52 protein-coding genes (1 of these 52 running past the window's edge) are annotated in these 57,671 nt (G+C 64.6%); 15 read left to right on the top strand and 37 right to left on the bottom strand.

Features of this window, described 5'->3' with window-relative positions:
* A protein-coding gene (locus tag AX735_RS15285; RefSeq protein WP_156447521.1) for a cyclic nucleotide-binding and patatin-like phospholipase domain-containing protein crosses the window boundary here: on the bottom strand, positions 1-142 show its 5' portion. The gene continues 1,685 nt to the left of window position 1, outside the view; only the first 142 of its 1,827 coding nucleotides appear in the window; it begins with the start codon at positions 140-142; its stop codon lies beyond the left edge, outside the window.
* A gap of 240 nt (positions 143-382) precedes the next feature.
* Here AX735_RS15285 and AX735_RS15280 point away from each other — a divergent pair, with 240 nt between their 5' ends.
* Positions 383-757: a PRC-barrel domain-containing protein gene (locus AX735_RS15280; RefSeq protein WP_066282082.1), complete on the top strand. Its 375-nt coding sequence runs from the start codon at positions 383-385 to the stop codon at positions 755-757.
* Positions 758-796: 39 nt separating this feature from the next.
* Here AX735_RS15280 and AX735_RS15275 read toward each other — a convergent pair whose 3' ends face one another.
* From AX735_RS15275 to AX735_RS15265, 3 genes are all read right to left on the bottom strand, one after another.
* The gene (locus AX735_RS15275) at positions 797-1,234 is read right to left on the bottom strand and encodes an acyl-CoA thioesterase (RefSeq protein ID WP_066282080.1); all 438 of its coding nucleotides are present in this window, start codon (positions 1,232-1,234) and stop codon (positions 797-799) included.
* Positions 1,235-1,256: 22 nt separating this feature from the next.
* Positions 1,257-2,411, bottom strand: a complete 1,155-nt coding sequence (locus AX735_RS15270) for an acyl-CoA dehydrogenase family protein (protein WP_060978987.1) — start codon at positions 2,409-2,411, stop codon at positions 1,257-1,259.
* A 117-nt stretch (positions 2,412-2,528) separates the two neighbouring features.
* The gene (locus tag AX735_RS15265) at positions 2,529-3,308 is read right to left on the bottom strand and encodes an enoyl-CoA hydratase (protein WP_066282077.1); all 780 of its coding nucleotides are present in this window, start codon (positions 3,306-3,308) and stop codon (positions 2,529-2,531) included.
* Positions 3,309-3,433: 125 nt separating this feature from the next.
* On the opposite strand from AX735_RS15265, the gene AX735_RS15260 reads away from it, so the two are divergent.
* The 3 genes from AX735_RS15260 to AX735_RS15250 all read left to right on the top strand — a co-directional run bounded on the left by AX735_RS15260 (position 3,434) and on the right by AX735_RS15250 (position 9,026).
* Positions 3,434-4,651, top strand: a complete 1,218-nt coding sequence (locus tag AX735_RS15260; protein ID WP_137775625.1) for a hypothetical protein — start codon at positions 3,434-3,436, stop codon at positions 4,649-4,651.
* 91 nt (positions 4,652-4,742) lie between these two features.
* Positions 4,743-6,590, top strand: a complete 1,848-nt coding sequence (locus AX735_RS15255) for an alpha/beta hydrolase (RefSeq protein WP_066282073.1) — start codon at positions 4,743-4,745, stop codon at positions 6,588-6,590.
* A 171-nt stretch (positions 6,591-6,761) separates the two neighbouring features.
* Positions 6,762-9,026, top strand: coding sequence for an NADP-dependent malic enzyme (locus tag AX735_RS15250; protein ID WP_066282135.1), 2,265 nt, complete (start codon positions 6,762-6,764; stop codon positions 9,024-9,026).
* Positions 9,027-9,036: 10 nt separating this feature from the next.
* Here AX735_RS15250 and AX735_RS15245 read toward each other — a convergent pair whose 3' ends face one another.
* The gene (locus AX735_RS15245; RefSeq protein ID WP_171007761.1) at positions 9,037-11,085 is read right to left on the bottom strand and encodes an ATP-binding protein; all 2,049 of its coding nucleotides are present in this window, start codon (positions 11,083-11,085) and stop codon (positions 9,037-9,039) included.
* A gap of 156 nt (positions 11,086-11,241) precedes the next feature.
* On the opposite strand from AX735_RS15245, the gene AX735_RS15240 reads away from it, so the two are divergent.
* Both AX735_RS15240 and fghA read left to right on the top strand, forming a co-directional pair.
* A complete protein-coding gene (locus AX735_RS15240) occupies positions 11,242-12,354 on the top strand; it encodes an S-(hydroxymethyl)glutathione dehydrogenase/class III alcohol dehydrogenase (protein WP_066282066.1) in 1,113 nt (370 codons plus the stop codon).
* Positions 12,354-13,205 carry an S-formylglutathione hydrolase gene (fghA, locus tag AX735_RS15235; protein WP_066282064.1) on the top strand — a complete coding sequence of 284 codons (852 nt, stop codon included), beginning with the start codon at positions 12,354-12,356 and terminating at the stop codon, positions 13,203-13,205. The genes AX735_RS15240 and fghA overlap by 1 nt, the downstream gene beginning before the upstream one ends.
* 10 nt (positions 13,206-13,215) lie before the next feature.
* Here the strand turns inward: fghA and AX735_RS15230 are convergent, their stop codons facing one another.
* The 4 genes from AX735_RS15230 to AX735_RS15215 all read right to left on the bottom strand — a co-directional run bounded on the left by AX735_RS15230 (position 13,216) and on the right by AX735_RS15215 (position 18,296).
* Positions 13,216-14,682, bottom strand: a complete 1,467-nt coding sequence (locus AX735_RS15230) for a DUF4403 family protein (RefSeq protein ID WP_066282060.1) — start codon at positions 14,680-14,682, stop codon at positions 13,216-13,218.
* The gene (locus AX735_RS15225; RefSeq protein ID WP_066282054.1) at positions 14,682-16,028 is read right to left on the bottom strand and encodes a TldD/PmbA family protein; all 1,347 of its coding nucleotides are present in this window, start codon (positions 16,026-16,028) and stop codon (positions 14,682-14,684) included. The genes AX735_RS15230 and AX735_RS15225 overlap by 1 nt, the downstream gene beginning before the upstream one ends.
* 49 nt (positions 16,029-16,077) lie before the next feature.
* Positions 16,078-16,476, bottom strand: a complete 399-nt coding sequence (locus tag AX735_RS15220; RefSeq protein ID WP_060978978.1) for a hypothetical protein — start codon at positions 16,474-16,476, stop codon at positions 16,078-16,080.
* Positions 16,477-16,574: 98 nt separating this feature from the next.
* Positions 16,575-18,296 carry a long-chain-fatty-acid--CoA ligase gene (locus tag AX735_RS15215; protein WP_066282053.1) on the bottom strand — a complete coding sequence of 574 codons (1,722 nt, stop codon included), beginning with the start codon at positions 18,294-18,296 and terminating at the stop codon, positions 16,575-16,577.
* 134 nt (positions 18,297-18,430) lie between these two features.
* Here AX735_RS15215 and trmB point away from each other — a divergent pair, with 134 nt between their 5' ends.
* Both trmB and AX735_RS15205 read left to right on the top strand, forming a co-directional pair.
* Complete coding sequence (trmB, locus tag AX735_RS15210) at positions 18,431-19,126, top strand: tRNA (guanine(46)-N(7))-methyltransferase TrmB (protein ID WP_066282052.1); 696 nt, start codon at positions 18,431-18,433, stop codon at positions 19,124-19,126.
* A 189-nt stretch (positions 19,127-19,315) separates the two neighbouring features.
* A complete protein-coding gene (locus AX735_RS15205) occupies positions 19,316-20,101 on the top strand; it encodes a Coq4 family protein (protein ID WP_066282049.1) in 786 nt (261 codons plus the stop codon).
* A 16-nt stretch (positions 20,102-20,117) separates the two neighbouring features.
* Here AX735_RS15205 and AX735_RS25940 read toward each other — a convergent pair whose 3' ends face one another.
* From AX735_RS25940 to AX735_RS15170, 7 genes are all read right to left on the bottom strand, one after another.
* Positions 20,118-20,681 (bottom strand): TetR/AcrR family transcriptional regulator, encoded by a 564-nt coding sequence (locus tag AX735_RS25940; protein WP_202189594.1) that lies wholly within the window; start codon positions 20,679-20,681, stop codon positions 20,118-20,120.
* 127 nt (positions 20,682-20,808) lie between these two features.
* A complete protein-coding gene (locus tag AX735_RS25935; protein WP_066282043.1) occupies positions 20,809-21,141 on the bottom strand; it encodes a hypothetical protein in 333 nt (110 codons plus the stop codon).
* A 264-nt stretch (positions 21,142-21,405) separates the two neighbouring features.
* The gene (locus tag AX735_RS15190; protein WP_082751138.1) at positions 21,406-22,086 is read right to left on the bottom strand and encodes a TetR/AcrR family transcriptional regulator; all 681 of its coding nucleotides are present in this window, start codon (positions 22,084-22,086) and stop codon (positions 21,406-21,408) included.
* Positions 22,087-22,288: 202 nt separating this feature from the next.
* Positions 22,289-23,017 carry an SDR family oxidoreductase gene (locus AX735_RS15185; protein WP_066282037.1) on the bottom strand — a complete coding sequence of 243 codons (729 nt, stop codon included), beginning with the start codon at positions 23,015-23,017 and terminating at the stop codon, positions 22,289-22,291.
* A 2-nt stretch (positions 23,018-23,019) separates the two neighbouring features.
* Positions 23,020-24,357 (bottom strand): FAD-binding oxidoreductase, encoded by a 1,338-nt coding sequence (locus tag AX735_RS15180; protein ID WP_231750139.1) that lies wholly within the window; start codon positions 24,355-24,357, stop codon positions 23,020-23,022.
* Positions 24,354-24,761, bottom strand: coding sequence for a GtrA family protein (locus AX735_RS15175; RefSeq protein WP_231750138.1), 408 nt, complete (start codon positions 24,759-24,761; stop codon positions 24,354-24,356). Before AX735_RS15175 ends, AX735_RS15180 begins: the two co-directional genes overlap by 4 nt.
* Positions 24,758-26,200 carry a UbiA family prenyltransferase gene (locus AX735_RS15170; RefSeq protein WP_066282033.1) on the bottom strand — a complete coding sequence of 481 codons (1,443 nt, stop codon included), beginning with the start codon at positions 26,198-26,200 and terminating at the stop codon, positions 24,758-24,760. Before AX735_RS15170 ends, AX735_RS15175 begins: the two co-directional genes overlap by 4 nt.
* Positions 26,201-26,711: 511 nt before the next feature.
* Between AX735_RS15170 and nusG the strand changes: the two genes are divergently transcribed.
* The 5 genes from nusG (at position 26,712) to AX735_RS15145 (ending at position 33,004) form a co-directional block, all read left to right on the top strand.
* Complete coding sequence (gene nusG, locus AX735_RS15165; RefSeq protein WP_202189593.1) at positions 26,712-27,239, top strand: transcriptional activator RfaH; 528 nt, start codon at positions 26,712-26,714, stop codon at positions 27,237-27,239.
* Positions 27,236-28,714 (top strand): exopolysaccharide biosynthesis polyprenyl glycosylphosphotransferase, encoded by a 1,479-nt coding sequence (locus AX735_RS25250; protein WP_066282028.1) that lies wholly within the window; start codon positions 27,236-27,238, stop codon positions 28,712-28,714. The genes nusG and AX735_RS25250 overlap by 4 nt, the downstream gene beginning before the upstream one ends.
* Positions 28,715-28,948: 234 nt before the next feature.
* Positions 28,949-29,578, top strand: a complete 630-nt coding sequence (locus AX735_RS15155; protein ID WP_202189418.1) for a polysaccharide biosynthesis/export family protein — start codon at positions 28,949-28,951, stop codon at positions 29,576-29,578.
* 11 nt (positions 29,579-29,589) lie between these two features.
* Positions 29,590-31,731: a GumC family protein gene (locus tag AX735_RS15150; RefSeq protein WP_202189592.1), complete on the top strand. Its 2,142-nt coding sequence runs from the start codon at positions 29,590-29,592 to the stop codon at positions 31,729-31,731.
* A gap of 28 nt (positions 31,732-31,759) precedes the next feature.
* Positions 31,760-33,004, top strand: coding sequence for a hypothetical protein (locus tag AX735_RS15145; RefSeq protein ID WP_156447520.1), 1,245 nt, complete (start codon positions 31,760-31,762; stop codon positions 33,002-33,004).
* Positions 33,005-33,087: 83 nt separating this feature from the next.
* Here AX735_RS15145 and fcl read toward each other — a convergent pair whose 3' ends face one another.
* The 14 genes from fcl to AX735_RS15075 form a co-directional block, all read right to left on the bottom strand.
* Positions 33,088-34,056 (bottom strand): GDP-L-fucose synthase, encoded by a 969-nt coding sequence (gene fcl / locus AX735_RS15140; protein ID WP_082751136.1) that lies wholly within the window; start codon positions 34,054-34,056, stop codon positions 33,088-33,090.
* Between the two features lie 12 nt (positions 34,057-34,068).
* A complete protein-coding gene (gmd, locus tag AX735_RS15135; RefSeq protein WP_060978791.1) occupies positions 34,069-35,190 on the bottom strand; it encodes a GDP-mannose 4,6-dehydratase in 1,122 nt (373 codons plus the stop codon).
* Positions 35,187-35,948, bottom strand: a complete 762-nt coding sequence (locus AX735_RS15130) for a glycosyltransferase family 2 protein (RefSeq protein ID WP_066282020.1) — start codon at positions 35,946-35,948, stop codon at positions 35,187-35,189. Before AX735_RS15130 ends, gmd begins: the two co-directional genes overlap by 4 nt.
* A gap of 8 nt (positions 35,949-35,956) precedes the next feature.
* Positions 35,957-36,862: a glycosyltransferase family 2 protein gene (locus AX735_RS15125; protein WP_066282016.1), complete on the bottom strand. Its 906-nt coding sequence runs from the start codon at positions 36,860-36,862 to the stop codon at positions 35,957-35,959.
* Positions 36,863-36,895: 33 nt separating this feature from the next.
* Positions 36,896-37,543 (bottom strand): methyltransferase domain-containing protein, encoded by a 648-nt coding sequence (locus tag AX735_RS15120; RefSeq protein ID WP_202189591.1) that lies wholly within the window; start codon positions 37,541-37,543, stop codon positions 36,896-36,898.
* A 195-nt stretch (positions 37,544-37,738) separates the two neighbouring features.
* The gene (locus AX735_RS15115) at positions 37,739-38,596 is read right to left on the bottom strand and encodes a glycosyltransferase (RefSeq protein ID WP_202189590.1); all 858 of its coding nucleotides are present in this window, start codon (positions 38,594-38,596) and stop codon (positions 37,739-37,741) included.
* Positions 38,597-38,744: 148 nt separating this feature from the next.
* Positions 38,745-40,082: a hypothetical protein gene (locus AX735_RS15110; protein ID WP_066282012.1), complete on the bottom strand. Its 1,338-nt coding sequence runs from the start codon at positions 40,080-40,082 to the stop codon at positions 38,745-38,747.
* 109 nt (positions 40,083-40,191) lie between these two features.
* On the bottom strand, positions 40,192-41,136 hold the full coding sequence (locus AX735_RS15105; protein WP_066282011.1) for a glycosyltransferase: 945 nt from the start codon (positions 41,134-41,136) through the stop codon (positions 40,192-40,194).
* 48 nt (positions 41,137-41,184) lie between these two features.
* The gene (locus AX735_RS15100; RefSeq protein ID WP_066282009.1) at positions 41,185-42,732 is read right to left on the bottom strand and encodes a hypothetical protein; all 1,548 of its coding nucleotides are present in this window, start codon (positions 42,730-42,732) and stop codon (positions 41,185-41,187) included.
* Positions 42,733-42,859: 127 nt separating this feature from the next.
* The gene (gene rfbA / locus AX735_RS15095) at positions 42,860-43,744 is read right to left on the bottom strand and encodes a glucose-1-phosphate thymidylyltransferase RfbA (RefSeq protein WP_066282007.1); all 885 of its coding nucleotides are present in this window, start codon (positions 43,742-43,744) and stop codon (positions 42,860-42,862) included.
* 102 nt (positions 43,745-43,846) lie between these two features.
* Entirely contained in the window at positions 43,847-44,893 is a 1,047-nt protein-coding gene (rfbB, locus tag AX735_RS15090) for a dTDP-glucose 4,6-dehydratase (protein WP_066282005.1), read from the bottom strand.
* 120 nt (positions 44,894-45,013) lie between these two features.
* Positions 45,014-45,673: an acetyltransferase gene (locus AX735_RS15085; RefSeq protein WP_197417973.1), complete on the bottom strand. Its 660-nt coding sequence runs from the start codon at positions 45,671-45,673 to the stop codon at positions 45,014-45,016.
* Entirely contained in the window at positions 45,670-46,866 is a 1,197-nt protein-coding gene (locus tag AX735_RS15080) for a DegT/DnrJ/EryC1/StrS family aminotransferase (protein WP_060978782.1), read from the bottom strand. Before AX735_RS15080 ends, AX735_RS15085 begins: the two co-directional genes overlap by 4 nt.
* An 81-nt stretch (positions 46,867-46,947) precedes the next feature.
* A complete protein-coding gene (locus tag AX735_RS15075; protein WP_082730828.1) occupies positions 46,948-47,313 on the bottom strand; it encodes a MarR family EPS-associated transcriptional regulator in 366 nt (121 codons plus the stop codon).
* Between the two features lie 293 nt (positions 47,314-47,606).
* On the opposite strand from AX735_RS15075, the gene AX735_RS15070 reads away from it, so the two are divergent.
* Positions 47,607-49,061 carry an O-antigen ligase family protein gene (locus AX735_RS15070; protein ID WP_082751135.1) on the top strand — a complete coding sequence of 485 codons (1,455 nt, stop codon included), beginning with the start codon at positions 47,607-47,609 and terminating at the stop codon, positions 49,059-49,061.
* A gap of 60 nt (positions 49,062-49,121) precedes the next feature.
* On the opposite strand, the gene AX735_RS15065 is transcribed toward AX735_RS15070, so the two are convergent.
* From AX735_RS15065 to AX735_RS15045, 5 genes are all read right to left on the bottom strand, one after another.
* Positions 49,122-50,186, bottom strand: coding sequence for a mannose-1-phosphate guanylyltransferase/mannose-6-phosphate isomerase (locus tag AX735_RS15065; protein WP_066281999.1), 1,065 nt, complete (start codon positions 50,184-50,186; stop codon positions 49,122-49,124).
* 12 nt (positions 50,187-50,198) lie between these two features.
* Positions 50,199-51,020 carry a class I mannose-6-phosphate isomerase gene (locus AX735_RS15060; RefSeq protein ID WP_066281997.1) on the bottom strand — a complete coding sequence of 274 codons (822 nt, stop codon included), beginning with the start codon at positions 51,018-51,020 and terminating at the stop codon, positions 50,199-50,201.
* Between the two features lie 2 nt (positions 51,021-51,022).
* On the bottom strand, positions 51,023-52,060 hold the full coding sequence (gene galE / locus AX735_RS15055; protein ID WP_066281996.1) for a UDP-glucose 4-epimerase GalE: 1,038 nt from the start codon (positions 52,058-52,060) through the stop codon (positions 51,023-51,025).
* 5 nt (positions 52,061-52,065) lie between these two features.
* Complete coding sequence (gene pgmG, locus AX735_RS15050) at positions 52,066-53,451, bottom strand: phosphoglucomutase/phosphomannomutase PgmG (protein ID WP_066281993.1); 1,386 nt, start codon at positions 53,449-53,451, stop codon at positions 52,066-52,068.
* Between the two features lie 181 nt (positions 53,452-53,632).
* Entirely contained in the window at positions 53,633-55,237 is a 1,605-nt protein-coding gene (locus tag AX735_RS15045; RefSeq protein WP_066281990.1) for a spinster family MFS transporter, read from the bottom strand.
* Positions 55,238-55,359: 122 nt separating this feature from the next.
* Between AX735_RS15045 and AX735_RS15040 the strand changes: the two genes are divergently transcribed.
* A complete protein-coding gene (locus tag AX735_RS15040; RefSeq protein WP_066281988.1) occupies positions 55,360-55,830 on the top strand; it encodes a low molecular weight protein-tyrosine-phosphatase in 471 nt (156 codons plus the stop codon).
* A 15-nt stretch (positions 55,831-55,845) separates the two neighbouring features.
* Here the strand turns inward: AX735_RS15040 and AX735_RS15035 are convergent, their stop codons facing one another.
* A complete protein-coding gene (locus AX735_RS15035) occupies positions 55,846-57,366 on the bottom strand; it encodes a lipopolysaccharide biosynthesis protein (protein ID WP_066281985.1) in 1,521 nt (506 codons plus the stop codon).
* Positions 57,312-57,671 (bottom strand): hypothetical protein (locus AX735_RS26420; RefSeq protein ID WP_231750136.1); only part of this gene is annotated, 360 nt, incomplete at its 5' end. The genes AX735_RS15035 and AX735_RS26420, both read right to left, overlap by 55 nt.

Genomic DNA, 57,671 nt, shown 5'->3' with positions numbered 1-57,671 from the left:
TGTTGCCGGCTGGCAGCTCGAGCCGGTGGGCGCGGTCGCTCAGCGCGTCGATCGCCGCCTGGTCGACGCCCGCGAACAGACCCGACTGCATCCAGTCGCGCAAACTGCCATCCGCATGCTCGTGATCAGGCTCCAGCGTCACCCATCATCCCCTCCGGGGCATTGGTCCCCGCGCGATTGTCGCCCAACCCTAGCCCAGCCCCATGAAAAACAGAAGTATCGGTATTGGCAGCGCAATTTGCGACGAGGCGAGCAACGCTTTGCGGGTTCAACCCTTGATGCCCTGCTGGCCGGGCCGCCCCCCAAACCGCCTCATGGCCCGGTCAGCGCCCCATTCCCCAACGGAAGCGGCGAACCGGCGGACAGCACGAGGAGAACCCCCATGAACATGACCGACAGCACGCTCGAACGCGGCTATGACACCATCTCGAGCGACCGCGTCGATGGCACCGCGGTCTATGGCGCGGATCGCGAGAAGATCGGCACCGTCACCAACATGCTGATCAGCAAGCGCGAAGGGCGCGTCACCGACGTCATCGTCTCGGTCGGCGGCTTTCTGGGCATCGGCAGCGAACTGCACAGCCTGCCTTGGTCGAAGCTCAGCTATGACACCGATCTTGGCGGCTATCTGGTCAACGTGACCGCCGACCAGCTCAAGGACGCGCCGCGCTTTTCCGAAAGCGATCGTGACCGCGCCTATGACCGCGACTATCAGTCGAGCGTCTACAATTACTGGCAGGTCCAGCCTTACTGGTAAGGACGAAAGGGCCGGAGCAGCGATGCTCTGGCCCTTTTCTCATCCCGGCTTGCGCACGAACAGCTCTTCGTAGCGCTTGCGCAACGGCTCGGGGATCGGTTTGGGCCCGTTCTTGTCGGTCAGCACGAGCGTCGAGACGCAGGTCGCGACGCACACGCCCTGCTGAAAGGCGGCCGAATAGATGTCCCAGCTCGACGAGCCGATCCGCCCGATGCCGCTCATCACCTCGACTGGATCGGGGAAATGCGCTTCGGCGACATAATCGATCGAGACCGCCGCGATCAGCCAGCGCTCGCCCGGCTGACGGCGTTCGAGCCCCAGATTGCGGTTGAACCGCACCCGGCCATTCTCGAACAGCGCCGCCATCGCGACATTGTTGATATGGCCGAGCGGGTCCAGATCCTGGAAGCGCGTTTCGGTGACCGTGCTGAACGGATAGCTCTCCGGATCGCGCTGCCAGGCTTCTGCTTTGGGCATTCGATGGTTCCTGGTCAGCTGCTCAGAGCGAACGGCCGATCAGTTCCTTCATGATCTCGTTGGTGCCGCCGAAGATGCGCGTCACGCGCGCACCGCGCCAGGCCCGGGCGATCGGATATTCGTTCATGTAACCGGCGCCGCCGTGCAGCTGGAGGCACTTGTCCATGATTTCCCACTGCAATTCGGTGTGCCACAGCTTGGCGGCCGCGCCCTCGACCGCCGTCAGTTCCTTCTTGGCGTGGCGGTTGAGCGCCCAGTCGAGATGCGCCCAGCCGACCTGCAGCTTGGTCTTGAGGTCTGCGAGCACGAAGCGGGTGTTCTGGAAATCGAACACCGTCTTGCCGAAGGCCTTGCGGTCCTTCACGAACGCGACGGTATCGTCATAGGCCTTCTGTGCCGAAGCCTGGGCCGAGACGGCGATCGACAGGCGCTCCTGCGGCAGCTCGCTCATCAGATAGATGAAGCCCTTGCCTTCTTCGCCGAGGCAGTTGGTCATCGGCACGCGCACGTCGTTGAAGAACAGCTCCGACGTGTCGGCAGCGTCCTGGCCGATCTTGTCGAGGTTGCGGCCGCGCGCAAAGCCCTCGCGATCGGCTTCGACCAGGATGATCGACACGCCCTTCCAGGCGGGCTGCACCTCGGTATCGGTCTTGGCGCAGACCAGGATCAGGTCGGCATTCTGGCCGTTGGTGATATAGGTCTTCGATCCGTTGATGACATAATGGTTGCCATCCTTGCGGGCGGTGGTGCGGATGCCCTGAAGGTCCGATCCCGTGCCCGGCTCGGTCATCGCGATCGCGGTGATCGTCTCGCCCGAAACGAGGCGCGGCAGCCATTTCTGCTTCTGCTCTTCGGAACCGTACTGGACGAGATAGTTGACCACGATGTCCGACTGCAACGAGAAGCCGAGCGGCGATCCGCCGAAATACGCCGCTTCCTCGTTGACGATGGCGTTATAGCCGAAGTCGAGGCCCAGGCCGCCATATTCTTCCGGCACGGTCGGGCACAGCATGCCGAGCTCGCCAGCCTTGGGCCAGATTTCACGTGGAACGATCTTTTCCTCGTCCCATTTCACCGCATTGGGCGCGACCTCTTCCTGCATGAAGCGGCGCACGGTCTGGCGGAAGGCCTCGTGATCGGCGGTATAGGCGGTGCGGGCAAGGGCATCGAGCGACATGGCTTCTCTCCGGTGAATTCTCGGCCGCGCGATTCATGCCGCGCGGCAGTGCACCAAGGTCTAGCGCCGCGTTGACGTAAACGTCAATCGCTATTTAATCGTTCGGTTAAAGCGGCGTCAGCTCTGCGCTCGTCCGCGCGCCATTACCGCCAGCCGCGCCTGCTCGACCGATTCCGGCGCGACCTGACCATTGGCGGCGGTTGACCGCTCCGCCTCTAGGGCAAGGCCCTGTCCGAAGCTCATCGCATAGCCGTCGTCGATCAGCCTCTTGTAGGCGGCGAGCATGGCGGGATCGATATTCGCCATGTCGCGCGCCAGCGCGGTGGCGGCGGGGAGCAGCCCGTCCGGCTCGACCACGCGATTGACCAGCCCCCAGCGCTCGGCGGTGTCGGCATCGAGGAAATTGCCGGTGAACGACAGCTCCTTGGCGCGCGAGATGCCGATCATCCGCGAAAGCTTCTGCGACAGACCCCAGCCGGGCATGATGCCGACCCGGGCATGGGTATCGGCAAAGCGGGCATTGGTCGATGCGATCAGCACGTCGCAGGCGAGCGCGAGTTCGAAGCCGCCGGTAATCGCGACGCCGTTGATCGCGCCGATCACCGGCTTGGCGCATTGCTCGACCGCCTTGACCGGATTGTCGCGCGGGTCGGTGGCGTTGGCCGCGCCCAGCCCCTCGGTGCTCGCGCCCAGTTCCTTGAGGTCGAGCCCGGCGGTGAACGCGCGCTGCCCCGCCCCGGTCAGCACCACCGCGCGCACCGCATCGTCGTGCGCCACGGCCAGCATCGCCTCGGCCAGTTCGGCGCGCAAGGCCTTGGACAGCGCATTCATCGCCTCGGGCCGGTTCAGCGTCACGATGGCGACAGCGTCTTCGATTTCAGTAAGGACGAGCGGCATTTATCTCTCCATTATGACGGCGATTGGGGCCGTTTCTATCATCGTGCACAGATTTATTCGCTATGGCTTCTCCGATACCAGTGTTAATCTTCCGACTGGGAGTTGTTCTTGCGATGGAGTACCGGATGGCCACCCGTCTGTTTGCTGCCACTGGGCTATTGATGCTTTCCACTGCCGGGCTAGCGCAAAGCCCAGCCGCCCTCAACCCCGCTGCCGCGAACCCCGGCCCACTCCAGCGCGACGAGATCGTCGTGGTCGGGGCGAAACTCGCCGATCTCAAGGCTGCGATGGAACGCTGCGAGGCGGGCGGATGCACCGTGCGCGAGGACGTGATCGCCACGGTCCGCTATGCCGAGGCGCAGTTCCGGAACGGGCAATATCATGATGCGCGCAAGGTGCTGGGACGGTCGGTGTCGCGGACCAGGACTGCTGCAGACAGCGACCCCTTCGCGGTGGCCGAACTTCAGACGGCGCGTGCGACGGTCGCCTGGCATTATGGCGATCAGCGCGAGGCACTGCGCGCGACGGCAGAGGCGAGCCGGCTGCTCGGCGATCATGCGCCCCAATCCGCCAATGCCCTGATGGCGCGCATGCGGATGATCGCGGCGCAGGCGCACAATTTCGGCACCCTGCACACCATGGACCGGCTCCGTTTCCTGGCCGACGATGCCCGGGCGGCAGGCCAGCCGCTGGTCGCGATGCGCGCCGATCTGGGCCGGGCCAATATGCTCTACCGGCTGAGGCGTGAAAAGGAGGCCCTTTCGGTTCTCGATTCGGTAGTCGCCAACGCGGCTCCCAACGGCGATGGCCTGCGCAAGGCTGCGCAGATCCTGCGGCTTCGGCTGACGGTCAAGGATGGCGGTTCGGATGCGGTCGAAGCGCTGATCGCAAGCCTCGGCGATGACCTCAAGCGCGGCGGTCCGGTGCTGCTATGGGCTCCGCGGATGCCCGAGCCCGATGGCGCTCCGGCGATGGAATCGATCGCGCCCCGCACGGGTGACCGCCGATCGGGCGGGGGCACGCCGCTGCGCTGGGTCGATATCGGCTTTACCGTGGAGCCCGATGGCCGGGTCAGCGACGTGGAGGTTCTGCGCGGGTCGCCCAGGGCGGTCTGGGCGGCACCGCTGCTCAAGACCATTGCCCAGCGCCGCTACACGCCCGCAGCCGATCCTGGTGACATGCAGGGGCGGCAGCGGGTCGAGCGCTACACGCTGACGGCCGATTTCATCATCCCCGGCCAGTCGCTGATCCGCCAGCGGGGTGGCCGCACCCGGTTCGAGCAGATGGACCTGACCGTGGCCGCTCCGCCAGAATCCGCTCCATCCCCCAGCGTGCCGAGCTAGAGCCCTTGCCGCGCCGGGGCTTGCCTCGGCGCGGGCCTTTCGACACATTGTCCCTGCCGGGGGGTCGCGCCAAAGGCAGGAGGGCATGCCCATGTCCCGCGCTCAGCGCTTTCTGGAACGCTTCCGCGCTGCGGACGATGCGCATAATCCGCTCGACATGCTGCACGAGGATAGTGAAGGCTTTGGCGCGGTGCTTGCCGAAGCGCCCGAGGCGCTGGCCGAAGCGCTGATGCACGATGCCGATCGCGCGCCTGCGGGCCCCGCCTTCGTCAATCCGCGCGCCTATGCCTCGGCCGCCTGCGACGCCGACGGCGCGATCGTGATCGCCGACCCGGCCTTTGCCGCCTGGGCCGCGCCGCTCAACCGCGGCCGGGCAGAGCTCGGCGCGCTGAGAGCGGGGCGCGCGAGCGTGTCGTACCTGCTCGAGGACCGGGGCAAGTTCATCGCGGTGGCCGCCGCCCCGCTCGCCGCCGCGCGCCACTGGCCGCTGGCAGCCGAGGTGCGCCGCGCGCTCGAACGCGGCGAGGCCTGCTATGCGCTGGTCGCGCATCTGCCGCCGACGCTGCAACCGCGCGGGCTGGCGACAGCGGCGCGGCTGTTCGGCTTTTCCGCGCGCGAGGTCAGCATGGCCGAAGCCTTGGTGCGCGGCGGCGATGTGCGCGAGGCGGCGCGGATGGAGGGCATCGGCTATGAGACCGGGCGCGATGCGATCAAGTCCGCGATGGCCAAGGCGGGCTGCCACCGCCAAGGCGAGTTCGTCGCGCTGTGCCTGCAGATCGAGAGCGGCGAGCAGCCCGGCGATCTCGCGATCGAGCCGGTGCTGCGCGATATCTTCGGGCTGTCCGAACGCCAGGCACGCATCGCCGACACGATCGCGCGCGGGCTGACGCGCGAGGAATGCGCGCTGCGGCTGGGGCTGTCGGTCAACATCGTCAAGTCGGAGCTGAAGGCGATCTTCGCGCAGTGCGAGCTGCAATCCGTGGTGCAGCTGACCACGCTGGTCGGGCATATCCAGGCAGTGGCGGCCCTCGCCGATGCGACCGATATCGACCTGTCGGTGGCAACGCGCGGCGCCGAACCGCTGCGGCTGCTACCGCGCCGCGACCGGCCGGGGCGCATCGCCTTTGCCGATCACGGGCCGCGCGACGGCATCCCGCTCATCTGCCTGCACACCGCAACCACCGGGCGGCACCTGCCTGCAAAGGCGATCGCCGCGCTGCAGGCCGGCGGCGTCCGCCCGATCACGCTCGACCGGCCCGGCTTCGGCCTCACCTCGATGATCGAGGGCGATTATCTCGACCACAACATGCGCGATATCCTGGAGATCCTCGATGCGCTGGGGATCGCCCGGACGTGCATTCTTGCGCGCGGCGGCACGATGGTGCTGGCGCATTTCGCGGTGCAGCATGCCGACCGCTTTGACCGCGCGGTAGTGCTCAACCCCGAGCCGCCGCCGCTGGCCGACGGCCGGCTCGGCGGGTTGCAGGGCCATGTCAAGCGGCTGGTCTATTCGCGCCCCGGGCTGGTCGCGCCGCTCGCCACGCACCTGTCGCGCCGCGCCTCGGCACGCACGGTCGAGCGGCTGGTGCTGCAGGTGGTCGGCGGATCGGAAGCGGACCGCGCCACGCTGGCCGATCGCGATATCCTCGCCGCCTATGTCCGTTCGACCCAGCAGAGCGCGATGCAGGGCGGGGCGGGCTTCCTCGCCATCGCGCGCTGCGAACCGCATGATACGGTGCGCCCGCTCGCTGATGGCAGCCGTATCACGATCCTGTGCGGGGCCGAGGACACGATGTACGCCGCATCCGATTCCGTGCCCTATTGGCAGGGGCTCTGGCCGGGTTCGCGCGCCGCGATCGTACCCGGCACCGGGCGTATGCTGCTGTTCCAGCGGCCCGACCTGGTCGCGGCCGCGCTGCGCGGCGAGGACCATGGCTGAAGCGCCATGCTGCGCAACATTTCGTAGCGTCAAGGCTTGCCCAACGCTTGCGGTCACGTCTATGCAAGACCCAGCGGGGCGTCATCAAACCATCGGGCCGGGCAAGCGGCAGAACACATTTCGATCAACCAGCGGACGCAGCCCATGCGTTCGCCAGACAAGGGCCTGTCGATGAGCGATAAGAGCAACGTCCAGTTCACCGAGCGCGAGGCGCTGCACTTCCATTCGGCGGGGCGTCCCGGCAAGATCGAGATCATCGCCTCGAAGCCGATGGCGACGCAGCGCGACCTGAGCCTCGCCTATTCGCCGGGCGTGGCCGTGCCGGTGCGCGCGATCGCCGAGGACCCGGCGACCGCCTATGACTATACCGCCAAGGGCAATCTGGTGGCCGTCATCTCGAACGGTACCGCGATCCTGGGTCTGGGCAATCTCGGTGCGCTTGCCTCCAAGCCGGTGATGGAAGGCAAGGCGGTGCTGTTCAAGCGCTTCGCCGATGTGGACTCGATCGATATCGAGGTGAATACCGAGGATGTCGACCGCTTTATCGAATGCGTCGAGCTGCTCGAACCCAGCTTCGGCGGGATCAACCTCGAGGATATCGGGGCGCCGGCCTGTTTCATCATCGAACAGGCGCTGAAGGAGCGGATGAACATCCCGGTCATGCACGATGACCAGCATGGCACCGCGATCATTTCCGCCGCTGGCCTGCTCAACGCCTGCTATCTGACCGGGCGCGAGCTCAAGGACGTGAAGATGGTGGTCAACGGCGCGGGCGCTGCAGCGATCGCGTGCACCGAGCTGATCAAGGCGATGGGCGTACCGCACGACAACGTGCTGATGTGCGACCGTTCGGGCGTGATCTATCAGGGCCGCGACGATCTGGACCAGTGGAAGTCGGCGCATGCCGCCAAGACCGACCGGCGCACGCTCGAAGAGGCGCTCGACGGGGCGGACATCTTCCTCGGGCTTTCGGCCGCTGGCGCATTGAAGCCCGACATGGTGATGAAGATGGCACCGCAGCCGATCATCTTCGCCATGGCCAATCCCGATCCGGAAATCACCCCGCCCGATGCCAAGGCGGCGCGGCCCGATGCGATCATCGCCACCGGCCGGTCGGATTATCCGAACCAGGTCAACAACGTGCTCGGCTTCCCGTTCATCTTCCGCGGCGCGCTCGACGTGCGCGCGACGGCGATCAACGAGGAGATGAAGATCGCGGCCGCCAAGGCGATTGCCGAACTCGCGCGCGAGCAGGTGCCCGAAGAGGTGGCGGCGGCCTATGGCGGCGCGACGCAGAAATTCGGCGTCGATTACATCATTCCCGCCCCGTTCGATCCGCGCCTGATGGAGCGGGTTTCGGCGGCAGTGGCGCAGGCGGCGATGGACACCGGCGTCGCGCAGAAGCGCATCGAGGACATGGCGGCCTATCGCCATTCGCTCAAGTCGAGGCTCAACCCGACCACCGCGGTGCTGACCCAGGTGTACAGCGATGCGCGTGCCAATCCCAAGCGCGTCGTCTTTGCCGAGGCGGAGGAGGAGGTGGTGCTGCGCGCTGCCATCCAGTTCCGCGATGGCGGCTATGGCACGCCGGTGCTGGTCGGCCGCGAGCAGCGCGTGCGCGACAAGCTGAAGGAACTGGCGGTCGACGATCCGATGGCGTTCGAGGTGCACAACAGCACCAACTCGCCGCTGGTGCCGCACATGGTCGACGTGCTCTACGAACGGCTGCAGCGGCGCGGCTATCTGAAGCGCGACGTCAAGCGCATGGTCAATCAGGACCGCAACATCTTCGGTTCGGCGCTGCTCCATCTGGGCGAGGCCGATGCGATGCTGACCGGCATCACCCGCACCTTCGGCCAGTCGATGCGCGAAATCCGCCGCGTGCTCGATCCCAAGCCGGGCCAGACGCCGTTCGGCATCCATGTCATGGTCGGCAAGAGCCATACCGTGTTCCTGGCCGATACCACGGTCAACGAACGCCCCGATGCCGAGGAACTGGCGTGCATCGCGGAAAATACCGCGCATGTCGCTCGGCGGCTGGGGCACGAGCCGCGCGTCGCGTTCCTGTCCTATTCGAATTTCGGCAATCCCTCGGGACGCTGGCTCGACAATATCCGCGATGCGGTGAGCATTCTCGACCAGCGCGGGGTCGCGTTCGAATATGAAGGCGAGATGTCGCCCGATGTCGCGCTCAACCCGAAGCTGATGGCCAATTATCCGTTCTGCCGCCTGTCGGCACCGGCCAATGTGCTGATCATGCCCGGACTGCAATCGGCCAATCTCTCGGCCAAGCTGCTGCGCGAACTGGGTGGCGATGCGATGATCGGCCCGATGCTGATCGGCATGGAAAAGCCGGTGCAGATCGCCTCGATGTCCTCGACCGCGGGCGATCTGCTCACGCTGGCGCTGCTCGCCTCGGCGGGCGTGGTCGGCTGACCTTTTCCGATCAGGCTGCCGGTGCGGCGGCGAGCGTTCGCCGCACCAAAGCCACCAGATCATCCGGCGCGAACGGCTTGGTGATCAGCACATTGTACGGGCAGCTGTCGATCGCGCCGCCGGCATAGCCGGTCATCAGCACGATCGGGATTTCGGGCCAGGACTGGTGCACTTCTGCGGCGAGCGCCTTGCCGTCGAGCCGCGGCATGGTGATGTCGCTCAGCAGCAGATCGGGGCGCTCCTCGGCGGCGCGCATCATGTCGAGCGCGGCCTGACCGTCCTCGGCCTCGACAACGCGGAAACCGGCTTCCTGCAGCACGTCGCTGACATGCGCGCGCAATGCCGCATTGTCTTCGGCGAGAAGGATCGTGCAGCCCGCGCGACACATCGCCTCGGCATCGCCGGTGCCATCGCGGCCGGGCAGGTCGTCGAACGCATCTGCCGTGACCGGCAGCCACAGGCTCAACGTCGTGCCTTCGCCGGGCGCGGTCTTCAGCGTGACGAACCCGCCCGATTGCGCGACAAAGCCCTGCACCTGGCTGAGGCCGAGCCCGGTGCCCTTGCCGATCTCCTTGGTGGTGAAGAACGGCTCGAAGATATGCGCGGCGATATCGGCCGGAATGCCCGATCCGGTATCGTTGACGCAGAAGCGGACATAGCGGCCCGGCGGCGCGTCGTGCCCGTCGGCCATGTCCTCCTCGTTGCGCAGCGCGTTGGCGGCGTGGATGGTGATCGTGCCCGGTTGGTCCATGGCATCGCGCGCGTTGACCACGAGGTTCAGCAGCGCATTTTCCAGCTGGCTGGCATCGACGGTGATCGGCCACAGGCTGTCGGGGCAGTCGACCGCGAGCTCGTGGCGTTCGTCGAGCGCTTGGGCTGCGAGCGGTTCGAGATCGCGGATGAGTTCGGTCGGCTTGATCAGCGTCGGGGTGAGCGACTGGCGCCGGGCATAGGCGAGCAGGCGCTGGGTCAGGTTGGCGGCGCGGCTCGCCCCGTCGCGCGCGTTGGCTATGGCGGCCTCGGCGCGGTCGACCTGGCCTGTGGCGATGCGCTTCTGCGCGATATCGAGATTGCCCGAGATGATGGTGAGCAGATTGTTGAAATCATGCGCGATGCCGCCGGTCAGCTGGCCGATCGATTCCATCCGCTGCACCTGCGCCAGCTGCGCCTCGGCGGCGCGGGCGCGGGTAATGTCGCGCGCGATGCCGAAGATCAGCTCGCCCTCGCGCGCCAGGCTCCAGCTGGCATAGATCTGCTGGCCGTCGCGCCCGCGCATCTCGCGCTCGAGCTGGACGTCGGTCTGGCCGCTGGCAAGCTGGACCACTTCGGCCTCATCGGGACTGGCGAAATAGTCGCGGATATGGCCCTTGCCGTCGCCGGGAACCGGGCCGAACGCCTTTTCCCAGGCCGGATTGCCCGCCACCAGCAGCCCGTCGGTGGTGGTGATGAGCATCATGTCGAGCGACGAGTCCCACAACCGGTCGCGCTGATCGGCGGCAAGGTCGGCAGCGAGCTGCTGGTGGATCAGCTGCTTGCGCAGCTCGAGCAGCGCCGCGACCTGACGGGCAAGCGCGGCGAGCTGCTCGGTACCCTCGAAAGCTTCACGCGGCCGGCTGTCGGACAGGCAGATCGTGCCCAGCGCAAAGCCATCGCCGTTGATGATCGGGGCGCCGGCATAGAAGCGGATATGCGGATGGCCGGTGACCAGCGGGTTGTCGGCGAAGCGCGGATCGGCCAGCGCATCGGGCACCACCATCACCTCGCTCTGGCGGATGGCATGGTCGCAAAAGGCGATCGAGCGCGGCGTTTCGGTCACGTCGAGCCCCTGCGACGCCTTGAACCATTGCCGATCCTGCTCGACGATCGAGATGAACGCGGTTTCGGTGCCGCCCAGCGACCGGGCCAGCCCGACCAGATCGGCATAAAGGCCGTTATCGGGATCGTCGGGGGTCAATTGATAGGCGCGCAGCGCGGCCAGCCGCGCGGCATCATCGTCATTGCGGAAATTCGCCTGGCTGAGGTTGAGCAGCATCGACCCGTCCATAGACGCGCGAGCCATGCCGCGCATCAGGTTTTGCGCAATATAGGCCCGGATGCGCCAAGCGCCAGACGAAGCTGAGCATTTCTTCCACCCCACCGTCCCGTTGCGGGGTTAACGCAGGCACGCGAGGGTGCTAGAGGCGCTGCGACCCCATCAACAGAAAGTCTGCGACCCATGAAGACCCGTGCCGCCGTTGCCTTTGAAGCGAAGAAGCCGCTGGAAATCGTCGAGCTCGACCTGGAAGGTCCCAAGGCGGGCGAGGTTCTGGTCGAGATCATGGCGACGGGCATCTGCCATACCGATGCCTATACGCTCGACGGATTCGACAGCGAGGGAATCTTCCCCAGCGTGCTCGGCCATGAAGGCGCCGGGATCGTGCGCGAGGTCGGCGCGGGCGTGACGTCGGTCAAGCCGGGCGATCATGTCATCCCGCTCTACACCCCCGAATGCCGCCAGTGCAAAAGCTGCCTTTCGGGCAAGACCAACCTGTGCACCGCGATCCGCGCGACCCAGGGCAAGGGGCTGATGCCCGACGGTACCACCCGGTTCAGCTACAAGGGCCAGCCGATCTACCATTACATGGGCTGCTCGACCTTCTCGAACTTCACCGTGCTGCCCGAGATCGCGGTCGCCAAAATTCGCGAGGACGCGCCGTTCCAGACCAGCTGCTATATCGGCTGCGGTGTCACCACCGGGGTCGGTGCGGTCATCAACACCGCCAAGGTCCAGGTCGGCGACAATGTCGTGGTGTTCGGCCTGGGCGGCATCGGCCTCAACGTCATTCAGGGTGCGCGGCTGGCGGGTGCGGACAGGATCATCGGTGTCGATATCAATCCCGATCGCGAGGAATGGGGCCGCAAGTTCGGCATGACCGCGTTCCTGAACAGCAAGGGCATGAGCCGCGAGGATGTCGTCGCCAAGATCGTCGAGATGACCGATGGCGGCGCGGACTATACCTTCGACGCGACGGGCAATACCGAGGTGATGCGCACCGCGCTCGAGGCATGCCATCGCGGCTGGGGAACCTCGATCATCATCGGGGTGGCCGAGGCCGGCAAGGAAATCGCGACGCGGCCGTTCCAGCTGGTCACCGGGCGCAATTGGCGCGGCACCGCGTTCGGCGGCGCGAAGGGCCGCACCGACGTGCCCAAGATCGTCGACATGTACATGCAGGGCAAGATCGAGATCGACCCGATGATCACGCATGTCATGGGACTGGAAGAGATCAACACCGCATTCGACCTGATGCATGCGGGCAAGTCGATCCGCTCGGTGGTGGTGTTCTGATGCCGGTCGCTGTCGAAACCATCTCGTCGGCCAAGAGCTTCGGCGGCGAACAGGCGGTGCTGCGCCATGCCTCGGAGGCCACCGGCACCGACATGACCTTCTCGGTCTTCGTGCCCGATCATGAAGAGGGCGCGAAGCTGCCGGTGGTCTGGTATCTTTCGGGCCTCACCTGCACCCACGCCAATGTCACCGAAAAGGGCGATTTCCGCCGGGCCTGTGCCGAGCTCGGCCTGATCTTCGTCGCGCCTGATACCAGCCCGAGGGGCGAGGGCGTCGCGGATGACCCAGAAGGTGCGTACGATTTCGGCCTGGGGGCAGGCTTCTACGTCGATGCGACCGAGGACCCGTTTGCGCAGCACTACAGGATGTGGAGCTATATCACCGAGGAACTGCCCGAGATCATCGGCGACTGCTTCCCGGCGGACCTGACGCGCCAGTCGATCATGGGCCATTCGATGGGTGGCCATGGCGCGCTGACCATCGGGCTGACGCATGCCGAGCGGTTTCGTGCGGTCTCGGCCTTTGCGCCGATCGTCGCGCCCTCGCAGGTGCCCTGGGGCGTCAAGGCGCTGACCGGCTATCTGGGCGAGGACCGCGCCGCGTGGCGCAAGCACGATGCGGTCGCGCTGATCGAGGATGGCGCGCGCGTGCCCGCGCTGCTGGTCGATCAGGGCGATGCCGACAGCTTCCTGGCCGAACAGCTCAAGCCGCAGCTGCTCGCCGAGGCTTGCGACAGGGCGGGCATTGACCTGACGCTGCGGATGCAGCCGGGCTATGACCACAGCTATTATTTCATCTCCACCTTCATGGAGGATCACCTGCGCTGGCACGCCGCGCGGTTGAAGGGCTGAGCGACGCCGGTCAGGGCTGAATGGTGACGCTCGCCGTGCCGCTCGCCCAGACCGGCAGGTAAAGCCCGGCCCCGGCCGCCTGAAGCTGTCCGGTCTTCGCGCGCTTTACCTTGGCGTGGATGATCAGGTCGCCGGTGCGCTTGGTCTCGATCGCCGCATCGATCTTGCCGAGCAGTTCGGCATAATCGCGCTCGAAATTCTGCGCGAGCATCTCTGCCACCATCGGCGCGACGCCGGGCGCGTTGATCATGTCGAGGATCAGGTCGCCGCCGGTCATGTCGGTGGTGCCGGTGACCTCGAAATCCTCGAAGCCGACGCGCCGCGAATCCTCGGCATTGACCGGCTTGCCCGTCATCCAGACGGTGCCCGTCGTCGGCGTCTTGCTGCCGCGTTCATGCGCACTGAAGGTGAGTCCCACGGCGATCTTGCCGCCGTTGGTGCCGTAGATCGTTGCCGCCTTGAAGGTCGCGTCGACCGGGTTAAGCCCGGGCACCACGAAGGGCCGGCGCGCGCGCTTCTGCAGCGCCTCGAGCAGCACCGGCTGCAACTCGCGATAATCGCCGAATACGGGGAGGAAGAAGGCCAGCTCGCCGGTGTCAGCCTCGAGCTTCTGCATCGGCGGTAGCGCGATCGGCCTGCGCGGGCGGGGCTTCTTGCCGACATAGGTTTCGGTGAGCGCGCGCATGCCGAGCTTCAGCCTGAGCCTGCCCTGCACGATCTCGTACCCGCCATATTGCAGCTCGCGCGGGGTGATGCGCATCCACACCTCGGGGTTGCGCTCGTTGAGCACCACCGAGGTAAAGGCCGAGGCCCAGGCCTTCTCGATCTGGCGGCGCAGCTCGAGCCTGCCCAGCTCGCCGGGCAGCTCGCGTTCGAGCCTGGCGATGATCGGCGCGAGTTCGCGCTCGGCTTCCCGGGTGAAGCGGATCTTCTGGCCGAGGAACTCGATATGCGGCTCGGAGGTCCACGAATAGCTGAGGTCGAGCGTGCCGCGCGGGGTCCAGTCGCGCGCAAGGTCCAGCTTCACATCGGCATGCACCATCGCGCGCGCGGTCGCGGTCTCGCGCTTCAGGATGCCGGCGATATCCTCTGCGCGCACCACCGCGGTGATCGGGATCGACAGACGGATGCGCTGGCCCGACCCCGCGACGGAGATTGCTCCCCGCGTGACTTCCCCGACGATGCGGCACTTGATCTTGGGTGTCTTGACCTTGGCGATGCCGAGATCGACCATCTCGCTGGCGACGCAGACCTGGTCCTTCTCGTCGATGCTCCACAGGCGGCGCGGCACCTGCCGCTCCATCGCGCGCGCGAGATTGCCGAGATCGGCCTCGACCGGCACCGAAACGAGCGACGCCTGGGGCGGCACCGTGATCGCATCATCGGTGCGTGGCGGGCGCCCTTCGTCGCGCCAGCCGCCGCAGCCGACCAGCAGCACCAGCCCGGCAAATGCGAGCGCGCGGGCGGCGATGCGCATCAGCTGCTCGCCACGACCATGCCGTCGATGCGCAGCGTCGGCACGTTGACGCCGTAGCGGAACTCGAGATCGTCCGCCGGGATCAGTGCTGCGAACATGTCCTTCAGGTTCCCCGCGATGGTGATCTCGCTGATCGGTTCGGCGAGCTGGCCGTCGCGAATGATGAAGCCGCTCGCGCCCCGGCTATAGTCGCCGGTGACGCCGTTGACGCCCATGCCGATCAGCTGGGTGACATAGAGCCCCAGCCTGATGTCCGCCATCAGCGCCTCGGGGCTCTGCCCACCCGCTTCCATGTGCACGTTGCTGGAGCCGGTCGAAGGCGCGCCGCTCACGCCGCGCGCCGCATGGCCGGTGGGCGCTTCGCCCAGCTGGCGGGCCGATGCGCTGTCCATCATCCAGCCGCTCAGCACGCCATGATCGATGATCCGCCAGGGCGCGGTGGGCAGGCCCTCGCCATCGAAGGCGCGCGAACGCTGTCCGCGCCGCCGGTGCGGATCGTCGATGATCGACACGCTCGAATCGAATACCGGCTGCCCGCGCTTGTCGAGCAGGAAGCTGGTCTTGCGCGCGATCGCGCTTCCCGAGATCGCGCCCAGCAATGGCCCGAGCAGCGATCCGCCCGCGCGGCGATCATAGATGACCGGCATCGGTCCGCTCTCGATCTTTCCCGTGCCCAGCCGCCCGACCGCGCGCTCGCCGGCGCGGCGGCCGACATCTTCGGCTGATTCGAGATCGGCGAGGAAGCGCGTGCTGTGCGAGGCGGAGTCGCGCTCCATCTGCCCGTCGCGCGCGGCGAGCACGCTCGCGGCAACGCCATAGCGGCTGCCACCATAGCTGCCGCAAAAGCCGTGGCTGGTGGCGAGCGCCATCACCGAGCGCACCGCGCTGGCGGACCCGCCCTCGCTGTTGGTGACGCCGGGCACCGCGCGTGCGGCCTCCTCGCAGGCGAGCGCGAGTCCGCGCAAGAGCGCCGGATCGGGATCGCCGCCGTCATCGAGTTCGAGATCGGGCAGGGGCGCGCGCATCAGTCGGTCTTCGGGAGCGAGGCCCGCATAGGCATCTTCGGGCGCAAGCCGTGCCATCGCCACCGCGCGCTCGGCCAGCGTCGCAAGGCCCTGGGGGCTGACGTCCGCGCCCGAAACGCTCGCCGACTGTTTCCCGTGAAACACACGCAGGCCGATCGAAGCGCTTTCGGAGCGCTGAACGTCCTCGAGCGCGCCGAGCCGCATCTGCACATCGGTGGAAGCATCGCAGGCGAACACCGCATCAGCGGCGGTCGCACCAGCGGCCATGGCGCGGGAAACAAGGTCTTGCGCCAGGTCTCTGGCTTGATCGGGGGTCTGCATCAGCGCGATGTAGGGCGCGGGCAGGCCAGGGTCAATCGAGCCTGCCGCGTCAGATCAGCGACTGCAGGCCCTTGAAAAGAGCAACGAAACCGAAGGGAAAGCCGATGGCGAACAGCCAGATGCCCAGGCGATCGCCGCGATAGGCAGAAAGCAGGGCGTCCTCGGAAGCGCCGCTGCGCGCGAGCCGCTGCCAGCGCTTTTCCATCCGGCGGCACAGCGGAATGACGATCCCGACCAGCGCCACCAGGCCCATATACGGCAGGATCGACGCGCCTTCGCCCCGGATCGCCTGCATCACCACGAAGATCTGGAGGCCGGTATACATCAGCAGCGCATAGGCGACCTGGTTGCTGATCCGCTTTTCCCACACGCTTTCGGGTGCGACCGGCTTGACGATATCGGCATTGAAGCGTGCGGCCTCGAACCGCTTATCGAGTGCATTGGGCATATGCGTTCCCCTGCCTTGCCAATGCAGGCCCCACCCCTGCATTTACGGGGAGTGTGTCATTGACGTGACAGCTTGGCAAGGGGCGTTAACCGCATGCCTCAGGCGGCGATTCCCTCGGCTTTCCGCAGTTCCTTGCGGTCGAGCTTGCCGATCAGCGTCTTGGGCAGCGAGTCGCGGATATCGACCGCGATCACGCGTTCGTGCTTGCCCAGCTGCGGGTTGAGCCAGGCCATCAATGCAGCGCCGTCGGCTTCGGCATCCTCCTGCAGCGCCACGAAGGCCTTGGGGCTCTCGCCGCGATAGGGATCGGGCACGCCGATCACCAGCGCCTCCTTCACCGCAGGGTGGCGATAGAGGATTTCCTCGATCTGGCTCGGAAAGACCTTGAAGCCGCCCACCGCGATCATGTCCTTGATGCGGTCGACGATGCGGATATAGCCGTCCTCGTCGATCTGCCCGACATCGCCGGTGCGCAGGAATCCGCCGATGAACACCTCGGCATCGGCATCGGGGCGGTTCCAGTAGCCGCGCATCACCTGGGGTCCGGCAAAGATGATCTCGCCCGGCTCGCCGGGGGCCACATCCTTGGTCGGGTCTTCCTTGTCGACCAGACGAACCAGCGTGCCGGGCAGCGGCTGGCCGATGGTGCCGGGCTTGTTCAGCCCCTCATAGGGATTGGTCGAAACGACGCCGCTGCTCTCGGTCAGGCCATAGCCCTCGACGACATTGGCACCCGTGACCTCCTCGAACCGGGCCTTCACCTCGGCGGCGAGCGGCGCGCCGCCCGAAATGCAGGCGCGAAGCGATGCGAACCGGGTGTTGGCAATTTCCGGATTGTCGAGCAGCGCCTGGTACATGGTCGGAACGCCGGGCAGCGCGGTCACCTGGGTGCGCGTGATCGCCTTGAGCGCCGCTTCCGCCTCGAAGCGCGGCAGCATCACGATCTCGCCGCCGTTGAGCACGGTGCGGTTGAGCACGCAGGTGTTGGCGAAGACGTGGAAGAAGGGCAGAACGCCCAGGATGCGGTCATGCTCGCTGTCGTTGCGCGGGTCGATCGCATTGACCTGGCGCGCATTGGCCGAGAGGTTCTGGTGGCTGAGCATCGCGCCCTTGGGCGTGCCGGTGGTGCCGCCGGTATATTGGAACAGCGCGATGTCGCGCTCCGCATCGATCGGCACCGGCGTGTAGCGGCCGTCATTGGCGATCAGCTTCGAAAAGCGCGTGATCCGCGGATCGTTCGGGAGCGCGCTGGTCTCCTTGCCCTTGAACATCCGGAACAGCAGCGACTTGACCGGCGAAAGCCCGCCCGCGACCGATCCCACCACCAGCCGCTCGAGCCTCGACTTGTCGAGCACCTTGAGCGCGGTGGGCAGCAGGGCGGTGGCCGACAGCGTGAACAGGATCGTCGTGCCGCTGTCCTCGACCTGATGCGCCAGCTCGTCGACGGTGTAGAGCGGCGAGAAATTGACCACGGTCGCACCCGCCGCCATCGCGCCATAATAGGCCGCGACATAATGCGGTACGTTGGGCAGGAACAGGCCAACGCGGTCGCCCTTGCCGATACCCAGCGCCTGCAGGCCCTTGGCCACTCTGGCGACACCGCTGGCGACCTCGTCATAACCGTATTTGCGACCCATGAAGTCGAGCAGCGGCGCCGATCCCTTGCGCTCAGCCGACGCGAAGAACATCTGCGGAAGCGATAGCGGCGCAAAGGTCTGATCCCAGGCGCAGGGATGTTTGTAATGCGTCTTCCAGATCGGCTCTGCACCATCGGCAGTGGCGGAAAGGGCGGGCGAAGCGGAGGCGGGAGCGTCAGTCATTGACATCACTGTAAATAAGCGACGCGCACCGCACAAGCCGCTTGCCATTCAACCGGTCGATAGCGCCCGATAGATTGCGTCAATCACCAACCTGCCGCTTGCATCGCGGCGCGGCTTTGCTAGGCGCGTTGCCCATGACCGCGTACAAACCCGGAGACCCCGTATCGGTGCGGCGGCTTTATGGCCGTCAGCAGAATCACAAGCTGCGGCTGGGCCAGGCCGAGCTGGTCGAGAAGCTGCTGCCGCAGATCAGCGTGCCGGAAGACGGCGAGATCACCTCGCGCCGGCTGTTCGGCGACGATCGCCCGCTGCATTTCGAGATCGGCTTCGGCGCGGGCGAGCATATGGCCTATCGCGCCGACATGCTGCCCGATCACGGTTTCATCGGCGCGGAACCGTTTCTCAACGGCGTGGTCGGCGCGTTGCAGCATGTGCGCGAGCAGCATCTGTACAACGTCCGGCTGCACATGGGCAATGCCATCGACGTGCTCGAGCGCGTGCCCGACGGCGCACTGAGCTTCGTCTATCTGCTGCACCCCGATCCCTGGCCCAAGGCGCGCCATGCCAAGCGGCGGATGATGAACAAGGGGCCGGTCGACCTGATTGCGTCCAAGCTGAAACCCGGCGGCGAATTCCGCTTCGGCACCGATCACCCCATCTATGTCGCGCATGCGATGATGGTGATGAACGATCACCCCGCGTTCGACTGGCTGTGCGAGCGGCCGAAGGATTTTCTCACCCGCCCCGGCGGCTGGCCCGAGACGCGCTACGAGGCCAAGGCCCGCGTGCAGGGGCACGAGGTCTGGTACTTTCGCTACCGCAAGCGCTGATCGACCGCGCGGGCCTGACCCGCCTGCACCCTTGGCATTCCAGTCATTCGTCAACCGGCCAGACCCGTCCGAGGCCTGGTCCGATCCGGCGTGCGCCGATGTCGCCGCGCGCGCATGATGGCCTTGACGGCAATTATGGAAGCAATTACTTTCCTTTTGCGTCTCCCGCTTGAATTGGATGCTCGCGCCATGATTCAGGACCTGCCCTTTCTCGCCGCATCCCGACCGCCGCGCCGGATGCGGCCGCTATCGGCGCTGCGCCATTTCCGCGCACTGATGCGCGATGCCGAGGATACCGCGCAGGTTTTCCATATGGGCGAATGCCTGCCCAATCGCAGCATGCGGCGGATTGCCGAGCGGTTCTGTGCGAGCGCCGAGGGACGCGCGCGGATGCAATCCGAACCGAGCCTCGCGCCCATGCTCGACGATCATGAACGGCTGCTCGGCCATGGCCCGCACAGCGTGGCCCATGCCTATGTCCGTTTCATGCGCGCCGAAGGTCTTTCGGCCGCCGGGCTGGTCGAGGCGAGCACGCTGCCGGGTCAGGTGACCCATGCCGACCAGTTCGCATGGTTCAACGACCGGCTGCGCGATACGCATGATCTGGCGCATGTGCTGACCGGCTATGGCCGCGATCCGCTGGGCGAACAGTGCGTGCTCGGATTTACCAGCGGACAATATCGCGACTGGACCGAGACGATCATCGCCTGGGCCGGCACCGCCGAATTTGCGTTGCGGCTGCACAGCGATGCGCCCTTTATCGGTGCGGTCGCCGAGGCGCGGCGGCATGGCCGCGCAGCGCAGGCGATCTTTGCCCAGGATATCCGGGCCCTGCTTGCCGAGCCGCTCGCTGCGGCGCGGGCGCGCATGGGTATTGCCGAACCGAAGGTCTATCGTCGGGCCCACGACCGGCTGCGTGCAGCCGGAATCGATCCCTATCGCATCGGTGGGCCTGCCCGTCCGCTCGCGACCTGAGGCGGCAACCGGTCGGTCAACCGGGCAGATGCGGCCCCAGCAGGTCGTGCAGCATCCGCTTGAGCTCGCCGAGCAGCAGCCCTGCCTCGGCCGGATCGTCCGCCCGCAACGCGAGGTCGATCAGCCGTCCCGACACCTCGATCACGATCTGGGCAATGATCCGCAAGCGACGCGGTTCCTCCGCCATGCCCAGCGCGACCAGCGTTTCGGCGACATCGGCCTCGAAGCGCGCAACGTTGCGTGCCTCCACCTCGCGCAATTGCGGCGAGACCTGGCATGCGGCGCGCAGCACGGCATAGCTCGGGCTGCTGCTGGCCCCGGCAAAGAAGCCCTCGATCATCCGGTCGGCGGCGTTTCGCCAGTCGTCGCCCGGCTTCAGCGCGCCGAGATGGCCGACCCATTCGCGCTCGCGTGCATAGGATCGATCGACCAGTTCGACCAGGATCGCCCATTTGTTCGGATAATAGCGATAGATCGCGCGCACGCCGACGCCCGCACGCTCCGCCAGAATATTGGTGTTGAAGCCGTCCACGCCCAGTTCGACCAGCAAGGTTTCGGCCATATCGAGCACACGCTGCATCGTTTCGCGGCTTCGGCTCTGTTGCGGCAGCTTGCGGGGTATCAGGTCCGGAGCAGGCATCGCCAAAGGCTTAGCAGCAGTTCGGCGCAACGCGCAATGCTGCCGGATCGGGGCAGTTCGTCCCGGGCTAGGCTTGCGCTCGCCGTCTGGCGGATGCGCGGAGTCTCGCTCGCCGCGCCGATGTGCGATGCTTCGCGCGAACCTCGCTGCGCAGCGCCCTGCCGAAGCCGGTGCGCCGCTTGTGCGCGCGCAGCGTAGCCCGCGCCGCCTTGATCCGCTTGCGCTGCAGCTTGTTCCGGCTGGTGCTTTCGTCCGGTTCGACCTTGCTGACCTGCCCTGAACCCTTCGCATCGGTATCCATGGCGGTGCCAGTCCCGGCCTGGACGGTTCTTGCGGGGCGCCGCGTGCGGAGCGCCGAGCGCATTGTGCTGCGCCGTGCGGCGCTCGAGATACGGGCCATGGTCTAGGCGTGTTCGCAAAAGCGCGGAGAGGCGTGGACCGGGTCCAGAACTCGCCTCGACAGGCCGAATGCGGCTTCTTCGGACAGGGCATCTCGCCAAGCCCGAATATATGCTGCCCTAGCCCCGGTCGATCGTTGCGTTCTGACGTGCTCACACACGCACCAGCCCGCTGAAAATTCGTGCATCAAAATCCCGCCCTGTTAGCGAGGACTATTAAAATTCAAAATCGTATACTGTCAACGGGTTTCTGAGCGCGTCGTGGCCTATGCTTCCTCGTTCGATGTCGCCGAAGCCCGTGAAATCACGACATCACGATAATAGAGACTCATCATTTTGGCCGCCTCCCGGCGCAGCAGCTCGGCGGTCGGATAATCATCGGCCATGGTCTCGGTGACGGCATGGTTGACGATCGACGTCAGCATCACCGCGCCGCGGACGCGCTCCTGATCGATCTTCGGGAAATCGTCGATGACCGCTGCGAGGATCACCTTGATGAAATCCTTCGACGCGCGCCGCCGCATCTCCTGCAGCACGGGCACGGCGCTCATCGCGCGGTAGATCCAGGCGCCCCCAGGATGCGCCAGCACCACATCGCGCAAGCGATCGAGCAGCGCGGCAAAGCTTTCGATCTCCGCCTGCAGATCGCTGCCGATCGCAAATTCGTCGCTGCGCAGCCATTGCTCGACGGTTTCGTTCTCGGCGGTGATCAGGCGGCGTCCCATCTCGCTCAAAATCGCGTATTTATTGGGAAAATAGCGATAGAGCGCGGGCGGCGTCAGCCCGGCGCGCTCGGCGATCATGTTCGTCGAGAGGCGCTCGATGCCGACTTCGGGCAGCAGTTCACCGGTCGCCTGGATGATCTGCTCGTAGGTCGCGCGGGCGCGGTCCTGCAAGGGTGTGACCTTGGGATCAAGCTCGACAGACTGACCACTATGCGGGGGCATGACTTATTCTCCGGCTGCGGTGCGAGTTTCAACGCGGCCCCACCGATCGTTCGGGTGGGGGGATGATGTCTGCGTTTTCAGGCGGTTAGAATGCCAGCAGCGGCTCGTGCAAGCTAGTTAAAATACCACGGTTCTGGATCAAGATAGCGATCCGTAAACTATAGTCACCGCTATCCAAATGGCGTGCGGTGCGCCTGACCCGTCAGAGCGAGAGCTTCTTGAACACGCTTTCGGGTATCGCGCGGATGATCGCCATGATCGGCCGCCAGCGCCCGAGCGTGTAGATGACGTCGCGTCGGGACCGGTGGGCGCGGATGATCGCCTCGGCGACCTGCCCGGGTTCTGCGGTCACTGCCGGGGGTAGCTTCAGGCCTGCCGTCATCTGGGTGCGGACAAAGCCGGGCTTCACCGTCATGACATGCAGCCCGGCCCTGGCATGCGCATTGCGCAGACCGGACAGAAAGGCGGTGAACCCGGCCTTGGCTGATCCATAGACGAAATTGGAGCCTCGGCCGCGCTCGCCTGCCACCGAGCTGATGCCGATGATGCAGCCGCCCGGCACGCCCGCCATGCGCCGCGCCGCCGCGAGCAGATAGCGCGCCGGGCCGTTATAGTTGCTGTCCATGACCTGCTGCGCCGCAGCGTCGACGGCAGCCGATTCGGCCTGATCGCCGAGCAGGCCCGCAACCATCACGACCGTGCCCGGAATCGCGCCAAGGTCCTCGAAGAAACGGTCGGGCTCGCCATCGGTGACATCGAACAGAACCGCGCGCGCCGGGACGCCAGTTCGCAGCGCAAGGTCGGTCGCATCGGCGGCCATGTCGCTGCGCGCGGCCAGGATGACCTCGCAGCCCTGCGCCGCATAGCCACGCGCCAGCGCCTTGCCGATATCGGACCGGGCTCCAAGGATGAGGACAGGAGAAGCGATCATCGTCAAAGCTCCAGACGTTGCGAAAGAAGCGAGGAAAAGCGGCGGTCGAGCCCGTGTTGCGCACGCAGCTCGCGAAACCGGGCGAGCCCGGGATAGCCGAGCGCCAGCATGGGCGAAGAGAGCCTGGCATCCTTGGTCAGATAGATGCGCCCGCCATGATCGGCGACAATGGCATCGAGCCGGTCGAGCAGCGCGAGATTGGCAGGCGTCGCAGGAAAATCGAGCGCGAGCGTGTAGCCGGGCATCGGAAAGCTCAGCAGGCCGAACGATGCCGGGCCCATGCGCTTGAGCACCGCGAGAAACGAGCCGCTGCCTGCGGTCGCGATCGCCTCGAGCAGGCGGCGAAGGCCGCGTTCGCTCTCGGCCAGCGGCAGCACGCACTGATATTGCACGAAGCCCCGGCGCCCATAGATCCGGTTCCAGTCGGTCAGGGCATCGAGCGGGTAGAAATAGGGGTCGAGCGCGACCAGTGCCTCGCCGGGGCGCTGCATCGCGTAATAGAGCTGGTTGAACGCGCGGACGTTGAAGCCGCTCAAGGCGAAGCCTGGCAGATCGACCGGCACCGCACGGGGCTGGCGCGGCGGCCTTGTCAGGGGCTCGGCGCGGCGGCTGGCATCCAGCGCATCGGCCGGCGCATGGTCGGCGAGCAGGATCGCGGATCGGCCAAGGTTGCGGCCGCGCGCCAGGCAGTCGATCCAGGCGACCGAATAGGTCCATGCGTGCGACCGTTCGAACACCGCCATCGCCTCGCCCAGGTCGCGTGCGCGCACCGTCTGCTGGCGCATCCAGGCGCTCTCGATCGGCATGAGGCGGAAAGCGGCGCGCACGATCATCCCGGTCAGCCCCATGCCGCCACAGCTCGCGGCGAACAGATCGGCATTCTCCTGATGCGAGCAGCGCAGCACCCGGCCATCGCCGAGATCGAGATCGAGCCAGAGCAGGTGTTCGCAGAATGAGCCTGTGCCGTGATGGTTCTTGCCGTGCACGTCGCTCGCGATCATGCCGCCGATCGTCACCATGCGCGTGCCCGGCGTCACCGGGACGAACCACCCGCGCGGCACGAAGGCATCGATGATGTCGGACAGCAGCACGCCCGCCTCGCAGACCAGTTCGCCGCTCGCATCATCGAACGCGATCAGCCGGTCGAGCCGCCGCATGTCGATGGTGGCTTCGGGGTTGAGGCTGGCATCGCCATAGGACCGGCCATTGCCGCGCGCGATGCTGCGCCCGAGCGGGGGCAGGGTGGCATGCAGCGCCTCGGCGGTGACCGGCTGCCACACGGCGCAGTCGCGCACCGGATAGCGGCCCCAGCCCGAAAGCGGCTCGACATGCGGCATCATGCCGGCCTCGCCGGTGCGAACACGTAGCGCCGGTCGAGCCGGTACTTGACCAGATAGCCGATCGCGAGACCCGCAATCGCGCCCGCCTCGCGCGCGAGATGCGAATGCCAGATCAGCCAGGCGGCGCTTTCGAACCCCCAGAAGATCAGCGTGGTGATGACCCCCGTCGCGGCATAAAGCCCGAACGTGCCCGCTTCGCTCGCGCGCGCCTTGCTCGCGCCTGCAAAGATCCAGGTCCGGTCGAGCCAGTATTTGACGACCAGGCCGACCAGCGTCCCCAAAGCGAGCGCGGCCAGCAGCCCGCCCGGCCAGAGCGCGAGCACCGCGCGCTGGCTCGCCAGATTGGCGAGCGTCGCCAGCAGCGCGAACCCCGCATAGGACAGGACGAGCATCAGTCCGGTCACGCCAGCGCTCCTGCCAGCGCGAGCAGGCCGACGACCAGGCCGCAGCACAGGCTCACCCGGTCGCGCATCGCGAACACGACCGGATCGTCGTGCATTTCGCCGCGATGGGTGAGCAGCGCGATACGGTTGGTCCAGAACAGCAGCACAAGACACACGCCCCAGAGGAATTCGGGATAATGGTAGAGCGTCTGCACCGGTTCGGAATTGGCATAGAGCGCGAGCACCAGCACCGAGACGAGCCCTGACGAGACCATGATATTGCCGACGATGATGCGGTCATCGACCCGGTAACCGCGGCCTGTGGCCATCGTCCGGCCCGATGCCGCTCCGTCGACCAGCTCGGCATAGCGTTTGACCGCCGCCAGCGAGAAGAAGAAGAAGGTCGCAAAGGCGAGAAGCCAGAGCGAGGAGGGAATGCCGGTCGCCGCGCTGCCTGCCAGGACGCGCAGCGTATAGAGCAGGGCGAGCGCGCATATGTCGATCATCGCAAGCCGCTTGAGCTTGACCGAATAGAGCAGGGTGACACCCGCATAGATCAGCAGCACGGCAAACAGCTCGATCCCGCCCGCCAGCGCGGTTGCCGCGCCTGCCAGAGCGAGCAGCGGCACCATCCAGGTTCCGTGGATCAGCCGGACGCGTCCGGAGGCGAACGGGCGCTGGCACTTGCGCGGGTGGGCGCGGTCCGCCGACAGGTCGAGCAGGTCGTTGAGGATATAGGTCGCCGATGCCACCAGGCTGAACGCGACAAAGGCCAGCACCGCCTGCAATGCGGTCACCAGATCGAGCGCGTGCGCGGCCAGCATCGGCAGGAAGACGAGGACGTTCTTGAGCCATTGGTGCGGGCGCATGGCCTCGAGATAGTCGCGCAGGCCCGCACGATCTGCCGGAAGGTGCGTGGCATCGGCGACGAGTTTTTCCACCCTGGCCTGGAATGCCTTGCTGGAATTGATCGTCACGGCCGCCGCCGCGCCTTGCCAGACCGCAAAATCGGCCGGTGCATCGCCGATATAGCTATAGCCCGCAGGACCGTAGGTCTGCTCGAGAAACTGCGCCTTGCGGGCTCCGGTCAGGTTGATGCCGTCCTTCGATCCATAGGCGGCGTCGAACAGGCCAAGATAGCCGGCCACCGCATCGGCCATCTGCTGGGTGGCGCCGGTGACCAGCGCGGTGCGCCCGCCGCGCGCGCGCCATTGCTCGATCATCTCGAGAACGTGCGGATTATAGGGCAGCCGCGCCGGATCGACCCGGCTGATCTCGCCCAGTTTCTGCTTGAGGGCGACCTTGCCCCGGGCGAGCGTGCGCACCGCCTCGAGCGGCGTATGCCATCGCACCGACCAGGCGCCCCAGAAATTCTCGAGCAGGCTGTCGGTACGGATCAGCGTGTCGTCGAGATCGACAACCAGCGTCAGCTTCGCAGGATTCCAGTTGGCGATGCTCATCCATACCCCCATGCCCGGTCCAGCAACGGGCAGGCCAGCAGATCGCCGCCATCTAAATGCACGAAAACTTAAATATGGTTAACAAGTTGCTGCCATTTTCGGCTGTCGAAGCTCGCGGCCAGCAGTCGGTTCGGGTCTGCGACCGCGGCCGCTCGCAGGACCGGCGCGCACCCGGTGGCCAGCGCATGGGCCGCACTCTGGGCGTTTTCGGAGCCCGCTGCTGCGCTGTCACGGTATCTCAACTGGCATTGACAACTCGTTACGGTATGTTCAACAGGGCACCCCGGATAAAACGAGTCGCGCGTTTTGGAGAGGTTCCGTGCGAGGAGAGGCTGGCTGCCACGCTGCGAAGGGGTTGGCTAGCCGCGTTGATATCGGTTCGCTGTGCAACCAGCTGATGGATGTTGGTGCTTTTCGGCAGCCGATGCTCTGTCTGGCTCGCTAAATCGTACCTGAGCTGGTCACAAGACGAATGCCGACGCGCGGAATGAATCTGCATAAGGACATGAGCGTGAACGAGTGGTTTCTAGCCCAAGCCAAGCCAGGCGCTGACCACGTCGCCAAGCGCAATCTCGAGCGTCAGGGTTTTGTCACGTTTCAGCCGATGGAGCAGCGACTGGTGGCACGCAAGGGCATGCCGACCGTGCAGGCCCGGCCGCTCTTTCCCGGCTATATCTTCGTAAGCTATCCTGGCGAGGCGGCGCCCTGGTCCCTGGTGAACTCGACCTATGGCGTCGCCCGGCTGGTCAGGTTCGGCGACCGGCCCACGCCTGTCCCTGCGCAGGTGATGACCGAGCTTCGCGATGCCTGCGACCATGCCGACACCATCTTCCTGGGAACGCATCTGGGCCCGGGCGACGCGGTGGAAGTGACGCTGGGGCCTGCCACGACCTTTCTGGGCGAAGTGGAGCGGCTTTCCCCCAATCAGCGCGCGCTGGTGCTGCTCGATTTCATGGGCAAGCAGACGCGGGTTTCGGTTCCTACCGTCCAACTCAAGGCCGCATCGGGCCAAATGTCTCCGATGGGAGCGACACCATGAGCACGCTTATCGACCAGCAGGCCAGCACCATGGCGGAACAGTCGGACGCGGAGCGCCGGCCGACGGTCACATTCGATCCGGCAACCTCATCCTTTGAAGAGCACCTTATGAAACAATCGACTGCCGGAACCACCAGCGAGACGGTCACCGTCGCCAGCACCGGCCGTGACGAGGCAGACGCAGACCCGCAGAAATTCTCCGCGGTCCCGCCGCGCCGGGGCAACCAGTTCCTGCACCGGTTCGAGCTGCCGCTGATCCTGAGCGCCGGGCTGGCACCGGCGCTGGCGGTCTGGTCGCTGCTCGACCGCGCGTATTTCACCGGTGCATTCGAAGAGACGATCACGGCGCTCATCCTGTCGATCACCATCAGCTGGTATATCCTGTCGCGGTTGAAGGACCATGCCAACGCCCGGCATCTGTCCTATGTGCTCCCGGTCAACCTGATCGTCTTCACCGGCGTCTTCACCGTCATGGCGCTGATGCGGATCGAATATTCCGGATCGTTCTTCGCTGCGGGCGCCGTGTCCGGCGTGATGGCGAGCTTCCTGGCGGCCGTGTACAGCCGCCGCATGCTCAACCCGCATGTCGTGGTCTCGGGCGGGCGCGCCAACGAGATCGAGCTGACCGGCAACTTCATGCCGGCGCCTTCTCTCGCGGATATGGAAGCGCTGATCCAGGCGGGCCGTCGCGACTGGTCGATCGTCGCCGATCTGCACTATATGCATTCCGAACGCGGCGAGCGGCTCTTTGCCCAGGCGGCGCTGGCGGGCATACCCGTCTATCACTACCGCCAGATCGCCGAGATGCAGTCGGGCCAGGTCAAGATCTCGCATCTCAGCGAGAACGAGCTGGGTTCGCTGATTCCCAATGTCTCCTATGCGTCGATCAAGCGCGGCATCGATATCGTCGGCGCCGTCTGCCTCATTCCGCTGTGCCTTCCCGTCTTTGCGCTGCTGGCGCTGATCATCAAGCTCGATTCCCCGGGCAACGTGTTCTTCATTCAGGAACGGATCGGGTTCCGGGGAATGAAGTTCCGCATGATCAAGTTCCGCACCATGCGCGATCGCGAAGTCTCGAACGACAATCTCGCCAAGCGCGAGGACGCGATGACCAAGTCGGACGACGACCGGATCACCAAGATCGGGAAATTCCTGCGCAAGTCGCGTCTGGACGAGCTTCCGCAGGTGTTCAACGTGCTGCTCGGCGACATGAGCCTTATCGGGCCGCGGCCCGAGGCATGCTCGCTGTCCGAATGGTACAATGCGGAGCTGCCCTTCTATTCCTATCGCCATATCGTTCGCCCCGGCATTACCGGCTGGGCGCAGGTCAACCAGGGTCACGTCACCGACGTGACCGATGTGCTGTCCAAGCTGCGCTATGACTTTTACTATATCAAGAACCTGTCGCTGTGGCTCGACCTGCTGATCGTGCTCAAGACCTTGAGGGTGATCACGACCGGCGTCGGCGCGAAATAAATAGGGCGGCAACAGCGCGGCAAGCCCGTCACTTGCGCGCTGTTCTTTGCATCGCTCGCAAGACCAATCGGGCTGTCTCAACCGCCGGTTTTCCGGCGCAAAAGTGGTTGGCAACCGTAAAAAACTCTCTAAAGGTGCTGCCTCAATCGGCGAGGCCATATGGTAATTATTCTGCGAAATCTGCTAATTCTGGGCATGGCTGGGCTGCTCGCATCCTGCGCGGTTGACCGGTCCGTGGGGCTCGCGGAAGACATCGAAGTCACGCAGCTCGAAAACCTTCCCGCACCGCGTCTCGACATTTCCTATGTTATCGGCCCGCAGGAAAAGCTTGAAATTCAGGTGGTCGGTGCCGAATCGCTGAGCGGGACCTATCTCACCGATGTCGACGGCGACCTGGCCTTTCCGCTGATCGGCAACGTCAAGCTGGACGGGCGTTCGCCGAGCGAAGCCGCACGCGAGATCGCCGATCGTCTGCGCGGTCGCTATCTGCGCGATCCGCAGGTGCGCGTCATTCCCGAGGAGTTTCCCGAACCGACGATTTCGGTGGGCGGCCAGGTCAAGAAGCCGGGCAGCTATCCTGCGACAGGGCGTCCGACGCTGTTGCGCGCGGTGAACCAGGCCGAGGGCATGACCCAATATGCCAAGCAGAGCGACGTGCTCGTCCTGCGCACGGTCGAGAACCAGCGCTATATCGGCGTCTACGATATTCGGGCCATTCAGCGCGGCAATTATGCCGATCCCCAGCTTTTCCCCAATGACATCGTCATTGTCGGTGACTCGCCCGAGCGCCGACGTCTCGATCTGCTGTTGCAGCTAGTACCGCCACTTCTGACGACCGCGACCATTCTGATTGTGCAACAGTGATGCAAGATACCATGAGCAACCAAAACCCCGCCGCAGCCGATGCTGGCGAAACCAAGCTTGATGCCGAGCCGGCGGGCGGTTTCTACCTGGTCATCGAACGGTATCTGAGCGAGGCGCAGGCGCTGCGCTACTGGCTGGCAGGCCTGATCGCGATTGCGCTTCTCGTCGGGTTGCTGGTGACGCTGCTGTCGACCGAGCTGTTCAAGGCGAATTCGAGGATCGAGGTCTCGCAGATCACGTCGAACGTGACGGCGATCGACCCGCTCGAGAACGAATCCAAGGTGTCCGAGATCCAGTATCTCAACACTCAGTATGAACTGCTGGAATCGAACTTCATGGCGACCCGGGTCGCCAGGGCCGGGAATCTGCAGCGCGACGAGGAATTCATCCGTGCCTTCGCGCTCGATCCGGAAGTCCGGCTGACGCCGCGCGACGTCGAGGAAATCCTGCTCGACAATGTTTCGATCGAGCCGATCCGGCAGTCGAGCCTGGTCGACATCCAGTTCTCGAGCCCGTCGGCCTCGGTTGCGGCCAAGGTCGCCAATCTCTGGGCGGAAGAGTTCATCGCTGCGAACTACGAGAAGCGTTTCGGCGCCAATATCGAGGCGCGCGAGTTCCTGAACAAGCAGATCGAGGAACTTCGGCAGAAGCTTTCCACCTCCGAGCGCGATCTGGTGCAATATGCCAACGCCAAGGGCATCCTCGTGCTGGAATCGGGCGGCAAGGAAAAGGGTCCCGAAACCGCCGCTCAGACGCTGATCGCGTCCGACCTTACCGCGCTCAACGATGCGCTGGCCAAGGCCGTGACCGACCGGATCACGGCGGAAGCATCGCAGGCCTCTGGCGACATCCCGGCGCAGGATGCGCGCAACTCGCTGCGCGCCGAACTCGCCAAGCTCGAAGCCGAAGTGGCGCGTCTGCGCTCCAATTTCGGCCCCGCCTATCCCCCGGTGCTCGAAAAGGAAGCCGAAGTCGCGTCGCTCAAGGCTTCGCTGGCAACCGCTTCGCGCGCCAGCCTGTCGGCCGCTTCAAGCCGCGAACGCGAGCTGCGCCGCAAGCTCGAAGAAGCCAAGTCGCGCTTCCTGGGTCAGCAGGAACTGAGCATCCAGTACGGCATTCTCAAGCGCGAGGTGGACACCAACCGCCAGCTCTATGACGCGCTGCTGCAGCGCTACAAGGAGCTCGAGGCGTCGGGTGCCGGCCAGAACAACATCACGCTGATCGACAAGGCCGAAGTTCCGCTCTTCCCCTATGCGCCGTCGCTGCTGATCAACCTGCTCCTGGCAGGCGCCATCGGTGTCGCGCTGAGCATCGCGCTGGTCTATCTCCGCGTCACGCTGAGCCAGACGATCAAGGATCCGCAGGATGTGTCGCGTCGTCTGGGTCTCCCGGTCCTCGGCCTCATCCCGCGGAACACCTCGCCCGACCTGAGGGCGGAGATCGTGACGCGTTCGTCGGAGATCAGCGAAGCGTACAAGTCGACACGAACAAACCTCACTTTCCTGACCCCGCAGGGCGCGCCAAAGGTGCTCATGCTCACCTCCTCGGTGCCATCGGAAGGAAAGAGCGTCTCGACGATCGCGCTGGCGACCAGCTTCGTCCATCTGGGCAAGCGTACGCTGCTGATCGACGCCGACCTTCGAAATTCGCGGATGCAGGGCTTCCTCGAGGTCGATCTCAGCAAGAGTGGCGGTCTTTCGGGGCTGTTGACGGGCAACGCGACGAGCCTCAGCGACGAGGTTGTCCGGATCGACGATTTCGGCTTCGACTATCTCACCTTCGGCTACACGCCGCCCAACCCGGTCGAACTGCTGGCAAGCAACCGGTTCAAGGAGCTGCTCGAGGAGGTCAAGGCCAACTATGACCAGATCCTCATCGACAGCGCCCCGATGCTGGCGCTGGCCGACGCGGTCGAGCTTGCGCGTGTCGTCGACGGCGTGGTCTATGTGATCGAATCCGATCGCATCAAGGTCCGGGCGATCGAGAACGCCCTCAACCGTCTGACCCGCACCGGCGCGCGTGTCTATGGTGCCATCGTCACCAAGCTGGATTCGAATTCGGTCGGCTATGGTTACGGTTACGGCTATGGTTATGGGTACGGCTATGGCTACAAATATGGCGAGACCCCGAAAGAAGATACGCAGACGGCTTGAGGCCTGAGCCACGGGAAGAATATTGCAGGTGTCTTCAAAAACCTCTCGACTGGCGATTGCGTGCATGGTCGCCGTGCCGCTGGCATTGCTCTCCGGAGCGCATGCGCTGAGCAGCGTGAGCGTGCGCCGCGCGCCCGAGCTTGCCCAGGCCATTTTCCCCTGGAACGGCGCGGCCATCGAGCGGGTGGCCTATGGCCAGTTCGTCGAGGATGTGAAGAAGGTCGCCAAGCTGGGTAGCGGCAATGGAAGCAGCCAGGCTGCACCCGCGGCCGCTGTCCAGGCGGCGCCCGATCTCGAAGTGCGCCTGCAGCGCCTGTCGCGCCAGGCGTCCGGCGAAGCGGTCAGCGCGCTGGCCTTCGAGCCGATGCTGCCCAAGGCCTATGTGCTGCTGGCGCTGGCCGAAACCAATCCCGGTCGGCGGCGCGAGATCATCGAGCTCGCCACCCGGCTGACGCGCCGCGATTCGGCTCTGCAGGGCCTCGCGCTGCAGCAGAAGCGCGACAATGGTGATTTTGCTGGAGCCATCGGCACCCTCGATCAGATCCTGCGTGTCCATCCCGAGCGGAAGGAGGAGCTCTTCCCGCTGCTTGTCAGCGCCATCACGCTGCCCGAGACGCGCCCTGCATTCGCCACCATGTTCCGCAAGCCCTTGCCGTGGCGTGACGATTTTCTGGTGTTCGCTGTGGGGGAAAAGCGCGCGCTCGAGAATTTGGCCTATGTCCGCGAGCGGATTACGATCGACAATGCGGAATTTGACCAGCGCCTGATCGCCGGTCTGGCGCAGAAGGGCGAGATGCAGGCGGCCGAGCGGCTCTATCGCCGCGTGACGGGTGCGACCGACAAGCGTTCCATCACCGCAGCGCGTGCATGGGTCGCAGCGTATCCGCCCTTCGACTGGAAGCTCGCAGATACCCGTTCGATGCGCGCCCAGCCAGATTACAGCCAGGACAGCCTCGAATTCTATATCGAGCCGGGCAATGGCGGGGTGCTGGCCTCGCGCGTGGTCAAGCGGCCAGCAGCCGGCCTGAACATCGCCTTCGACGTGGCGATGCAGCCGGTCGACAAGGTGGCCGATCTCAAGCTGCAGATGTCGTGCTGGGGCCAGGAAACGCCGTTTTTCGAACAGCCGTTCAACCTGACCAAGAATTATGTCCAGGTCAGCAGTGTCCCGGCCTGTCCGTTCGTCGAGCTGGCGATTGTCGGACGCTCCTGGACCGGTGGCAGGGCGCTCACCGGAACGCTCTCCACCCCGCGTCTCACCCCTGGCAGATAGGGCGTGAGGCCGGGCATTGCGCCCGCCTCAGCCTGATCGACCGATCCTGAACCTGTCAGGGCTGGCCGAGTCCGATCTTTCGATCAGACGCGGGCGCTGTCGATATTCTCGAGATACCAGCGATAGGTTTCGCGCACGCCCTCGCCGAGTTCGATCGACGCGCGCCACCCCATCGCTCCGAGCCGGCTCACGTCCATGAGCTTGCGCATCGTGCCGTCGGGCTTGGTCGGATCGGTCTCGATCTTCCCGGCAAAGCCGGTCACCTCGGCCACCAGCGTTGCCAGCTCGAGAATCGATACGTCCACGCCGCTGCCGACATTGATGTGGCTCAGCATAGGCTGGGTATTGGCGGCATAGATGTCGCGCGGCAGGTCGAGCACGAACAGGCTGGCTTCGGCCATGTCGTCGACGTGCAGGAACTCGCGCCGCGGCGTCCCCGTGCCCCAGATCACGACCTTGTCGAGCCCGGCCTTCTGAGCTTCGTGGAAGCGCCGGATCAGCGCGGGCAGCACATGGCTGTTCTCCGGATGGAAATTGTCCCCCGGGCCGTAGAGATTGGTCGGCATCACCGACCGGTAATCGGTGCCGTGCTGGCGATTGTAGCTCTCGCACAGCTTGATGCCGGCAATCTTGGCGATCGCATAGGGCTCGTTGGTCGACTCGAGCAGCCCGGTGAGCAGGGCATCCTCGGCCATCGGCTGCGGCGCCTGCTTGGGATAGATGCACGACGACCCCAGGAAGAGAAGCCGCTGCACGCCCGCCTCAAACGCCTGATGGACGACATTGGCCTCCATCATGAGATTCTCGTAGATGAAATCTGCTGGATAGGTATTGTTGGCGTGAATGCCGCCGACCTTGGCCGCTGCCAGCACGACGGCATCAGGCTGCTGTTCGCGCATGAAGGCGCGGACGGCGGCCTGATCCGTCAGATCCAGCTCGGCATGGGTCCTGGTCACCAGTTCGATCGGTTCGCCCGCAGCCTTGCGGGCTTCCAGCTTGCGCAGAATGGCGTTGCCCACCATTCCGCGATGACCTGCGACATAGATTTTCACCGTACGGGTTCCTCAGTTCTCGATGCTCACCGGGAGGTCGAAGCCATTGGCCTTCAGGAAGGCGTGGCGCTGGGCTTCCTTGAGATCGGCCGCGACCATTTCCGCGCACATTTCCTGCGCGGTAATCTCGGGCTCCCAGCCCAGCTTCTCGCGCGCCTTGCTGGGATCGCCCAGCAGGGTTTCCACCTCAGCCGGACGGAAATAGCGCGGGTCGATCCGCACGATCACGTCGCCGACCTTCAGCGCCGGTGCCATGTCGCCCGAAATCGCGGCAACGGTCGCGATCTCGTCGACGCCTTCGCCGGTGAACTCGAGTTCGACACCCAGTTCGCGCGCGGTCCAGCGGATGAACTCGCGGACCGAATATTGCTGGCCCGTGGCGATCACGAAATCTTCGGCATGGTCCTGCTGCAGCATCATCCACTGCATGCGCACATAGTCGCGCGCATGGCCCCAGTCGCGCAGCGAATCGATATTGCCCATGTACAGGCACGATTCGAGGCCCTGCGCGATATTGGCGAGGCCGCGCGTGATCTTGCGCGTCACGAAGGTTTCGCCGCGGCGGGGGCTCTCATGGTTGAACAGGATGCCGTTGCAGGCATACAGGCCATAGGCTTCGCGGTAGTTGACCGTGATCCAGTAGGAATAGAGCTTCGCCACGGCATAGGGCGAACGCGGGTAGAAGGGTGTCGTCTCGCGCTGCGGGATTTCCTGCACGAGGCCATACAGCTCCGAGGTCGAAGCCTGGTAGAAGCGCGCCTTGTTGCCGAGGTCGAGAAAGCGGATCGCCTCAAGCAGGCGCAGCGTGCCGAGCGCATCGACATCAGCGGTATATTCGGGCGATTCAAAGCTGACCGCCACGTGCGACTGGGCAGCCAGGTTGTAGATCTCGTCCGGGCGCACTTCGCTGATGATGCGGGTCAGGTTCGACGTATCCGACAGATCGCCATAATGCAGCGTCAGCTTCGGATTGGGCTCGTGCGGATCCTGATAGATATGGTCGATGCGCTGGGTGTTCAGCGACGAGGCACGGCGCTTGATGCCGTGCACCTCATAGCCCTGCGAGAGCAGAAACTCGGCCAGATAGGAGCCGTCCTGTCCGGTGATGCCGGTGATAAGGGCGCGTTTGGTCATGTCGATGTGTCGTCCTTCACGATAAATTGCCCGAGCTTGCTCAGGTTCTTGGCGGCCAGGGTCGCTATGCCCCCCACGCCGTTGTTGCGCAGTGCCCGAAGGTCTTCGCGACTCTTCAGGATAATCCGTCCCAGCGAGCGGTTGCTCTCGCCCCCCAGGCGCATTTTGACAAGTACCTCGGGAATATAGCCGAGCCGGATCTGGCCCTTGCCGAGATAGCGAAGCATGGCATCATAATCCGCAGCGATGCGCAGCGACGTGTCATAAAGACCGTGCCGGTCGAACACCTCGCGCCGCAGATACAGCGTGGGATGCGGCGGCATCCACCCCCGCTTGAGCAGCGCCGGGCGATAGGCTCCCGATCGCCAGTGGCGCACCACCCTGGTCGGATCGCTGGCGGCGACATATTGCAGATCGCCATAGACGCCGTCGACATCCTGCGTGGCAAAGGTCCTGGCGACCTTCTCGAGCACCTGATCGTCGGCGAAGACATCGTCCGAATGCATCAGGCCGATCACGTCACCGGTGGCACGCGCGATGCCGCGATTGATGGCGTCATAGATGCCCCCATCGCGTTCGGACACGATCTGCGTGTCTCCGGTCGCGGCGCTTCGGACCACGTCGAGCGTGCCATCGGTCGATCCACCATCCTGGATGATGTGCTCGATCGTGCCATGGCTCTGCGCCTGGACGCTGGCCATCGCATCGCCGATCGTGGCGACCCGGTTGAAGACGGCGGTGACGACGGAAATCTTCATGGACCCCGTCACCGCTGCAGATCGATGCCGAGCACGTCGCGGATCGCCGTCTTCGCGTCCTTGTGCGTATCGCGCATATGCTTGCGCACCTCCTGCAGCTTGGCATCGACCAGATAGCGGTACCAGAAGCCCTGGAGGATGTGGAAGGCCCGCCCCCCGCTGGTGTCGAGAAAGCCAAGGCGCAGGACGAAGCGATAGAAGAAATAGAGCGAGGCGCGCAGTTGCGCCGGCAGCCGCGCATAGACCTTTTCCTTCAGCCAGCGCTTGATGCCGGCCTGCTGCCCGCCCTTGAGGTCGGCGACCGTTTCGCTGGCCATGAAACCATGTTCGAGGTTCAGCAGGTCCACCACCTCGCGCGAGGCATAGGCATTGTGCTTCTCGGTCCACCAGGTCAGGGAATTGCGGTTGTCGTCGATGATCTCGCCAGCGAATTGCGCGGTGGCGCCCTCTACGAGGATATGCTCGTCCATCCAGCGGTTCTCGCACCGCCCGCGCCCGTGCCGGAACAGGCGGATGATGCGGATCGGGAACAGCCCCCCGAACCGAACGCGTTCGCCGAGAAAGTTCATGCGGCGCCCGACATAAACCGCATCGACATCACCGGGCAGCTGGTGCAGCTCGCCGGCAATTTCCTGGGCCAGCGATGGGGTGACGATCTCGTCGGCATCGAGCCGCAAGACCCATTGGGTGTCCGGCGGCAGCTGGTCGAGCGCCCAGTTGAACTGGGTGGCATAGTTTACCCAGGGCTTGTGCAGCACAGTGGCGCCTCGTGCGGTCGCCAGCTCCACGGTCCGGTCGGTAGAGCCGCTATCGATGACGAAGACACGGTCCGCTATGCCCTGGACCGAGTCCAGCGCGCGCTCGATATGCAGTTCCTCATTCTTGGTGAGGATAACCACCGACAGAAGCGTCATTCCAAGATCTAACTTTTTGTTTTCCGGTGCCGATCAGCCGCGCGGTCGACGCGTGATGGCGATCATCGATTTCGCCAGGGCGGGAATGCGGCCGACCTTCAGGTACCGCGGCGGTTCAAACCCAGCCTCGACCAGCAGCGTCGTCAGGGTCTTTTCCGACCAGAACTTGATGTGCCCATGGTCCCACAAGGCGGTGAAATGGGCATCCATCGTGCCCGTCACGGCCATGGCCAGGTTTTTCCAATAGCCGTGATAGGGCGTCGAGAAGATCGCCGCACCGCCCGGCTCGAGCAGGCTGAAGGCCGTCCTGGCGTAGTCGCGGGGCGCATAGACATGCTCCACGACTTCCAGGCTGACCAGCATCGGGAAGGTGCCGTAGGTTTCGGCCAGATTGTCATAGGCAGACCCGCGCGCGAGCTTGAGCTGCGGATAGGCCTTCTGAGCCTGCTGGATGCCGTCCTCCGAAGGATCGACACCCGTGACATCCCATCCGAGCGAACTCATCCTGGCTGCCACGCTGCCATTGCCGCATCCCAGCTCGAACAGCCGGGGCTCCCGATCGCCGAGCCCTGCCTTGATCTTTTCCAGCTCGGACAGAACCGTGGGAAGGAGATACTCATGTGAAGGGTTGGTTTCGAAGTCGGAATACTCATATCCCGATATGGATTGAAGTTCCTTCACCGGCCGCACATCCTCGATTTTGCGGACACCTTTCCGGCCGCACCGGGCCGCAGGTCGTTCCCCCACAGAGCCGGTTCGATAGCTGCTCCGGGGGGGATTGTCACCAGCAATCTGGGGCCAATGCAGGATCGGGTGAATTTCCGGTTTACGGCATGCGCCCGCAAAACCGGGCGTCGGTCGGTCGCGAAGCGCGGATCAGATCGAAGGGATCAAATAGCGTGTGAAATAGCTCGCAACATTATTTGCCGAACGGATCAACCGCTTGAGTTTCTCTCCAACCAGCGGCACGAACTCGCAGCCCCTCAGCAGCTTCGCCATGACCGACAGATACAGGCTCGCCCCTGGCCGCGACAGGCGGATGCGGTACAGATCGGCCAGTTCGGCGACCCGCTTGGGCGGAACGTTGAGCGACAGGTTGCTGCCATGCAGGCGATAGCCCGCCACGTGCAGCCGGGGATTGACGTAGAAATTATACCCTTCGCCGCGCATCCGCAGGAAATAGTCGCCGTCGAACACATAGCGATAGGCATTGTTGATCAGGATATTGTGGTTCACCCTGGCGCTCCAGAACGTCGCCGGCTGCAGGAATCCGCCACCCCTCAGGAACACGTCACCCCGGATCAGCGGGTGATAGTCGTAATTGACCGGTGCCTGGAAACGTCCGTCGCCGCTAAGATAATAGCCGCCGAGCGAGACGATATCGACGTCGAAGAAGTTCTCGAACTGGTCGGCGACGATGCGCAGAGAATCCGACCGCAGAAAGGTATCGTCCGAATTCAGCCAGCAATAGATGGCATCATCCGGTGCGTCGGGCCATTGCTCCCTGGCCAGGCCATAGGCGATCGATGCGGCCTGACCGAGACCCTTTTTCTCGAGAAAGGTCCAGTTGTTGCGCTGGCAATATTCCTCGGCAATCGCGCGGCTGTTGTCGGTCGAGCCGCCGTCGATGATCAGCACGCCGACATCGACACCCACCTGCCCCTCGATCGAGGCAAGGCAGGCATCGAGAAACTGGCCATAGTTCAGATTGGGCACGACGATGCAAAAATACATATGCAGATCCATGAAACGAATGAGATGTGGCCAGGTCCCGCTGACGGTCCGATGGCACGATGAGGACGGGGCGGAACGGTCTGGGCCCGGCGTGGCGCAACTGAGCCAGGCCGGGTCCTGCCGCCGCTCATTTCGGCAGGACGGGCCTTCAGGCCAGCCTGTGCCGATGGTGCAACTTGGCCGGCTGGCGCCTTGATCCGAAGATCAGCACAAGCAGCGGCGTGATCAGGAAAATCTGCGCGAGATTGACCCAGAAGATGGTGTCCGACGGGAAGTAGAACAGGCACATCAGCAGGAAGGTGATCGTCCAGACCGCCTTGAGCAGCGCGATCAGCGACTGCGACGACCTGGCCTTGACCAGCAGTCTGCCGGCCGCATAGCCGATGAAGATGGTGTAGAGGATCATGCCGAGAAAGCCGTACCAGTCGAGCACGTTGCCGAAACCGGTGCGCCACCCCGTCGGCTGTCCGCCCAGCATGATGTAGCGCTTGTAGTTGTCGGCCCGGGCACCGAAAAAGGCCGAGTCATAGCCATCCGAGAAGCGGGCCGCGATCGCCTCGAACGGCCCTGCCGACCAGCGATAGAAATCGGTGTCGGACACGATCGCGATGTTGAAGTTGCTCCACGGCCCGACGAGATAGTGGAAGATCACTGTGATGAAGTAGGAGGCATCGGGCGCGATCCGCTTCAGCGTGGCGCCGAAATAACGATAGTCGGCCGTGTGGAGCGTATTGGCGATCTCGGCGCTCGACACGCGCTGGACGCCGATCAGATAGATCGCCACGGCGCCGAAGATCGCAGCGATCCCCACCCCGACATAGAGCAGCACGTTCGACACCCGCCCCTTGCCCTTCGCGGAGTTGGCGTCCTTGGTCACCTTGGAGGACACCATGAAGGTGGCATAGCCGATCGCCCCTGCCACAAGGAAGAACGTGCGTCCGGCCTGCAGCACCACCGCCAGCGCCATCAGCACGATCGCCCCTGCCATCATCGCATTCACATACATGGGGAAGCGGTGGCGCCATTTGGTCAGCAGGATCGGGATATAGCCATAGGCCTGATAGGCGAAAATCGCGGCAATCTGCTTGGTGATGTCAGAACCGGCAGTAATTTCGCGGACTTCGCCCGTGTTGGTCAGCACCACGTCGACCGAGGTGCCCTGGCCGTAGAGCCAGTAGACATAATAGGCCGCAGCCGCCGAAATGGGGACTGAAAGATAGGTATAATATTTGATGATGATCCGGTCGTGCGCCAGGTCCGGCGCCGGCTCGTACAAGGCCCGCGCCTTGCCGGTATTGATCGATACCTTGAGCAGGATCAGGATGGTGATGAACCACAAGGCCGCCTCGACATAGAAGACCGAGAAGGTCACCGGGCCGAGGAAATACAGCAGCAGCACGACGATATAGGGCACGAACAGGCTGTCGTTCAGCAGCTTGCTCTTCTTGGGCGTCCGGGGTGTCGCGTGGTTCATCATGATCTGCATTTCAGTTTTCCGGCGGCAGGCGCCGGGGGCACGTTACCGGACCGCCATGGGCCGCTCGTCCGCCCGTGTAGCTTGGAACCTTGCGTTCAGCAATGACGGCGGTCGTGCCTCAGTTGCCGAGCAACCGGCGCGCGAGCATATTCCAGCCGACCTGGATCACCGGCATCGGTCCGCGCTTCGCGAGTTCCGTCAGCACCTCGGGGCGGCCTTCCTTCGACAGGATCTCGAAATAGGCCAGATTGCTCCGGGCCTGCCGCAGATAGCGGGGCGGCAGTTCTGCCCCCAGCGATTCGAGGATGATCTGCCAGGTGATCGCATATCGCGCATAGCGCTGCGCGCGGGTGCTGCCCGTCCAGGCTCCGCCCTCGTGGATGCGATAGCGCGAGGTCACCCGGTTCTGCATCGCCAGGCCGTCATCGACCAGACAGGCGGTCAGCAGGATGGTGAGGTCCGCCGACACGACCTGGCGGGTAAAGGCCGCGGCCCATTTGTCGAACAGGCTGCGCCGCATCGCAAAGGTGCTGGTGTGGATGTACTTGCGCATCGCAAAGATGTGCGATCCCGGGATGATGGTGACGGGGCCGGCGCCATCGGCCTTGGGGAAGGCGGGCCCGAGGCTCTCGTTCGGCGTGATCGACTGGCATTGGGTGCCGACGAAATTCCGGCCCGATCCGACAAGATACTCCACCTGCTGCTGCAGCTTGTCGCTTTCGGTCCAGTAATCGTCCACCTCGCAGATCGCGACAAACGCGCCTCTGATATGGGGGGCGCACGCCTGGAGCGGGCAGAAACCCTGCGACCAGCGGTTAGCCGGTTGCAGAACCGGCGTGAAGATATCCGGAAAGCGATCGGCATAGGCGCGGATGACGTCCTGGCTGCCGTCCGACGACGCATCGTCGTGCACGACGATCTGGAGCCGATAGTCGGTCTGCTGCGCCATCAGCGAATCGAAGCAGCGGGCGATATAGTCGCGCGTGTTGAAGCTGAGGCAGACGATCGTGATCAGATCGGGCTCGCCTTCATGGGGTGCGGCAGATCGGGGTGCGGGTGTCATCGGAAAGCTTTCAGAAGCGGGCGGCCATGGTCAGCGCGCAGCGGAGGGTCAGGCGCGTATCGTGCGGGCCATCAGCCGCGCGATCATCCGTCGGCCCTCGTCGGAAAAGGCGAATGCGGTGGTGATGACGAATGCCGAATAGACGCCGACCTTCGCCACCACGACCCAGCGGTTCAGATCGCCCTGCAGCATCAGCCGGTCGGCAGCCAGGCACGCCAGTCCGGCAATCACGGCGCCGAGCAGCGGCAAGCCGATGTCGCGCAACAGCCAGCGCGACAGCGGAATGCCGCTGAACTTCAGGTGCACGATCGGCGCGCTGATCACGAAAGCCAGCAGCCGCATCGCCGCCCAGGCAATGCCGATCCAATAGGCCTGGAAATGCAGCGCGATGAAGGTGATCAGCGGAACCTGGACCACCATCGACAGCGTCGAGGCAAGGATATGGACCCGGATATGGCCATAGGCGTTCTGCAGGATCAGCAGCAGGCTGGACAATGTCAAAATCCCCGAGCCCAGGCCGAACCAGGCCAGGAACACCGCGCCGCCATCGGCCATGGCGCTGTTGCCGGACACCGCGAAAATTACCGGCTGGGCAAAGAAGGCAAAGATGACCGCCACCGAGAGCGACGCGATCGCCATGAACTGGGTCGCTTGCGAGTAGAGCGCATTGGCGCGCTCATCATCGCCCTCGTTCACATAGATGGTCAGGCGCGGCAGGATGGCCTGGCCGATCGGCTGTGCGATGCGATCGGCGCCATTGGCCACCAGAATGGCAAAGGCAAAATATCCGTACAGCTCCAACGACATCGATCGCGATGCGAGGATCTTGTCATACTGGGTCAGCATCGCCCAGGCCATGACGGTGTAGAAGGTGCCCAGCGTGAAGGTCAGGTTGTTCCGGATCGTCGTCATGAAGGCGACGCGTTCTTCAGGCGCTGCGACCCGATCGCCTTGATCGGCGCGGCGTCTGGCCGGGATTGCGCGGTAGAACAGGGCCGCCGTCAGGGCCAGTTCCAGCAGGGAGACGATGGCCTGATAGGTGAAGAAATCCATGATGCCGAACAGCCCGCTCGCCATCAGCGCCAGCCCGCCTGGCCAGCGCAGCGTCGTGAACAGCACGTTGATCTGGTTTAGCGTGACCTGCCGCTCGAGCCCCGCCAGGCCGGAGGAATAGACCGAGATGCCCCAGCGCGTGGCCAGGATGAACCCCATGATCTGCAACGAATAGATGCCGACGTCCTGATTGAGCTTGTCCGATTTCAACCACTGGTTGAGGAACCAGTCGGCGCCGATCAGACAGACGGCGAGAGTGACGACCGCAAGCACCACCGAAAGCCATTCGATCCCGCGCAGCAGGTTGAAGAACTCGTCGGCATGAGCCCTGCCCTTGACCTTGAAGATCGCCGCCTGCCGGGCGAGCACCGGCACCAGGCCGGAAGAGAGCAGGTAGATGGTCGAATTGAGGATCAGAAACAGACCGATCAGGCCGAATTCCTCCGGCGGGACATAGAGCAGGTACAGTGGCGCCACGATGATGCCGCAGCCCGTGTTGTAGGCCTGTCCGACATAGTTGGCGATGGTGTTGCGCAAGAGCATAAGGGGGTGACTTCAAAAACGTTATGCATGCCCATCAGCCGCCCGACACGGCGATGGGGCAGGCGCCTGCCGCCGGCCGGGCAGCTTCATGGCGGGGCCAGGGCCAGCGCTGGCCGAGGGAGAGAGTTTATTCGTTGAGCAGCGATTGCAGATACTGGCCATAGGGCGCCTTGCCATAGGCCTTGGCCATCGCGCCCAGTCGCTCGTTGTCGATCCACCCCTTGCGCCAGGCAATTTCCTCGAGACAGGCGATCTTGTAGCCCTGGCGCTGTTCGATCACCTCGACGAATTGCGCGGCCTGCAACAGGCTTTCGCACGTACCGGTATCCAGCCAGGCAAACCCGCGGCCGAGAAGCTCGATATTGAGCTGGTCCCGATCGAGATAGTCCTGCAACACGCTGGTGATCTCCACCTCGCCGCGCGCGGAGGGGCGCACAGTGCGGGCGATACGGGCAGCGGCATTGTCGAGGAAATACAGGCCGGTAATCGCATAATCCGATCGCGGCTCGGCCGGCTTTTCCTCGATCGAGAGCACCTTGCGCTCGGCGTCGAACTCGACGACGCCAAAGCGGTGCGGATCGGCGACGCGATAACCGAAAATCGTCGCGCCTTCGCGCCGCTCCATGGCGGAGCTGAGCTTCGGATAGAAATTCTGGCCGTAGAAGATGTTGTCGCCCAGGATCAGGCAGACATTGCTGTCGCCGATAAACTCCTCGCCGATGACGAAGGCCTGGGCCAGGCCCTCGGGCCGGGGCTGCTCGGCATAGGTGAGCGTGATGCCGAAGCGGCTGCCATCGCCGAGCAGTTTCTCGAACAACGCACGGTGTTCGGGCGTGGTGATGATCAGCACGTCGTTGATGCCTGCGAGCATCAGCACCGACAGCGGATAATAGATCATCGGCTTGTCATAGATCGGCAGGAGCTGCTTCGAGATGCTCTCGGTCAGCGGATACAGGCGCGTACCCGATCCTCCGGCCAGGATGATGCCTTTGGTGCCTGATTGATTCGACATGGGTGTCTCCACACGGGAAAGGGTTGGTCCGCCCGGTTGTGCCGACGCAAGGCGGGACCGGGGGCGAGATCGCAGGGATGGCGCGGGTGCGGCCTGGATGGCTTACAGGAACTGGTCCTGCTTTTCCTGGCGCGCGCAGATCATCGCCACCCAGTCATCGTTGTCCAGATACCATTGCACGGTCTGGCGCAGTCCGGTCGAGAAGGTTTCGCGCGGCTCCCAGCCGAGCTCGCTGCCGATCTTGCTGCAGTCGATGGCATATCGGCGGTCGTGGCCGGGCCGGTCGGTGACGAACGTGATCAGCGAGCGATAGTCATGATCGGCCACCGGGCGCAGCTCGTTCAGAAGATCGCAGATCTGGTGGACCACCTCGATGTTCTTCTTCTCGTTCTTGCCGCCGATATTATAGGTCGAGCCTAGCTCGCCCCGGGTCAGCACGAGATGGAGCGCGCGCGCGTGATCCTCGACATACAGCCAGTCGCGGATCTGCGATCCGTCGCCATAGACCGGCAGCGGGCGGCCTTCCAGCGCATTGCGGATGATGCGGGGGATCAGCTTTTCCGGAAACTGGTACGGCCCGTAATTGTTCGAGCAGTTGGTAACGACGATCGGCAGGCCATAGGTGCGGCCCCAGGCGCGGACCAGATGATCGGATCCGGCCTTGGTCGCCGAATAGGGCGAGCTCGGATGATAGGGCGTTTCCTCGGTAAACGGATGCGCATCGGGTTCCAGATCGCCGAACACCTCGTCGGTCGAGATATGGTGGAACCGGAATCCCTGCTTGCGGTCATCGGGCAGCGCGTTGAAATAGGCGCGCGCTACCTCGAGCAGGATGAAGGTGCCGACAAGGTTGGTCTGGACGAAATCGGCCGCGCCATGGATCGACCGGTCGACATGGCTTTCGGCTGCCAGGTGCATGATGGCATCGGGCTGGTGCTCGCTGAAGATCCGCTCCATGGCGGCGCGATCGGCAATATCGGCCTTCTCGAAAATGTAGCGGTTGTTGCCCGCGACCGGTTCGAGCGTCTCGAGACAGCCCGCATAGGTCAGCTTGTCGACATTGATGACGGTATCGCTGGTCTCTGCCAGGATCAGCTTGATCAGCGCCGAGCCGATAAAGCCCGCGCCTCCGGTCACTATGATTTTCATTCAGGGATATCCAACAAGATTGACGAAAAGGCGGCGATTGAGGCGGGAGGAGAAAGCCTGCGGTGCGATCAGGGTTGCCGCAGCCAGGCCGTTTGCCTGCTCGCGTGAATTGGTGATTCGCTATTTGCTCAAGGGTTTGGCGGGGTTTCCAACGACGGTTGTGTGCGGCGGTACATCCTTTGTCACCACGGCCCCCATGCCTATAATAGCCCCTTCGCCGATTCGGCGCGGTTGATCGCGCGTGCCCTGCTTGATGATGGCCCCCGCGCCGATATAGGCATGGCGCTCGATGTGCACATTGCCCAGGCATTGAACGGCTGGAGCGAATGTAACATAATCCGCGATGCGGCAGTCATGTGCGATATAGCATCCGAAATTGCAGTGGAAATGGTGGCCGATCACGACATTCGTACTCACGATCGAATTCGAGCATATGATTGCGCCCTCTCCGATCTCGCTCATTTCGTATAGTGTCGTGTTGGAGAAAATGACGGATAAAGGGCTGCCGCCAGCGTGCACAAGCTCGCTCACCAATCGCTCGCGAGATGGAGAGTCGGCAACTGCCACGTTGAAATATTTGTCCGGAGCAGAATGGGCCGCATAGTCTTCGAGAGAGATGACCTTGCAGCCATTGACGGCTGGCTTGCTGGGGACGGTCTCGACAAACACCAGCTCAAACCGGGGATGCCATGCCTGGTACGCGAAGGGCATGACTTCCCGGCCGAAACCACCGGCGCCAAAAATCCCTACCAGCGGTTTCTCGGACTGCTCAATCATCATTCTGCGACTTGGGCCAGTGCGGTTGCTGCCAGTGCCATGCAGACATCGCGAATGACATCGATCGTGCCCACCGGCAGGCCCGTGCCCGTCGGCAGGACGATGACGCGATCTGCCACCAGTTCGGACCGGGGCAGCGATAGCCCTGCATAAGGCGCGCTTTCGCTATAGGCCTTCATGCGGTGGCAGCTGGGCCAGAAATATTTCCGCGCCATGATGTTCTCGGCCTGCAGCGCCTGGACGATCGTGTCGCGCGTGCAGGGGAAGCTGCTGTCGACCTCAGCCACGATATACTGGTAATTGAAGGGCTCTTCGCTTGGGTCGATCACACTGATACCGTCGATGCCGTCAAACGCGGCGCGATAGGCATGGTAATTGGCGCGGTTGGCTTCCACCACCTTGCCGACATTGTCGAGATTGACCAGCCCCATGGCGGCGCAGATCTCCGACATCTTGCCGTTGGTGCCGTGCATCACGGAATTGTCGAGCGCGGCAAAGCCGAAATTGCGCATCAGCCGCATCCGTTCGGCAAGGGCATCGTCGTTGGTGGTGATGGCGCCACCCTCGAACGAGTTGAAGAACTTGGTGGCATGGAAGCTGAACACCTCGGCGCGGCCGAAGCCGCCGATCATCCGGCCGCCATGGCTGCACAGAAAGGCATGGGCGGCATCGAACATCAGGCTGAGCCCATGTTCGTCGGCAATGGCCTGCAGGCGTTCGACATCGCAGGGGCGGCCCCACAAATGGGTCGCCAGGATACCGCTGGTGCGCGGCGTGATCAGATGGGCGATCGCGTCCGGGTCCAGATTGTGCGTGTCGGGATCGACCTCGGCAAAGACCGGGGTCAGGCCCAGCCAGGACAGCGCATGCGCGGTGGCGATGAAGGTATAGGACGGGACGATGACCTCGCCGGTCAGGCCCAGCGCCCGGATCGCGATTTCCAGCCCGATCGTGCCGTTGCACACCGTGATGCAGTGCTTCACGCCGAGTTCCTGCGCGACCCGCTGTTCGAACTGTTCGACCATCGGCCCGTTGTTCGACAGCCAGCCGCGATCGAAGATGCCGTCGACCAGGGCCATGAAGGCCGCGCGATCGCCGATATTGGGTTTGCCGACGGGAATGGGCGCGGCGAAGGCCGGCGGCGCGCCATGGAGCGCGAGATCCGAAGCAGACCGAATGGTTTTCTGAAGGGTCATGATCGCTGATATCTTCCGAAAGGATGGTGAGAGTCGGGCTGGGGTAAACAGGATGTCCGATGTCAGGCGCGCGCGCCGGGCTCAGCTGCGGTCATTGTCGAGCTCCGCCGCCAATTCCTCGAGCTCGGCGCGCAGCGCGGCATATTCCAGCCGCTTGCGCGCCAGGAACCGGGCGGTGATCGCCGCCTTTTCCGCAAGGCCCTTGGGGGTGAGCACATAGGCATAGCCGCGCTTGCTTTCGGCATGGGAAAACCGGTCCCATTTCACGAGGCCGCGCTCTGCGAGCGCGCGTACCATGTAATGGACCGCGCCCAGGCTGATTCCCAGCTTCTCCGCCATCTCCCGCTGGGTGATTTCCGGATTGGTGGCGATCAGGCGCAGCACGCGGAGCCTGGCATCTTCGCGGCGCTGACTGGCGGGGCTGGAAACGAATTCGGATGTGTGCATATAGCTACCGCACGGCGCGACCCGAAGGGTCCGCCGGATGATCGGGCGGCGCGCATCTGGGGCGCGCCGCTATGTTCAATTTTGAACCCATAGCGCCAAGCCCGCCTTTGGCAAGCCGATTCCGCGCGCGTTTCGGCAAAAACCGGCGTATCGGATCGGTTCGGTGCCGGGGCTGCGGTCGTGCACGGCCCTTGTATCGGGCCCGGGCTCGATCGGTCGCAGCGGTGACATTGCCCCCTTTTTCAAATTGTTGAACTCGCCTATCAGCGGCGCAAGCAAGCCTTCCGGAGCGCATGATCTTGAATCCATCCATTTCCTCGCCGCGCAAGTCGATGCGTCACAGCAAGTCGCGATCGTCTGCCAGCGCAACCCAGTTGCAATGGTTCTGGATGGCCGTTTTCCTGGTTGTACTGGCGCTTCTGGGCGGCAGTTCGCGTCCGGACCCGGTTCAGCTGGCGATGTTGCGGCCGATGGCGGCGCTGTTGCTGATCCCCGCGATGTATTACATCCGGCTTGATGACCTGGCGCCCGCCAGGACCGTGCTGCTGTTCCTGGGCGGGCTGCTGGTGTGGATGGTCGTTCAGCTCGTGCCGCTGCCCCCGGGCTTGTGGCAGGGACTGCCCGATCGCGAGACCATCGTCGCGCTCGACAGGCTTGCCGGAAATGCGGACGTGTGGCGTCCGATCTCGCTGGCGCCGTTTCGCGGTCTCAATTCGCTGCTCAGTCTGATCGTGCCTGTCTGCGCCTTGCTGCTCGCCGTGTCGATGAAGCTCAATTCGCGCCTGCTGCTCACCATCATCGCGGGACTGGGTCTGGTCAACGCGCTGTTCGGCCTGTTACAGGTGGTCGGCGGGTCGCGCAGCTTCCTGTATCTCTATTCCATCACCAACATCGATACGCCGGTCGGGCTGTTCGCCAACGAGAACCATTCGGCGGTGTTCTCTGCCCTGTCGCTGCTCGCGGTGACGCGGCTGTTTCTCGATCACAATCCGATCCACCGTCCCGTATGGATGAAGCTTGCCTTCGTCCCGGTGTTTCTGATCATCCTGTTCACGGTGCTGATCAGCGCCTCGCGCGCGGGTCTGATGGCGACCCTGTTCGCCATCATCGCATCGGGCCTCATGGGCTGGATGACGGTGCGCTCGCGCGGTTCGGGCAAGGCCAAGGTCAAGGTGCCCGAAACCAGCCGAAAGGCGATTTACGCAGCGACGGCCGGCTTCGCGCTCGTCGTCCTGCTGATCGTGGTCGCCTTTCTGTGGCTCGAGCGCACGCCCGCTTTCCAGGACCTGATGGGCCGCAATTCGATGGAGGATCTGCGCTGGAAGACCTGGCCGGTCTTCCAGACCATGGTGAGCAACCATTGGCTGCTGGGCACCGGATTCGGATCCTTCGACACCGTGTACCGCCTGTACGAGCCCGACGATCTGCTGGCCCGATCCTATCTCAACCACGCCCATAACGACTGGGTCCAGATCGTGATCGAAGGCGGGGTACCGGCTGCTTTGCTGCTGGCTGGGCTGCTGATCTGGCTGGCCCGGTTCGTCCGCACCCTTTTGGGCAGCCGCGAGCATCAGGCGCTGGCGGTGTTCTGCCTGGCTGTGCTCGCCATTATCGGGTCGGCGTCGCTGGTCGACTATCCCGCGCGCACCCCGATCTTCCAGGCGGTGCTGGTCTGGCTGTTCCTGGCGGTGGTCCAGGATGCCAGGGCGGTGCGCGCCGGATCGGGCGAGGGCCGCTCGTCAGGCTGATGCGATGCCGGCCGGAGCGAGCGATCGCCCCGGCATCGTCTCTCCGCGCGCGAGCCTGCTCTAGGCCTGGCTGCGTGCCTTGAGCGCTTCGGCGATCTTCTTGACATCCTGTGACCGGCCCTTGGGCACGATCATCACATGGCTGCCATTGGCGATGACGATGAGATCCTCGATCCCCGATGCGGTCACGGTGATGCCGTCGGCATGCACGTGGCAGCCGCGCGTATCGATCAGCACGGTATCGCCGGCGACGGTGTTGCCGTCCGCATCGGCGCTGCCGATCTCCGCCAGGGCATCCCAGCTGCCGACATCGGACCAGCCGCAGGCGACGGGCACGATGGCGACACGCTCGGCGCGCTCCATCACCGCATAGTCGATCGAATCCGACGGGCAGGCGGCGAACCGCTCGGCATCCGGACGAATGAGCCGCGCCGTCAGGTCCGCGCCCGCCAGCGCCGCGCGCGCTTCGGCATCCATGTCCGGGGCGTGGCGCGCCAGCTCGGCAAGATACCGGTCAGCGCGCATCAGGAAGATACCGGCATTCCACGAATGGTGGCCTTCGGCGAGCATCGCCTGGGCCTTGTCGCGCGCCGGTTTCTCGATGAAGCGATCGACCTTGCGCACGCCCGGGACGTGATCGAGCCCGTCCCCCATGCGGATATAGCCAAAGCCGGTTTCGGGACCCGTCGGCTCGATGCCGAAGGTCACCAGCCAGCCATCGCGCGCCGCCGGAAGCGCGGTATCGACCGCGGCCAGGAAGGCAGGCAGATCCAGGATCACATGATCGCTCGGCATCACCAGCATCACCGCATTGCCCCCGCCCGCCGCGAGCGCGGCGAGCGCGATCGCCGGCGCGGTGTTGCGCGCGCTCGGCTCGAGGATGATGCGCGCTCCCTGGTGCGCCTCGCCGCCCAGCTCGGCTTCCATCAGCGCGGCATGCCGTTCGGCCCCGATGATCAGCGGGGCGGCAAAGCGGGTCGAATCGCCGGCACGCGCGAGCGTATCGGCAAACATCGTCCGGTCAGACGCGAGCGCGAGAAATTGTTTCGGGCTCTGGTCGGTCGACAGCGGCCACAGCCGCGTGCCCGATCCGCCGGACAGGATGACGGGGATTATCTGGGTCATGCGGGTCTCGCTTCAATGCGCGCGCGCAAGCAGCAGCCGCGCGCCCGGGCTGGCGGTAAAGCGGCTGTCGGGATCGATGGTAAGGCATTCTCCCGCGTCGACGGTCAGCAAGCCCTCGGGCTGCTCGACCCGAACGCTGCCTTCGACCGGAATCACCGTGAGCGGCCCCGTGCCGTCCAGCCGCGCCGCGGCACCGCCGGTGAGCAGCAGCGAGAACAACGGCCCATCGACCAGCAACTGATCGACCGCGAAATCGACCCTGCGATGCAGCTGGGCGGGATAGGGCACAGCGCGCGAGACCGCGACGCCATCGTCGAGATGCAGTTCGCGCGGGCGTCCGTAATCATAGAGCCGATAGGTGATGTCGGCATTCTGCTGCACCTCGATCAGGCTCACGCCCGCTCCGATCGCGTGCACCGTCCCTGCCGGTATATAGTAGAAATCGCCGCGCGCGACCGGCTTCCAGTCCATCAGCGCCTCGATCTCGCCCGACAGCGCGGCCTCGCGCAGTTCGTCGGCTCCGAGCGGGCGAAGCGTGCCGATGCCCAGGCACGCGCCCGGCTCGGCATCGAGCACCAGCCAGCACTCCTCCTTGCCGCTCGCCAGGCCCATGGCCTGCGCCTCGGCATCGCTGGGATGGACCTGGATCGACAGCTTCTCGCTGGTGAACAGATATTTGACCATCAGCGGCAGCGCCGGGCCGGTTTCCGCCTCGAACCAGATCTCGCCGATCTTCTCGCTGCCCGGGTTGCGGAACGGGGCAGGCAGCACCGCACGGCCCCAGGGCTTTTCGACCTGGCGCGTGGCAAGCTTGCAGGCAGACAGCGCTGCCATGCTCATCCAGCCCGTTCGCTGAGGCGGCGTTCCCAGGCCAGCGCATGGGTCACGATGGTGTCGAGATCGTCAAAGGCAGGCTGCCAGCCGAAGCGCGCGCGGATCGCGCTGCTGTCGGCGGTGAGCGCGGCAGGGTCGCCGGCGCGGCGGTCGGACAGCACGCGCTCGATCTTCAGATTGGTGACGCGGTCGACCGCGTCGAGCACCTCGAGCACCGAATAGCCATGGCCATAGCCGCAATTGAGCCGGTGGCTCTCGGACGGATTCTCGATCAGCGCCTCGAGCGCGAGCACATGCGCATTCGCCAGATCGCTGACATGGATATAGTCGCGCACCCCGGTGCCGTCGGGGGTGTCGAAATCGGTCCCGAACACTGCCACGCTGTCGCGCTTGCCGAGCGCGGCTTCGACCGCAACCTTGATCAGGTGGGTCGCACCTGCCGTCGACTGGCCGGTGCGCGCCTGCGGATCGGCGCCCGCCACGTTGAAATAGCGCAAGGCGCAATAATTGAAGTCATGCGCAAACGCGACGTCGCGCAGCATCCACTCGGTCATCAGCTTGGATGTGCCATAGGGATTGATCGGCTGCTGCGGAGCGCTCTCGGGGATCGGGCCATCGCCCTCGGGCGTGCCATAGGTCGCGGCGGTAGAGGAGAAGATGAAATGCTTCACCCCGCCGTTCACCGCAGATTCGATCAGCGCGCGGCTCTTCACCGTGTTGTTGCTGTAATATTTGAGCGGGTCGCTGACCGATTCGGGCACGATGATCGATCCGGCAAAGTGCAGGATCGCGCCAATCTGCTGTTCGGCGATGATCCGCGCGACCAGCTCGCCATCGGCAATGTCGCCCTCGTAGAACGCGACGCCCTCGGGCACCGCCCAACGGAAGCCGGTGACGAGATTGTCGATCACCGCGACCTTCCACCCCGCATCCTTGAGCGCCAGCACGGCATGGCTGCCGATATAGCCCGCACCGCCGGTGACCAGCACCGCATGACGGGTCTTGAATGCGTCGACCGCTTCGCTCGCCCTTGCCGACATGGCGATCAATGCCCCGCCTGGGGGCCGCGCTTCAGCCCCGATGCCGCAAGCTGCTCGTCGATCTGCGCCATCAGCCGGTCCAGGCCTTCCTGGCTGCGCGCTTCGGCGCGCGCGACGAGCACGTCCTGCGTGTTCGATGCGCGCAGCAGCCACCAGCCGTCCTCGGTGTTGACGCGTGCGCCATCGGTCGCGTTCACATTGGCGCCAGCGGCCGACAGGCGCTCGAGCACCTCGTCGACCACCGCGAACTTGCGGCTCTCGTCGACCTGGAAGCGCATTTCGGGGGTGTTGATCATCGGCGCCATCGCGCCGCGCATCTCGGTCACACTCTTGCCGAGCACCGTCTGCGCCTCGATCAGCCGGACCGCGGCGTAGAGCGCATCGTCAAAACCGTAATAGCGATGCTTGAAGAACACGTGCCCGCTCATCTCGCCTGCGAGCGGACAGCCGGTCTCCTTCATCTTCGACTTGATCAGGCTGTGGCCGGTCTTCCACATCAAGGGTTCGCCGCCGAGCTCGCTCACCCGGTCGAACAGCGCCTGGCTGGCCTTCACATCGGCGATGATCGTCGCGCCGGGCAGGTCTTTCAGCACCACTTCGGCGTAAATGCTCAGCAGCTGATCGCCCCAGATCACGCGGCCCTGGCCGTCGATCGCACCGATCCGGTCGCCATCCCCGTCAAAAGCCACTCCGAAATCGAGCTGCTTTTCCGCGACGAGTGCCTTCAGATCGGCGAGATTCTTTTCCTCGGTAGGATCGGGATGATGATTGGGAAAATTGCCGTCCACATCGGTAAACAGCGTGAAATGCTCGCCCGGAAGGCGCTGGACCAGCTTTTCGACCGCCGGGCCGGCCGCGCCATTGCCGCAGTCCCAGCCGATGCGCGCGGCGGTGCCGCCGAAATCCTCGACCAGCCGATCGACATAGCGATCGAGAATATCGACCTGCCGCGCGCTTCCGGTGCCCTCGGCCCAATCGCCGGCCGCCGCCATCTCGCCCAGCTTGCGGATATCCGCGCCGAAAAACGGGCGGCCCTGAAAGACCATCTTGAAGCCGTTGTAATTGGCGGGGTTGTGGCTGCCGGTTATCTGAATGCCGCCATCCGCCTCTTCCAGCACTGACTCGGCATAATAGAGCATCGGGGTGGGGCCCATGCCGACACTGATCGCATCGATGCCGCTGTCGTTCAGCCCCTTGATCAGCGCCGCTTCGAGCACCGGCGAACTGACGCGGCCGTCATAGCCGACCACCACGCACTTGCCGCCCGCGCGCGCGATCAGCGTCGCAAAGCCGCGTCCGATCGCATAGGCATCCGCCTCGCCAAGCGTTTCGCCGATGATCCCGCGAATGTCATATTCGCGCAGGCTGGTGGGGTGAAAGGCATGGGTCATGTATCGGTCAGCTTCCCGAACTGTGCTGCGCAGCGTCGGGCTGCCCAGAATTCAACCCTGAACGGGCCATGGAGCAGCGTCGTTACCGTTGCCTCCTCCGGAATTCAACACGGTTATATGTGGCACCACAGGCGATCGGGTCCGATCCGGTGGGACCGGGCATGACCTCGGGGGCGGTCGGTCACACCGGCTCGCCAGCCGCCCGCGCGCGCTCGACCACGGTGCGTTCGGCCAGCGGCACCATCCGCCAGGCGAAGAACAGCAGGGTCAGGCCAACCGGCACGATCACCAGGATCGAGAGCACCCCGGTCGACAGGCTGCCCGAGATCACTGACATCTGGCCTGCGAGATAGGGGCCGAGTGCCAAGCCGAACAGCGTGGTCGCCAGGAAGAAGGTCGCGGTGGCGGTGCCGCGCATGCGGGGCATCACCAGGTCCTGCGTCGTCGCTGCCGCCGCGCCGAGCGCCGAGCTGGCGAACATGTTGGCGAGCGAGGCGAACACGGTGAAGCGGATGAAATCGGCGTCCGAATTCGGATCGTTGGCGGTGCTATAGGCCAGGATCACCGGGATGACCGGGGTGATGAGCCCGAAGGCGATCACCATGATCCGCCCCGATTCGCTGCGCGCACGCAGCCAGTCGGACATCCGACCGCCCAGGATCACGCCCAGGAACCCGCCGAGCGCGCCGAAGCCGCCGATCCAGAACCCGATTTTCGCGGTGTCCTCGCCCAGAACCTGCGCGGCATAGGTCGGTCCGAAGGCGGTGGTGGCATAGGACAGGAAGGCGACGCAGCCATAGCCCAGGATCGTGCACAGGAAGGCCGGCGATCCCCAGATGAGCGCAAAGGTCGCCTTGTCGCGCGCACGCAGCGAGCTGGCCCAGGAGAACACGGCATAATAGCCGATGGCGATGCACAGCCATTGCAGCGTCGCGCCGGTGAGCGCGATCATGCCGGCTGCGATCAGTCCCAGCAGAACCAGGGCACCGATATTGACCGCAAAGGCGGCGGCGCCGCGCTGCGCCGCCGCGATCATCGTGAACGGCGGAATGACCGCGAACAGCTCCTGGAAGAAACCGCGAAACGGCTCGGTCGAGGGCGGCGTCGGCAGCCCGTCGACCAGCCCGCGCACCGGCTCGCGCATCGTCGCAACCCAGGCGGCGAGCAGCAGGCCGGGCACGCCGACCGCAAGAAACGCCGCCTGCCAGCCGACCAGGCCCAGCGGACCGCCGCCCGGATAGGCATTGTTCCACCCCGCGACAATGAAGCCGCCGATCATCAGCGAGATGCCGCCCCCGAAATAGAGCCCTGCCGAATAGATCGCGAGCGCGGTGCCCCGCATGCGCTTGGGGAACATGTCCGAGATCAGCGAATAGGCCGACGGGCTCGCGGTCGCCTCGCCGATCCCGACGCCCATGCGCGCCAGCCCCAGCGTCAGGCCGTTTTTCGCAAAGCCCGACACCGCCGTCATCGCCGACCAGATCGCCAGCCCGACGGTGAGCAGCCGCACCCGGTGCCAGCTATCGGCGAGCCGTCCCAGCGGAATGCCGAACAGCGCGTAGAACACGGCAAAGGCGGTGCCATAGAGAAAGCCGATATCGGCATCGTCCAGCCCTAGGTCCGCCTTGATGTCGGGCGCCAGGATGGTGATGATCTGCCGGTCGATGAAATTGAGCACATAGACGAGGAAGAGGATGAACAGCCCGTACCAGGCATAAGGCGAGGCCGATGTGGCTGGCGCGATGCCCGGCGCGGCGGTGTCCTGATTGTCGTTGGGCCCGGCCATGTGCTTGTCTCTCCCCGATTTTGGCGTCTCTTGTGTGCGTCCTTGCCCTTGGCTAGCAGAGCCCCGAAGTGACGCAAGCGTCAAACGACCGGAAGCGGTCGGCTGCAGGAAGGGGCCAGCGAGTGAAGACGCCATCGATCCTGTTCGTCTGCCTCGGCAATATCTGCCGATCGCCGCTCGCCGATGGCGCGCTCAGGCACAGGGTGCGCCAACTCGATCTGGGTTGGACGGTCGATTCGGCGGGGACCGGCGGCTGGCATCGCGGCGACCCGCCCGATCCGCGCGCGATCGCGGTGGCGCGGGCGCATGGCGTGGACATTGCGGACTTGCACGGCCGACAGGTGAGTGCGGCCGATTTCGATCGGTTCGACCTCATCCTCGCGATGGATCATGACAATCTGGCAGGCCTTCGCCGGATCGCGCCTGCAAGCTCGCCCGCCGAGCTTTGCCTCGCGCTCGATCTGGTGCCCGGACGCGCAGGACAGGCGGTGGCCGACCCCTATTATGGCGACGCATCGGGCTTCGATGCGACCTGGGCCGATGCGAAAGCGATCGCCGAAGCGGTCCTCGTGCGCTTCGGCGTCCGCCGCTGACCGCCTCGTTGCCGGTCAGGCGGTGGCGATCTCTTCCTCTGCGATAACGGTCGGCTGGCGGCGCAACAGCGCGATCGCATCGCTCAGCATCTGCGGCGCCAGCACGCGCAACATCAGCCCATAGCTCAGGACGCCGATCGCGGCGAGCAGCGCAAGCCGGGCCATGATCTCGGGAAGGCTGCTGTCGAGCGTGCCGTTGAGGCCGATCCGCATCATCCATACCAGGGCGGCCATCGCGGCAGCCGCGCCGACGCCCGGCAGGCATGCAATCAGCACATCGCGCACGCGCACGCCGATCACCGGGCACGACTGCCACAGGCAGAACAGCAGCACGACCGGCATGCCGATCACCCAGCCCAGGGCCAGGCCGGTCACGCCGAAGCGCACCCCGATCAGGAACATCAAGGGCATGAAGACCGCGCCAAAGGCCGAGCATCGCACCGTGATTCGCGGCGCGCCCAGGGCATTGACCGCCGGGGCGATCAGCACATGCAGCGTCATGAACGGCATCGCGAGGGCGAACAGCTGGACAAGGGGCACCATTTCCACCCATTTGGGGCCAAACAGGGTGTACACGGCTTCGGGCGCGGTCACCGCCAGCCCGGCATAGACCGGACAGCAGATCAGCATGATCAGCCCGATGGCCTTCAGGAATGCCGCCTGCAGCCGCGCGGGCTCGGCCTGCAAACGCGAATAGGCGGGAAAGGCGACCTCGTTGAGCGGCGGAATGACCTTGGACGAGAACAGCTGCGCAAGGAACAGGGCCTCGGCGTAAAGGCCGAGCGCATGCGGATCGAGCACACGTCCGGCGATCAGCACATCGGCCTGGGTCTGCAGGCTCCACAACAGATGGCTGGTGAGCATCGCGCTGCCGAAGCCGATCATGGAACGCGTGCCGCGAAAGTCGAAACTGGGCCTGACGACGAATCGCTGCGCGATGCACAGGCCGATCGCGCGGCTCCACACCATGGAGGTGGGGGCAGCGACCAGCGTCCAGACGCCCCAGCCCGCCAGCGCGCAACCGATCGACGTGATCGCGCAGACGAAGGCAGAGATGAAATTGACGATGGCGAGCCGGCGGAAATCGAGCGCGCGGCTCATCAGCACCTCGGGTACCGCCATGAAGGGCGTCGCGAGATACATGACCGTCTGCCAGCGCAGCAGCTCGGCCACCTGGGGCTGACCATAATAGGCGGCGATCGCCGGTGCGGCGGCAAACTGGATGGCGGCGATGCCGAGATTGAGGATCAGCAGCAGCCCGAAAGCCTGGCGGACGCGGAACGTGTCGATCTGCTCCTGCTGGATCAGCGAACTGGCAAAGCCATAGCCGTTGAGAAAGGCCAGCATCACCATCACGACCTGGGTCATGGCGAACAGCCCGTAATCGGACGGGTCGAGAATCCGAATCACCCCGAGCGTGGTGGTCCACATCACCACCTGGCTGACGATCTGGCTGCCGGAACGCCAGAAAACCGCGGATCTCACGCGATTGGCGAATCCTGAATCAGCGATTCCGGCGGCTGTATCTTCGACCATAAACGTTCATGTTCCCGTGCAGGGCTGTTATAGGCATCCGGGGGGCGGATGCCAAAACCCCGAGTTTTTCGGGGTGCAGACGCATTGCCCCAAAAAAATTGAAATAAAATTGCAAAAAGGGTTTGACCCGAATCGATCCCGGCCATAGATGACGCCTCACCGGACGGGACGCGGCGCTGACGCATCGCACTTCCACCGGTCGCCAACATCTTCGGATAGCCAATCGCTCGGTTTAAAGATCGGGGCACACTGGTTGTCCGCTGTTTTTGTCTTGGTGAGATCTTTGACATTGTAGGTTTAGATGA

Source organism: Blastomonas sp. CCH1-A6, from assembly GCF_001556365.1.
Lineage (GTDB): Bacteria > Pseudomonadota > Alphaproteobacteria > Sphingomonadales > Sphingomonadaceae > Blastomonas > Blastomonas ursincola.
The sequence above is the reverse complement of the archived record's forward strand: the minus strand, read 5'-3'. Positions and strand labels throughout refer to the sequence as shown.

Coding starts and splice junctions, on each gene's coding strand:
- AX735_RS15280 (WP_066282082.1), top strand. CDS start 383: ATGAACATGACCGACAGCACGCTCGAACGCGGCTATGACACCATCTCG.
- AX735_RS15275 (WP_066282080.1), bottom strand. CDS start 1,234: ATGCCCAAAGCAGAAGCCTGGCAGCGCGATCCGGAGAGCTATCCGTTC.
- AX735_RS15270 (WP_060978987.1), bottom strand. CDS start 2,411: ATGTCGCTCGATGCCCTTGCCCGCACCGCCTATACCGCCGATCACGAG.
- AX735_RS15265 (WP_066282077.1), bottom strand. CDS start 3,308: ATGCCGCTCGTCCTTACTGAAATCGAAGACGCTGTCGCCATCGTGACG.
- AX735_RS15260 (WP_137775625.1), top strand. CDS start 3,434: ATGGCCACCCGTCTGTTTGCTGCCACTGGGCTATTGATGCTTTCCACT.
- AX735_RS15255 (WP_066282073.1), top strand. CDS start 4,743: ATGTCCCGCGCTCAGCGCTTTCTGGAACGCTTCCGCGCTGCGGACGAT.
- AX735_RS15250 (WP_066282135.1), top strand. CDS start 6,762: ATGAGCGATAAGAGCAACGTCCAGTTCACCGAGCGCGAGGCGCTGCAC.
- AX735_RS15245 (WP_171007761.1), bottom strand. CDS start 11,085: ATGGCTCGCGCGTCTATGGACGGGTCGATGCTGCTCAACCTCAGCCAG.
- AX735_RS15240 (WP_066282066.1), top strand. CDS start 11,242: ATGAAGACCCGTGCCGCCGTTGCCTTTGAAGCGAAGAAGCCGCTGGAA.
- fghA (WP_066282064.1), top strand. CDS start 12,354: ATGCCGGTCGCTGTCGAAACCATCTCGTCGGCCAAGAGCTTCGGCGGC.
- AX735_RS15230 (WP_066282060.1), bottom strand. CDS start 14,682: ATGCGCATCGCCGCCCGCGCGCTCGCATTTGCCGGGCTGGTGCTGCTG.
- AX735_RS15225 (WP_066282054.1), bottom strand. CDS start 16,028: ATGCAGACCCCCGATCAAGCCAGAGACCTGGCGCAAGACCTTGTTTCC.
- AX735_RS15220 (WP_060978978.1), bottom strand. CDS start 16,476: ATGCCCAATGCACTCGATAAGCGGTTCGAGGCCGCACGCTTCAATGCC.
- AX735_RS15215 (WP_066282053.1), bottom strand. CDS start 18,296: ATGACTGACGCTCCCGCCTCCGCTTCGCCCGCCCTTTCCGCCACTGCC.
- trmB (WP_066282052.1), top strand. CDS start 18,431: ATGACCGCGTACAAACCCGGAGACCCCGTATCGGTGCGGCGGCTTTAT.
- AX735_RS15205 (WP_066282049.1), top strand. CDS start 19,316: ATGATTCAGGACCTGCCCTTTCTCGCCGCATCCCGACCGCCGCGCCGG.
- AX735_RS25940 (WP_202189594.1), bottom strand. CDS start 20,681: ATGCAGCGTGTGCTCGATATGGCCGAAACCTTGCTGGTCGAACTGGGC.
- AX735_RS25935 (WP_066282043.1), bottom strand. CDS start 21,141: ATGGCCCGTATCTCGAGCGCCGCACGGCGCAGCACAATGCGCTCGGCG.
- AX735_RS15190 (WP_082751138.1), bottom strand. CDS start 22,086: ATGCCCCCGCATAGTGGTCAGTCTGTCGAGCTTGATCCCAAGGTCACA.
- AX735_RS15185 (WP_066282037.1), bottom strand. CDS start 23,017: ATGATCGCTTCTCCTGTCCTCATCCTTGGAGCCCGGTCCGATATCGGC.
- AX735_RS15180 (WP_231750139.1), bottom strand. CDS start 24,357: ATGATGCCGCATGTCGAGCCGCTTTCGGGCTGGGGCCGCTATCCGGTG.
- AX735_RS15170 (WP_066282033.1), bottom strand. CDS start 26,200: ATGAGCATCGCCAACTGGAATCCTGCGAAGCTGACGCTGGTTGTCGAT.
- AX735_RS25250 (WP_066282028.1), top strand. CDS start 27,236: ATGAGCACGCTTATCGACCAGCAGGCCAGCACCATGGCGGAACAGTCG.
- AX735_RS15150 (WP_202189592.1), top strand. CDS start 29,590: ATGAGCAACCAAAACCCCGCCGCAGCCGATGCTGGCGAAACCAAGCTT.
- gmd (WP_060978791.1), bottom strand. CDS start 35,190: ATGACCAAACGCGCCCTTATCACCGGCATCACCGGACAGGACGGCTCC.
- AX735_RS15130 (WP_066282020.1), bottom strand. CDS start 35,948: ATGAAGATTTCCGTCGTCACCGCCGTCTTCAACCGGGTCGCCACGATC.
- AX735_RS15125 (WP_066282016.1), bottom strand. CDS start 36,862: ATGACGCTTCTGTCGGTGGTTATCCTCACCAAGAATGAGGAACTGCAT.
- AX735_RS15115 (WP_202189590.1), bottom strand. CDS start 38,596: ATGTATTTTTGCATCGTCGTGCCCAATCTGAACTATGGCCAGTTTCTC.
- AX735_RS15110 (WP_066282012.1), bottom strand. CDS start 40,082: ATGCAGATCATGATGAACCACGCGACACCCCGGACGCCCAAGAAGAGC.
- AX735_RS15105 (WP_066282011.1), bottom strand. CDS start 41,136: ATGACACCCGCACCCCGATCTGCCGCACCCCATGAAGGCGAGCCCGAT.
- AX735_RS15100 (WP_066282009.1), bottom strand. CDS start 42,732: ATGCTCTTGCGCAACACCATCGCCAACTATGTCGGACAGGCCTACAAC.
- rfbA (WP_066282007.1), bottom strand. CDS start 43,744: ATGTCGAATCAATCAGGCACCAAAGGCATCATCCTGGCCGGAGGATCG.
- rfbB (WP_066282005.1), bottom strand. CDS start 44,893: ATGAAAATCATAGTGACCGGAGGCGCGGGCTTTATCGGCTCGGCGCTG.
- AX735_RS15085 (WP_197417973.1), bottom strand. CDS start 45,673: ATGATGATTGAGCAGTCCGAGAAACCGCTGGTAGGGATTTTTGGCGCC.
- AX735_RS15080 (WP_060978782.1), bottom strand. CDS start 46,866: ATGACCCTTCAGAAAACCATTCGGTCTGCTTCGGATCTCGCGCTCCAT.
- AX735_RS15075 (WP_082730828.1), bottom strand. CDS start 47,313: ATGCACACATCCGAATTCGTTTCCAGCCCCGCCAGTCAGCGCCGCGAA.
- AX735_RS15070 (WP_082751135.1), top strand. CDS start 47,607: ATGATCTTGAATCCATCCATTTCCTCGCCGCGCAAGTCGATGCGTCAC.
- AX735_RS15065 (WP_066281999.1), bottom strand. CDS start 50,186: ATGACCCAGATAATCCCCGTCATCCTGTCCGGCGGATCGGGCACGCGG.
- AX735_RS15060 (WP_066281997.1), bottom strand. CDS start 51,020: ATGGCAGCGCTGTCTGCCTGCAAGCTTGCCACGCGCCAGGTCGAAAAG.
- galE (WP_066281996.1), bottom strand. CDS start 52,060: ATGTCGGCAAGGGCGAGCGAAGCGGTCGACGCATTCAAGACCCGTCAT.
- pgmG (WP_066281993.1), bottom strand. CDS start 53,451: ATGACCCATGCCTTTCACCCCACCAGCCTGCGCGAATATGACATTCGC.
- AX735_RS15045 (WP_066281990.1), bottom strand. CDS start 55,237: ATGGCCGGGCCCAACGACAATCAGGACACCGCCGCGCCGGGCATCGCG.
- AX735_RS15035 (WP_066281985.1), bottom strand. CDS start 57,366: ATGGTCGAAGATACAGCCGCCGGAATCGCTGATTCAGGATTCGCCAAT.